The 57,671-nt window shown below is 37.4% G+C and carries 52 protein-coding genes and 1 CRISPR repeat array (2 of these 53 cut by a window edge); of the genes, 44 read left to right on the top strand and 8 right to left on the bottom strand.

The annotated features are described in order from the left end of the window. Both IGK81_RS12005 and IGK81_RS12000 read right to left on the bottom strand, forming a co-directional pair. Nucleotides 1-810 carry the 5' portion of a UDP-N-acetylmuramoyl-L-alanyl-D-glutamate--L-lysine ligase gene (locus IGK81_RS12005; protein ID WP_034700494.1) on the bottom strand. Its footprint begins 693 nt before the window's first position, so only the first 810 of its 1,503 coding nucleotides appear in the window; the start codon lies at nt 808-810; the stop codon falls past the left edge of the window. A gap of 277 nt (nt 811-1,087) precedes the next feature. Further along, nucleotides 1,088-1,681, bottom strand: coding sequence for a YitT family protein (locus IGK81_RS12000; protein ID WP_010721018.1), 594 nt, complete (start codon nt 1,679-1,681; stop codon nt 1,088-1,090). A gap of 241 nt (nt 1,682-1,922) precedes the next feature. Here IGK81_RS12000 and IGK81_RS11995 point away from each other — a divergent pair, with 241 nt between their 5' ends. From IGK81_RS11995 to IGK81_RS11910, 18 genes are all read left to right on the top strand, one after another. Then, nucleotides 1,923-3,569: a putative polysaccharide biosynthesis protein gene (locus tag IGK81_RS11995; protein WP_034700493.1), complete on the top strand. Its 1,647-nt coding sequence runs from the start codon at nt 1,923-1,925 to the stop codon at nt 3,567-3,569. An 83-nt stretch (nt 3,570-3,652) separates the two neighbouring features. Beyond that, on the top strand, nt 3,653-4,378 hold the full coding sequence (locus tag IGK81_RS11990; RefSeq protein ID WP_034700491.1) for a pseudouridine synthase: 726 nt from the start codon (nt 3,653-3,655) through the stop codon (nt 4,376-4,378). A gap of 626 nt (nt 4,379-5,004) precedes the next feature. Next, nucleotides 5,005-5,952 (top strand): ABC transporter permease, encoded by a 948-nt coding sequence (locus tag IGK81_RS11985; RefSeq protein WP_010721015.1) that lies wholly within the window; start codon nt 5,005-5,007, stop codon nt 5,950-5,952. A gap of 13 nt (nt 5,953-5,965) precedes the next feature. Further along, nucleotides 5,966-6,886 carry a carbohydrate ABC transporter permease gene (locus tag IGK81_RS11980; RefSeq protein ID WP_010721014.1) on the top strand — a complete coding sequence of 307 codons (921 nt, stop codon included), beginning with the start codon at nt 5,966-5,968 and terminating at the stop codon, nt 6,884-6,886. Between the two features lie 37 nt (nt 6,887-6,923). After that, nucleotides 6,924-8,378: an ABC transporter substrate-binding protein gene (locus IGK81_RS11975; RefSeq protein ID WP_010721013.1), complete on the top strand. Its 1,455-nt coding sequence runs from the start codon at nt 6,924-6,926 to the stop codon at nt 8,376-8,378. 223 nt (nt 8,379-8,601) lie between these two features. Further along, nucleotides 8,602-9,216, top strand: coding sequence for a YesL family protein (locus IGK81_RS11970; protein WP_034700489.1), 615 nt, complete (start codon nt 8,602-8,604; stop codon nt 9,214-9,216). Beyond that, nucleotides 9,209-10,936, top strand: coding sequence for a sensor histidine kinase (locus IGK81_RS11965; protein ID WP_034700488.1), 1,728 nt, complete (start codon nt 9,209-9,211; stop codon nt 10,934-10,936). Before IGK81_RS11970 ends, IGK81_RS11965 begins: the two co-directional genes overlap by 8 nt. Before the next feature lie 4 nt (nt 10,937-10,940). Beyond that, nucleotides 10,941-12,389, top strand: coding sequence for a response regulator transcription factor (locus tag IGK81_RS11960; RefSeq protein ID WP_431393543.1), 1,449 nt, complete (start codon nt 10,941-10,943; stop codon nt 12,387-12,389). 186 nt (nt 12,390-12,575) lie between these two features. Next, nucleotides 12,576-13,211, top strand: coding sequence for a DUF998 domain-containing protein (locus IGK81_RS11955; protein ID WP_010721009.1), 636 nt, complete (start codon nt 12,576-12,578; stop codon nt 13,209-13,211). A gap of 132 nt (nt 13,212-13,343) precedes the next feature. Then, nucleotides 13,344-14,084 carry a tRNA pseudouridine(38-40) synthase TruA gene (gene truA / locus IGK81_RS11950; RefSeq protein ID WP_034700528.1) on the top strand — a complete coding sequence of 247 codons (741 nt, stop codon included), beginning with the start codon at nt 13,344-13,346 and terminating at the stop codon, nt 14,082-14,084. A gap of 192 nt (nt 14,085-14,276) precedes the next feature. Then, nucleotides 14,277-15,089 (top strand): peptide-methionine (S)-S-oxide reductase MsrA, encoded by an 813-nt coding sequence (gene msrA, locus IGK81_RS11945; protein ID WP_034700484.1) that lies wholly within the window; start codon nt 14,277-14,279, stop codon nt 15,087-15,089. A 168-nt stretch (nt 15,090-15,257) separates the two neighbouring features. After that, the gene (locus IGK81_RS11940) at nt 15,258-16,106 is read left to right on the top strand and encodes a GH25 family lysozyme (protein WP_080704622.1); all 849 of its coding nucleotides are present in this window, start codon (nt 15,258-15,260) and stop codon (nt 16,104-16,106) included. A gap of 177 nt (nt 16,107-16,283) precedes the next feature. Next, a complete protein-coding gene (locus IGK81_RS11935) occupies nt 16,284-17,276 on the top strand; it encodes an aldo/keto reductase (protein ID WP_010721005.1) in 993 nt (330 codons plus the stop codon). A gap of 53 nt (nt 17,277-17,329) precedes the next feature. Further along, nucleotides 17,330-18,004 (top strand): DUF1003 domain-containing protein, encoded by a 675-nt coding sequence (locus IGK81_RS11930; RefSeq protein WP_034700483.1) that lies wholly within the window; start codon nt 17,330-17,332, stop codon nt 18,002-18,004. 282 nt (nt 18,005-18,286) lie between these two features. After that, nucleotides 18,287-18,607 (top strand): PTS sugar transporter subunit IIB, encoded by a 321-nt coding sequence (locus IGK81_RS11925; protein ID WP_010721003.1) that lies wholly within the window; start codon nt 18,287-18,289, stop codon nt 18,605-18,607. 15 nt (nt 18,608-18,622) lie between these two features. Next, complete coding sequence (locus IGK81_RS11920; RefSeq protein ID WP_010721002.1) at nt 18,623-18,940, top strand: PTS lactose/cellobiose transporter subunit IIA; 318 nt, start codon at nt 18,623-18,625, stop codon at nt 18,938-18,940. A 34-nt stretch (nt 18,941-18,974) separates the two neighbouring features. Continuing rightward, nucleotides 18,975-20,228 carry a PTS sugar transporter subunit IIC gene (locus IGK81_RS11915; protein WP_034700481.1) on the top strand — a complete coding sequence of 418 codons (1,254 nt, stop codon included), beginning with the start codon at nt 18,975-18,977 and terminating at the stop codon, nt 20,226-20,228. Between the two features lie 270 nt (nt 20,229-20,498). Beyond that, nucleotides 20,499-20,966 carry a GNAT family N-acetyltransferase gene (locus IGK81_RS11910; RefSeq protein WP_010737001.1) on the top strand — a complete coding sequence of 156 codons (468 nt, stop codon included), beginning with the start codon at nt 20,499-20,501 and terminating at the stop codon, nt 20,964-20,966. 293 nt (nt 20,967-21,259) lie between these two features. Here IGK81_RS11910 and IGK81_RS11905 read toward each other — a convergent pair whose 3' ends face one another. Beyond that, complete coding sequence (locus IGK81_RS11905; protein WP_010720999.1) at nt 21,260-21,577, bottom strand: YrhK family protein; 318 nt, start codon at nt 21,575-21,577, stop codon at nt 21,260-21,262. Between the two features lie 27 nt (nt 21,578-21,604). Further along, nucleotides 21,605-22,738, bottom strand: coding sequence for an alcohol dehydrogenase catalytic domain-containing protein (locus IGK81_RS11900; RefSeq protein ID WP_034700480.1), 1,134 nt, complete (start codon nt 22,736-22,738; stop codon nt 21,605-21,607). A 250-nt stretch (nt 22,739-22,988) separates the two neighbouring features. On the opposite strand from IGK81_RS11900, the gene IGK81_RS11895 reads away from it, so the two are divergent. Beyond that, on the top strand, nt 22,989-23,873 hold the full coding sequence (locus IGK81_RS11895; protein ID WP_438758091.1) for a hypothetical protein: 885 nt from the start codon (nt 22,989-22,991) through the stop codon (nt 23,871-23,873). A gap of 127 nt (nt 23,874-24,000) precedes the next feature. Here IGK81_RS11895 and IGK81_RS11890 read toward each other — a convergent pair whose 3' ends face one another. Both IGK81_RS11890 and IGK81_RS11885 read right to left on the bottom strand, forming a co-directional pair. Beyond that, on the bottom strand, nt 24,001-25,695 hold the full coding sequence (locus IGK81_RS11890; protein WP_010720996.1) for an oleate hydratase: 1,695 nt from the start codon (nt 25,693-25,695) through the stop codon (nt 24,001-24,003). Nucleotides 25,696-25,748: 53 nt separating this feature from the next. Then, nucleotides 25,749-25,877 carry a hypothetical protein gene (locus IGK81_RS11885; RefSeq protein ID WP_010720995.1) on the bottom strand — a complete coding sequence of 43 codons (129 nt, stop codon included), beginning with the start codon at nt 25,875-25,877 and terminating at the stop codon, nt 25,749-25,751. 674 nt (nt 25,878-26,551) lie between these two features. On the opposite strand from IGK81_RS11885, the gene cas9 reads away from it, so the two are divergent. The 6 genes from cas9 (at nt 26,552) to IGK81_RS11855 (ending at nt 34,203) form a co-directional block, all read left to right on the top strand. Beyond that, nucleotides 26,552-30,562: a type II CRISPR RNA-guided endonuclease Cas9 gene (gene cas9 / locus IGK81_RS11880; protein ID WP_034700478.1), complete on the top strand. Its 4,011-nt coding sequence runs from the start codon at nt 26,552-26,554 to the stop codon at nt 30,560-30,562. Further along, nucleotides 30,544-31,410: a type II CRISPR-associated endonuclease Cas1 gene (gene cas1, locus IGK81_RS11875; protein ID WP_034700476.1), complete on the top strand. Its 867-nt coding sequence runs from the start codon at nt 30,544-30,546 to the stop codon at nt 31,408-31,410. The genes cas9 and cas1 overlap by 19 nt, the downstream gene beginning before the upstream one ends. Beyond that, nucleotides 31,407-31,751, top strand: coding sequence for a CRISPR-associated endonuclease Cas2 (gene cas2, locus IGK81_RS11870; RefSeq protein ID WP_010720992.1), 345 nt, complete (start codon nt 31,407-31,409; stop codon nt 31,749-31,751). The genes cas1 and cas2 overlap by 4 nt, the downstream gene beginning before the upstream one ends. After that, nucleotides 31,741-32,400 (top strand): type II-A CRISPR-associated protein Csn2, encoded by a 660-nt coding sequence (csn2, locus tag IGK81_RS11865; protein ID WP_034700474.1) that lies wholly within the window; start codon nt 31,741-31,743, stop codon nt 32,398-32,400. The genes cas2 and csn2 overlap by 11 nt, the downstream gene beginning before the upstream one ends. A gap of 117 nt (nt 32,401-32,517) precedes the next feature. Further along, nucleotides 32,518-33,081: a CRISPR direct-repeat array (repeat unit 36 nt; unit sequence GTTTTAGAGCTATGTTGTTTTGAATGCTTCCAAAAC). Nucleotides 33,082-33,482: 401 nt separating this feature from the next. Beyond that, nucleotides 33,483-33,854, top strand: a complete 372-nt coding sequence (locus IGK81_RS11860; protein ID WP_010720990.1) for a DUF1622 domain-containing protein — start codon at nt 33,483-33,485, stop codon at nt 33,852-33,854. Beyond that, a complete protein-coding gene (locus IGK81_RS11855; RefSeq protein WP_010720989.1) occupies nt 33,844-34,203 on the top strand; it encodes a DUF1622 domain-containing protein in 360 nt (119 codons plus the stop codon). Before IGK81_RS11860 ends, IGK81_RS11855 begins: the two co-directional genes overlap by 11 nt. 234 nt (nt 34,204-34,437) lie before the next feature. Here IGK81_RS11855 and IGK81_RS11850 read toward each other — a convergent pair whose 3' ends face one another. Continuing rightward, the gene (locus IGK81_RS11850) at nt 34,438-35,868 is read right to left on the bottom strand and encodes a helix-turn-helix domain-containing protein (RefSeq protein ID WP_010720988.1); all 1,431 of its coding nucleotides are present in this window, start codon (nt 35,866-35,868) and stop codon (nt 34,438-34,440) included. 495 nt (nt 35,869-36,363) lie between these two features. Here IGK81_RS11850 and tdc point away from each other — a divergent pair, with 495 nt between their 5' ends. The 4 genes from tdc (at nt 36,364) to IGK81_RS11830 (ending at nt 43,931) form a co-directional block, all read left to right on the top strand. After that, a complete protein-coding gene (tdc, locus tag IGK81_RS11845) occupies nt 36,364-38,196 on the top strand; it encodes a tyrosine decarboxylase (protein WP_034700473.1) in 1,833 nt (610 codons plus the stop codon). Nucleotides 38,197-38,511: 315 nt separating this feature from the next. Then, on the top strand, nt 38,512-39,942 hold the full coding sequence (locus IGK81_RS11840; protein WP_010720986.1) for an amino acid permease: 1,431 nt from the start codon (nt 38,512-38,514) through the stop codon (nt 39,940-39,942). A gap of 16 nt (nt 39,943-39,958) precedes the next feature. Next, complete coding sequence (locus tag IGK81_RS11835) at nt 39,959-41,278, top strand: amino acid permease (protein WP_034700472.1); 1,320 nt, start codon at nt 39,959-39,961, stop codon at nt 41,276-41,278. A gap of 109 nt (nt 41,279-41,387) precedes the next feature. Continuing rightward, entirely contained in the window at nt 41,388-43,931 is a 2,544-nt protein-coding gene (locus IGK81_RS11830; RefSeq protein ID WP_034700471.1) for an HAD-IC family P-type ATPase, read from the top strand. 137 nt (nt 43,932-44,068) lie between these two features. Here IGK81_RS11830 and IGK81_RS11825 read toward each other — a convergent pair whose 3' ends face one another. Next, nucleotides 44,069-45,523, bottom strand: a complete 1,455-nt coding sequence (locus tag IGK81_RS11825; RefSeq protein WP_034700470.1) for a helix-turn-helix domain-containing protein — start codon at nt 45,521-45,523, stop codon at nt 44,069-44,071. Between the two features lie 256 nt (nt 45,524-45,779). On the opposite strand from IGK81_RS11825, the gene IGK81_RS11820 reads away from it, so the two are divergent. The 15 genes from IGK81_RS11820 to IGK81_RS11750 all read left to right on the top strand — a co-directional run. Next, nucleotides 45,780-46,379 carry an NUDIX hydrolase gene (locus IGK81_RS11820; RefSeq protein ID WP_034700468.1) on the top strand — a complete coding sequence of 200 codons (600 nt, stop codon included), beginning with the start codon at nt 45,780-45,782 and terminating at the stop codon, nt 46,377-46,379. Between the two features lie 95 nt (nt 46,380-46,474). Beyond that, complete coding sequence (locus IGK81_RS11815) at nt 46,475-46,927, top strand: MarR family winged helix-turn-helix transcriptional regulator (protein WP_010720981.1); 453 nt, start codon at nt 46,475-46,477, stop codon at nt 46,925-46,927. Between the two features lie 13 nt (nt 46,928-46,940). Beyond that, entirely contained in the window at nt 46,941-47,465 is a 525-nt protein-coding gene (locus IGK81_RS11810; protein WP_034700466.1) for a GNAT family N-acetyltransferase, read from the top strand. 13 nt (nt 47,466-47,478) lie between these two features. After that, complete coding sequence (locus IGK81_RS11805) at nt 47,479-48,189, top strand: B3/B4 domain-containing protein (RefSeq protein WP_034700465.1); 711 nt, start codon at nt 47,479-47,481, stop codon at nt 48,187-48,189. A gap of 288 nt (nt 48,190-48,477) precedes the next feature. After that, nucleotides 48,478-48,834 (top strand): VOC family protein, encoded by a 357-nt coding sequence (locus IGK81_RS11800; protein ID WP_034700463.1) that lies wholly within the window; start codon nt 48,478-48,480, stop codon nt 48,832-48,834. Nucleotides 48,835-48,936: 102 nt separating this feature from the next. After that, nucleotides 48,937-49,197 (top strand): hypothetical protein, encoded by a 261-nt coding sequence (locus tag IGK81_RS11795; RefSeq protein WP_010737016.1) that lies wholly within the window; start codon nt 48,937-48,939, stop codon nt 49,195-49,197. Between the two features lie 229 nt (nt 49,198-49,426). Further along, nucleotides 49,427-50,740 carry an NCS2 family permease gene (locus tag IGK81_RS11790; protein WP_010737017.1) on the top strand — a complete coding sequence of 438 codons (1,314 nt, stop codon included), beginning with the start codon at nt 49,427-49,429 and terminating at the stop codon, nt 50,738-50,740. Nucleotides 50,741-51,006: 266 nt separating this feature from the next. Next, on the top strand, nt 51,007-52,632 hold the full coding sequence (locus IGK81_RS11785; RefSeq protein ID WP_034700462.1) for a glycoside hydrolase family 13 protein: 1,626 nt from the start codon (nt 51,007-51,009) through the stop codon (nt 52,630-52,632). A 63-nt stretch (nt 52,633-52,695) separates the two neighbouring features. After that, nucleotides 52,696-53,160 carry a LytTR family DNA-binding domain-containing protein gene (locus IGK81_RS11780; protein ID WP_014834434.1) on the top strand — a complete coding sequence of 155 codons (465 nt, stop codon included), beginning with the start codon at nt 52,696-52,698 and terminating at the stop codon, nt 53,158-53,160. A 98-nt stretch (nt 53,161-53,258) separates the two neighbouring features. Then, nucleotides 53,259-53,675: a DUF3021 family protein gene (locus IGK81_RS11775; protein ID WP_010737020.1), complete on the top strand. Its 417-nt coding sequence runs from the start codon at nt 53,259-53,261 to the stop codon at nt 53,673-53,675. Between the two features lie 3 nt (nt 53,676-53,678). Beyond that, nucleotides 53,679-54,116: a hypothetical protein gene (locus tag IGK81_RS11770; RefSeq protein ID WP_034700460.1), complete on the top strand. Its 438-nt coding sequence runs from the start codon at nt 53,679-53,681 to the stop codon at nt 54,114-54,116. A gap of 403 nt (nt 54,117-54,519) precedes the next feature. Then, nucleotides 54,520-54,954 carry a MarR family winged helix-turn-helix transcriptional regulator gene (locus IGK81_RS11765; protein ID WP_010720971.1) on the top strand — a complete coding sequence of 145 codons (435 nt, stop codon included), beginning with the start codon at nt 54,520-54,522 and terminating at the stop codon, nt 54,952-54,954. Nucleotides 54,955-55,033: 79 nt separating this feature from the next. Further along, the gene (locus IGK81_RS11760; RefSeq protein WP_034700459.1) at nt 55,034-56,140 is read left to right on the top strand and encodes an NADH-dependent flavin oxidoreductase; all 1,107 of its coding nucleotides are present in this window, start codon (nt 55,034-55,036) and stop codon (nt 56,138-56,140) included. Between the two features lie 35 nt (nt 56,141-56,175). Further along, entirely contained in the window at nt 56,176-56,853 is a 678-nt protein-coding gene (locus tag IGK81_RS11755; RefSeq protein WP_034700458.1) for a type 1 glutamine amidotransferase domain-containing protein, read from the top strand. A 345-nt stretch (nt 56,854-57,198) separates the two neighbouring features. Beyond that, nucleotides 57,199-57,671, top strand: partial view of a hypothetical protein gene (locus IGK81_RS11750; RefSeq protein ID WP_034700457.1) — the 5' portion only. 349 nt of this gene lie beyond the right edge of the window; the window shows 473 of its 822 coding nt (coding positions 1-473); the start codon lies at nt 57,199-57,201; its stop codon lies off the right edge, out of view.

Here is a 57,671-nt window from a genome sequence, read left to right as displayed (position 1 = left end):
TCCATAAGTGATGTAAGGGACGTTTGCTAACTCAGCCGTTTCCTGTAAAAGATCGAAATGATCACTTTCATGATCTAAAATCACAGTTTTAGAATTTAAAATCAATTGACGTTTGCAATAGAAATAATCATCAAAAGTTGGATGTTCAATGGGGCTGATATGATCAGGAGAGATGTTCAGGAAGATTCCTACATCTAGCGTTAAACCATATACCCGTTGTGTTTTATAAGCCTGTGAGGATACTTCCATCACTAAATGTGTCATGCCATTTTTTACCGCTTCCGCCATCATGCGATACAAGTCTAATGATTCAGGCGTTGTTAAATGGGATTTAAAAAAAGTTTGTCCATCTAAAGTCGTGTTCATTGTTGAAAGCAACGCTGTTTTATTGTTTGTCGCATGATCTAAAATGGCTTTGGTAAAATAAGCTGCCGTTGTTTTTCCCTTAGTTCCAGTGTAGCCGATCACTTGCAATTGTTTTTGGGGATACTGATAAAAAGCCATGGAAAGGATCGCCATCGCTTTGCGAATATCAGTCACGATGATACCAGTTGCTGTATTTTCGTAAGGCTGTTCAGCGACGTAGTAGCTCAAACCATTCGAGATCGCACTTGTTAAATACTCTTCTTTGAAATTCAGACCTTTACAAAAAAACAACGTCTCATGATCTACTTGGCGTGAGTCATAACTTAACTTTTTGAATACAAATTGCTCAGGAGCATCTAAATGCCAACCTTGAACAGAAACAAATTCTTTTAATAAATTTTCTTTGATCAATAATTTACGGATATCTTCTAAAGAGAAGCTCATTGAATCATCCCTCACTTTATTATTCATTGGGTTCTGATTTATTATAGCATACTTCAAAAGAGTTGCTAAAAAGGGAATCAGCTATCTAAAAAGAGAATAGGAAAGAGAAAAAAACTCAAAACGACCGAACGTGTTGAGCTTTTTCTCTTTTTTATATAAAAATTGCTTGTTACTTGCCTAGCATTACTGACCTATCCGAAACGAACCCATAACACATTGTTCCAACAGAACAGTTCTTGATTTTTTGCACGTAATTCTTGAATCAACAGTGAGAGCATCACGCCTCTAGATCATTTGTGATCGGATAGATCCGTCCTAATAGCTTTAAGAATAGTGAACTTAAAACGATAGAAAATAAGACATAGAGGGTTTCCCGTAATCCAAACACAAGATAATTCAACCAAACAATGACCAGATTTGTTAAAAGTAATCCTTTAGAAACCGGGATACGGAAGAACTTTTGGAGGATGATTGGTGGGATTGTCACGCCACCGTTTGATGCACCAACTGTATAAAGCGTATAGACACCCGTACTAAAAAGTAGACTTCCCATGATCAACGAAAGAAGATGAGAATAAAAAATCGGTGTTTTAGGAATCACATCTAACACAAGTGGAAAGAGCAAACTACCAAATACTGCTTTAATGAAGATCATTTTTCCTAATAAGAGTATAGCTAATAGCAGCATGATGACATTCACTGACCAAACCGTGATGGATCGTGGAATCAAAAAGGCGGTCTCAACTAAATGTCCGATCGCTCCGACTCCTGCTGAAGCAATGTCATGTGGCAGTAAAAACCAATTCAAACCAATGGCAATAAAAACGACACCTAGTAAAATGATCGGTGTTTTTTTCAATTCTTTCAGCATAAGCGCACCCTCCGTTCGCTAATTATAGAACTAGTATAGCATAAGAAAAAAACAACTCGTTAGTAATTATAAATGTTAAATAATAACGAACATTATTGAGGAGAAACTTTATAACAGCTAGAAAGAAAACGTTATCTTAAAAATGTTGAATTTACAGAAAAATCACACAAAAAAGATTGCCAGTTTTCCTTTTTACTATTAAACTGTTAGTAATGTTTTGAAGAAAGTTGGAATCTGATCGATGACTAATCAACGAAAACCAGCAATGGAAAATTTAACACCTCAAGAAAAAATGGCTCGTGGCTCTGCTTGGATGACAGCTAGTAATATCATATCCCGGTTACTCGGGGCTATCTACATTATCCCTTGGTACGCTTGGATGGGGGAGAATGCAAAAGCTGCTAATGGATTATTCAATATGGGCTACAATATTTATGCTTTGTTCCTACTGATTTCGACAGCTGGGATTCCGGCGGCGATCGCCAAGCAAACCGCTCGCTACAATTCATTAAATGAATATGGGACTTCTCGGCGTTTATTTATTCGAGCATTACAGATGATGGGTGTACTAGGACTCTTATTTTCATTATTTATGTATGTGGCTTCGCCTTGGCTCGCACATGCTTCTGGTGGCGGAGCAGAATTGATTCCAACGATGCGATCACTCAGTATCGCGGTACTTGTTTTTCCTTGTATGAGTGTTATACGAGGGTATTTCCAAGGAAACCAAGAAATGATGCCGTATGCACTTTCCCAAATCGTGGAACAAGTCGCACGGATCTTTTACATGTTGCTTGCGACCTTTATCATTATGAAAGTCATGAAAGGCGATTATGTCACAGCAGTTACTCAGTCGACTTTTGCTGCATTTATCGGAATGTTAGCAAGTATTTTGGTCTTATTGTATTTTTTGAAAAAACAACAGGCGTATTCAGCGGCACGTGTCCAGTATAGTCATAACCAAGTCAACGTAGCGACAAAAGAATTGTTACTAGATACGATCAAAGAAGCGATTCCGTTTATTATTGTTGGGTCAGGAGTGACGATCTTTAAATTAGTAGATCAGTTTACCTTTATTAAAATCATGTCAGCAACGACTGAATATTCCAAAGATCAGTTATTGGATCTCTTTTCAATTTTCAGTGCAAACCCAGATAAATTGACGATGGTCGTGATTGCGCTTGCTACTTCCATCGCTTCTACTGGATTGCCGTTGATCACCGAAGCGGTGACGATCAAAGATCATCGTGGTTTAGCGAAACTGACAAGTGGCAATTTACAATTGTTTTCGTTCTTTATGTTTCCTGCTACCTTTGGCGTGATCTTGCTAGCCTATCCTTTGAATACGTTGTTTTATGCACCTGATAAACTAGGAAGTCACGTGTTGATCCAAGCCAGTTTTGTGGGACTGTTCCTAGGTCTATATATGTTAGTTTCCAATATGCTTCAAGGGATGTTTGAAAATGCCGCAGCGATCCGTTATCTTGCAATCGGTTTTGTCGTGAAGGTGATCTTGCAATACCCAGCGATCCGTCTGTTTGAAGTCTATGGTCCACTATTTGCGACGATGATCGGTTTTGCTGTTTCTTGCACGCTGATTTTAAAAAAGATGCGTCAAGTGGCACGTTTCAAACCAAGTTTTGTTTGGCGGAGAACACTATTGATTTTTATTTTGACACTGATCATGCTGGTAGCAGCTGGGGTCACGAAATCTGTTTTCGGTTTATTCCTCAATCAAGATAGTAAAATTCAGTCATTGTTCTTGATTTTATTTGTAGCTGGTGTTGGCGGTACGGTGTACGCATACTTAGCGTTAAAAATTCGATTAGCTGAACGTCTTTTAGGACCAAGTATGGTTCGATTACGCCATCGATTAAGGATCAAGTAGTAAATAAAATTTGAAAAAAGAAGTTAGGAATAATGTTCCCTATTATCCCTTAACTTCTTTTTTCAATCAAATGGAGGAAAAGCATGCGATTAGACAAATTTTTAGCGGATGTCGGATTAGGCAGTCGCAAAGAAGTCAAGGCACTGATCAAAAAAGGGCACATCAAAGTGAACGATCAAACCATTAAAAGTGACAAATTCCAAGTAGATGAATGGAAGGATCAAGTGACTTATGAAGGCGAACAGTTCATTTACCAAAAAGATTTTTATTATATCCTCAATAAACCAGCTGGAGTAATTTCAGCCACTCAAGACAACTACGATCAAACAGTGCTTGATCTATTCGATGATACTTCTTATCGGGAAGACCTTTTTCCAGTCGGGCGTTTAGATAAAGATACAGAAGGGTTATTGGTTGTGACAAATGATGGCGGCTTGGCTCACCGTTTACTTTCCCCAAAGAAACATGTCGAAAAAGAGTACTTCGCTGAAGTCAACGGTATCATGACCGAAGCCGATGTACAGGCATTTAGTCAAGGATTGACCATTGACGGTGGCGAAGAAACCAGACCTGCTCAATTAACCATTGTTTCAGTCAATTCGGAAGATGAAACATCGGTGATTCGCTTGATCCTGCATGAAGGAAAATTCCATCAAGTCAAACGGATGGTCAAAGCCGTAGGAAAAGAAGTCACTTATCTTAAAAGAATCCGAATGGGGAATTTCCTGCTCCCAGAAGACTTGGCACTCGGCGAGTATCGGCAAATGACAGCTGAAGAAGTCAAGCAGTTAGAGGGAAAGGAATTGTAATCAAACGAAATACGATGAAGAAACAAAAGCCAGCTAGCCTGTTTTTAGGCTCATTGTCAAATGATAAAATGATAGTTAGGGTATCTTTGATAAGCTAAGTAAAAGACATCTTGAATCCTTCGATGAATTGGTTCGCCCAATTCATTTTAAAGGAGTTCAGGGTGTCTTTTCTTATTACAGACACATCACTTTAGTTTATATAAAGCAATATAGTTGCTGTTAACAAAAGAGTGAATAGAAGCAGTATAGGATTGATCGTCTGTTCAAAACTCCTGTTCAACTAATCGTGAGTATTGTCTATCTCAAAACGAATATATCTTGTACAGTAGCAACTTAAGTACCTACTAGAATATCAGTGATTTTCATTCTAATGAGCGGCTGATTTTTCTGCATGTTCGACTTCTTTATCTATACCTAACACTCTTTTTTATGCTCATTTCATCCGTGTTTATTTAGAAATTACTGCCATTAGCCAACGATTTTTTGAAAAAATTGATCGCTAAAATTGAACCTCTGCCTAATTTTGTTATCTATATTTTGTATCATTTTATCTATAATTTGTTTATTTATTCCTTTTGTTGTAAGCGCTATAATTGGCTTGTGAATGACACGAAAGGAGTTTTACGATGAAAAAAAGAAAGGGGTTAAATCATTTTTTTGCTAATCTATGGCGCTACAAAGCTTTAGTACTGATGGCTGTGCCGGGGATGCTATGGATGATTTTTTTCTTTTATATCCCAGTATTAGCAAACGTAGTAGCATTTAAAAACTTCCATATTTCTGCTGACGGGTTTTTAGCTAGTTTAAGAGAAAGCCCTTGGGTTGGTTGGGAAAATTTCCGCTTCTTATTTACTTCTGATCAAGCTTTCTTGATCACTAAAAACACCATTTTATATAATGTTACTTTTATTCTTTTGAATTTATTGATTTCCGTTGTTTTTGCCATCATTATGAGTGAATTACGGAATAAACGACTGGTAAAAGTTTACCAAACAATGTCGTTACTTCCTTACTTTCTATCATGGGTCATCATTGGGTATTTTGTTTATGCCTTCTTGAGTCCTGACAAAGGAATCTTTAATCAGTGGATCACTGGGCATGGTGGAGAAGCGATCAACTGGTATAACGAACCGAAGTATTGGCCGTTTATTCTTGTCTTTATCGGCACGTGGAAAGGGATTGGCTATAACAGTATCATTTATTTTGCTTCTGTTATGGGGATCGATCCTACTTATTATGAAGCAGCGATGGTGGATGGTGCCAGCAAATGGCAACAAATCAAACATGTGACGATTCCACAATTGATTCCGTTGATGACGATCTTAACGATTCTAGCTGTCGGGAATATTTTCCGAGCAGACTTTGGTTTATTCTACAATATCCCGAGAAATTCCGGGGCACTTTATGATGTCACACAAGTATTGGATACTTACATTTATAATGGCTTGACCTCTACTGGTGACTTTGGAATGACAGCTGCAGCGGGATTGTATCAATCCGTTGTCGGGTTTGTTCTATTGATGATCACAAATACGATTGCTCGTCGTTTCGACAGCGAATCAGCATTGTTCTAGGGAGGAGAAAGAAATGAAAAAAAAGAAAGTCGAACGAGTACAGATTCGTTCATTTAACAAAACAACCAATTTTTTCTCTAACTTGTTGATCGCATTGTTTGCTCTTTCTTGCATCTTACCGTTTCTATTCGTGATTGCGATTTCTTTTACGAAAGAATCCGCTTTGACACAATATGGCTACAGTTTTTGGCCAAAAGAATTTAGTACATTTGGGTATACTTACTTATTCGGTCAAATGCAAGACAAGATTTTCCAAGCTTTATTTGTGACGATCCTTGTCACTGTTCTAGGGACTTTGATCAATAGTACAGCGACTTCTTTATACGCTTATGCGATTTCACGATCAAACTTCCCATTTCGGCGCTTCTTTACCGTATTTTGTTTGATCACGATGTTGTTCTCACCAGGGATGGTTGCGAACTATTTAGTAATGACGAATCTCTTGCAGTTAAAAGATACGATCTGGGCATTGATTTTGCCAATGGCGGTCAGCCCGTTCAATATCATCGTGATGCGAACGTTCTTCAAACGCTCGGTTTCAGATTCAATCATTGAATCTGCAAGAATTGATGGGGCTAGTGAGCTGCGAATCTTTGTGCAAATCGTTTTACCACTGGCAATTCCTGGGATTGCAACGATCAGTTTGTTTGCTGCCTTAGGGTATTGGAATGATTGGTTTAATGCGTTGCTTTATATTCAAGATGATAAACTGGTTCCTTTGCAATATTTATTGATGAAGATCCAAAGCAATATTCAATATTTGACACAAAATTCAGGAGCGGGCAGTCAATTGACAGGCGGACTTGCTTCTGTTCCGGGAGAATCAGCTCGAATGGCGATCGTTGTGATTTCTACTTTGCCGATTGCGATCAGCTACCCATTCTTCCAGAAACATTTTGTTAAAGGATTAACGATTGGTGGAGTAAAAGAGTAATGCAATAAAAATATAAAACAATTTAGGAGGAAGAAAAATGAAGTTATGGAAGAAATTAGCCTTTACTGGCGTTTCTGCAATGATGGTTGGAACATTGGCAGCCTGCGGATCGGGGACAAAAGAAAAAGCTGAAGCAAGTGATTCAACAACCCTTCAAATGTATCAAATCGGTGATAAACCAGAGAATTTCGATCAGTTAATGGATATTGCAAATAAACGGATCGAAGATAAAATCGGAGTTAAAGTCAACATCAACTACATCGGTTGGGGCGATTACGAGAAGAAAATGAATGTCATTATCTCTTCTGGTGAAAACTACGATATTGCCTTTGCCAACAACTATGTATCAAATGCGCAAAAGGGTGCATTTACTGATTTGACAGAATTAGCACCAAAATATGCGAAAGAAGCGTATGATTCTTTAGATGAAGCGTATATCAAAGGAAATTTAGTTAACGGAAAATTGTATGCCTTTCCAGTAAATGGCAATGTGTTTGCCCAACAAGTGTTGACTTTCAACAAGCCGTTATTAGACAAATACAATTTATCGATTGATGGGATCGAATCTTATCAAGATGCGGAAAAAGTGTTACAAGAATTCCATAAAAAAGACCCAAATACAGCTGCTTTTGCGATTGGACAAGGATTTAAAGTCCAAGGAGATTTCGATTATCCATTAGGGAATACATTACCATTTGCAGTTGATTTGAACGGCGATGACACTAAGATCATCAATCAATACGACAACAAAACGTTTATCGAATTATTACGTACGATGCACAGCTGGTATAAACAAGGATTGATTCCTAGCGATGCTGCTACTAGTAATAAAGATTACCCACTTGAAGGGAATACTTGGTTAATGCGTGGCGAAACGCAAGGACCATACGATTATGGCGATACGATCTTGACTAATGCAGCGAAACAAGAATTGGTTTCAAAAGCAATCACTGTTCCATTGAAGTCAACTGGACAAGCACAAATGGCCAACTTTGTCGTATCAAATACCTCTAAAAACAAAGAAAAATCAGTTGAATTTTTAGGTTTATTAAATAGCGATCCAGAATTATTGAATGGTTTAGTTTGGGGTATCGAAGGCGAAGCATGGAAAAAAGATGGCGATGACAAGATCAAATTATTAGATGGGTACCAACCAAACATGCACATGTCTGCTTGGAATACCGGTAACAATGAAATCTTATACACACAAGATACGATCACAGATGAAATGATCGCTGAAAGAGATAAATCAATCGAAGAAGCAAAAACTTCTCCAATCTTAGGCTTTAGTTTCAATACAGATAGCGTAAAAACAGAACTAAGTAATATCTCAAATGTCATGAATCAATACCTAGATGGATTAAATACTGGGACAGTTGATCCTGATGAAACATTACCAAAACTAAAAGATGCTTTGAACAGAGCAGGTTATGACAAAGTATTAACAGAAATGCAAAAACAATATGATGCATTTCGTAAGGAAAGTAAATAATTCAAGGAACTGAATCAGTTTCTAGAAAGAAGCAGAACTTTTTCCGAAATTTGCATGTCGAATTTTTGGAGAGTTCTGCTTTTTGATTAGTGTCCGAAGAAATGAAAGAAAAGCAAACAAGTAGCTAAAAGTTCATTAGGCTTTTTATCAAACTGGTTCTTTTACTTTTTTACTACTCTTGTATAATGAAAGGGAATACAATGTTTTTTATGGAGGGAATCGCATGTTAGGTAAAGCACTAGAAACATTATTTATCAGAGTGTGGGTGGTCATGAAATTAACTTTTTATTTTTGGATCTATACACTGATGGGAGCCATCGTATTAGGGATTGGACCTGCTTATAAAACAGTCAACGAATTGTTTTATCTTTATGGTTTTGAATATAAAGAGATTACGTTTAAGCGAGGGTGGGAAACATTTAAACAAACATTTGTCCGTGGGAATGTGTTGTTTGGTTTATTTTTAGCGGGGACATTTTTGCTTGGCTATAATTTATACTTATCTGTTCAAATTCAAGGCATTCTTTTTTTGATTACTGATTTTATCCTGATTTTTAGTTTACTTTATATTTACTCCACTTATCAGTATAGCTTGATTTTAGATAGTGAATACGAAATTTCGATTCCTAACCTACTTAAGTTAAGTTTTGTTTCAGGCTTTTCCAGTTTTTCGACCTTTTTGAAATTGTTGATTGGCGGAGGCATTATTTTTTGGCTAACTTGGAATTATAAAGGACTGATTCTCTTTGGTGTGATAGGCTTATTGGCTGTTTGGAATGGGCTGGTGACCAAACAATGGCGGGAAAAACTGGATATGCAGTTAGAAAGCTATGAATAAATGGCGTATTTTATTTTCACAAGGAACACTTTTGAATCGTCTTTTCCGAAAATATGCGCTCGTCCTGATTTTATTAACAACGGTGGCGACTGCTATCATCAGTGTTCATACGTGGGTACAAACGCAAGAGCAAGCCAAGCGAACGACAAGTGAGGCGTTACAAAGTACCAGTCGTACACTGAACGATAAAACGACACTAAGTAAAATCATTAAAGACCAATTATTGGGGAACTCTGATAAAATCGAGAATGCGACTACTTATCTGACAAAACCGATCAATGAATATTTGATGTACGCTTATGATCAACAACAAAAAACGACCGATTTTGTCTCTTTTCCTTATCTAATGAGAGATATTTATGTCAGCTATGAGGAAGTCAGCTCCGTCTATGTTGTTTTCAGTCAATTGCCTGAGTATCTGGAATCTTCTAGAGCAAATAAAGGTGGGGTGATTAAAAGTGGTACGCCTAAATTGACAGATGCTTTTTATATCAAAATGTCGATCACGCAAGGTGGAAGCGAAGTCGGGAGCATGTTCGTCGGTTTTGAAAAAGCGGAATTGGATGCGGCATTAAAGAGTTTGAATACCTTTAGCGGCTTATCATTGTATATGATCTCTGGTACCACCAACCGTTTATACACATTCCATGATCAAGGAATGACAAAGGATAAACTAGCAACCCAAGAACAATTGATTACAACCAGCCTTCAAGAAAATTCCACTTTGCCACTGATAAACCTTGAAAAAAATAATTTCATCCAGTACCAACAATTACCCGATGATTACCGGATATTGGCTACTTTAGATCGTTCGATGGTTAGACGAGCGGTTATCCAAGATTTAGCACCATTGATTTTCGGTGTATTTCTATTAGATGTCAGTCTGTTATTCTTTTTATACCAAACCTTCAAGCGCTATTCGCAACAAGTAGATCTCGTGATGGATGCAATGAATGAAACGGCTAAAGGGAATTTGGAGACGCGGATCGATACCACCCAAACGGAATATGAATTAAAAGACCTTTCTATAGGGATCAATGAGATGTTGGATAGCATCAACCAATATGTTGAAGATATCTATAAATTGGAAATCAAACAGCAAGATGCCCACATGCGTGCATTACAAGCACAAATCAATCCTCATTTTCTCTATAACACGTTAGAGTATATTCGGATGTATGCGTTAAGTGAAGGCAGCGAAGAATTGGCAGATGTGGTGTATGCTTTTTCGGCCTTGTTGCGAAACAATACTAATCAAGAAAAGACGATCAGTTTAAAGGAAGAACTGGACTTTTGCGAAAAATATGTCTATTTATATCAGATGCGTTACCCCAACCGGATCGCCTATCATTTTTCCATTGATCCATCATTAGCAAGTATCGAAGTACCGAAGTTTGTGATTCAACCATTGATCGAAAATTATTTTAAACATGGGGTCGATTTTACACGTTTTGATAATGCCTTAAGCGTGAAAGTGTTTCGTGAAGGGCAACGAGTCCAGATTATTGTGAAGGATAACGGCAAAGGGATCACACCGGAACGCTTAGCAGAGATCGAATCAAGATTGGCGCATCCTAAAGTCGAATTGTACCAATCGATTGGATTGCAAAATGTGAATGAACGTTTGCGTGCTAGTTTTGGACATAGTTATCAGATGAAGCTAAGTACCAATCAAGAAGGAGGATTGTCTGTCACTATTACATTTAAAGAAAAGGGGTAGGAACATGTACCGAGTGTTATTAGTCGACGATGAATATATGATCTTGGCAGGGTTGCAAAAAATTGTTGATTGGGCAAGTTTGGGATTTCAGGTAGTCGCAACGGCAGAAAACGCGATGCAAGGATTGTCTGTTTTAGAAAATCAATCCATTGATTTAGTTATAACAGATGTCACGATGCCCGAAATGAATGGTTTAGAATTTATCGAGGTGGCTCAAAAGGAACATCATGCGTTTGAATTTATGATTCTTTCTGGTTATCAGGAATTTGATTATTTAAAAAGTGGGATGCAATTAGGGGCCATCAATTACTTGATGAAGCCAGTTAATAAAACCGAACTGATTGCTAGTTTAACCAAAGTGAAGCAGCAATTAGATCATCAAATTGAACAGAAAAACCAGCAAGAAATCTATCAAGAAGTCCTTTTTAGTCAGTGGCTCAATGAAGAATTAGATGAAGTGAGTGAAGAAGAGATTTTAGAAAAAGTCGGAGGGAAACAACGAAGAGTTTTACTCGCTCAAGTGTCTAGATCCGTCGGGAAATCAGTGAATCAGTGGCTGAAAAACCACCAAGAACTTTTTTATTATCAACGAAACTTTGGAGACATGGAACGCTTTACTTTGTTGCTGGAAGAAGCGTCAGTTTCTGCATTTTGCCGCTTCATTCAAGAGAAGAGTATGGAAGAAAACTGGTTGATCAGTATTGGAGATGAAACAGCAGATCCTGATAAGATCCCTGAGAGTTATCAACATGCCAAAGATAATTTACAACTGCATCAATTTTACGGCGAAAAAGATCAACATATCTTTTTTGCCGAACAAGAAGCAGCGAAAGAACAGGCAATTGATTTTTCTTCGTTTAATCGTGTGTTGAAAAGCGGGCAATTGGCTAGTGCCCAACAAATGATCACTCAATTTTTTGACCAATTCCAAACTGCTGTGATGACACCGGATGATATCCGTCATTTTAGTTTTTTGTTGTTTATGGATATCCACCGGGAATTGATTCGGCTAGAAGACGATGAATATTTAAAAGGGATTCAACAGATCAATCAAGCAAAAACAGTCCAAGAACTGCATCAACTCTTACTATCTTTGATCAAGGAACAGCAAAAACAAGTCCGATATAGCGAGAATGTCGAACGAGTGATGACGATCTTACACGAACACTACCGAGAACCTTTAACCTTGAAAGAAGTTTCAGAAAGCCTGCATTTGAATGTGATGTATTTGGGGCAATTATTCAAAAAAGAAACGAAAAAAAGTTTTTCAACTTATTTAAATCATCTCAGAATGGAACAAGCGAAATGGTTGCTGCTGCATAGCAATCAAAATATCAATGAAATTTCTAGTGAGATCGGCTACAACAACACAACCTATTTTTCAAAGTTGTTCAAAAAAATCGTCGGCAAGTCACCAAAAGAATATCGTGAAAAGAATGGAATGATCGTATAAAATCAGCTACTGTGGTTCAGAGGAAAGTGCTCATTACCCTCATCAAGTAAATCCAAGGTACCGGATGTCTTGAAGCTTGTTTAAATTAGTATAATTCGGTACAATTTTTCTAGATGATGTCTAGAATTTTGAAAGAAAGCGAGCATGAAACTTTCTTTTTTCTGGTTGGTGAAAAGAGGATGCAGGATGGATTTTTTACGTAAATATGGATTTTATTTTTTATTGTCAGGAGTAGTAAGTGATTTTCTGACGCCGTATGTTTTAGGGATTTTTTATCCTAAACTTAATCAAATGACTGCTGTGATCAGTCTTTTTGGGGATGTTGGTAGTCCCGTACGAAAAGCATTTTTGATTTGGTCAGTCATATCTGGCTGCTTGTATGTTTTGGCAATGCCAGCGTTATATCAAGCTTTTGTTACTACTTCAAAACCACTTGCTTTATTAGTGACAGCTGCCATCGGTCTATATGGTGTTACAGATTGTATTTTTACCGGGTTATTTAGTGTGGACACGAACGAAACTTCTTGGAATTTTTCGACTTGGATCCACAATCTTGGTTCAGGGATTGGGTATGGTGGATTTATTTTGTTCCCTTTATTTGTTTTCTTATTGTATCGCAAAATGGGCGATGCGCAATTAACTCAATCGTTTTTTATTTTACTAGTTGCCAGCTTGGTTTTTGCAGGAATTTATGGCGCAGCACGTATTCCCGGATTAAATCAATTGCCGGTTTTGAATCAGTTAGGTTTTTGTCAACGGATCAGTTTCTTCTTTAATTATTTACCAATTGTGTGGTTAAGTATCTTACACATTAGGGCATAGCGGACTGTAGCCCTAACTAAATGCTGGAAATTCGTAAAACTGATTGAAACCACAGGACAAATGTGTCAGACTAAACCTTGACCGCACATCGTGATGTGCAAATGTATATCGTAGGGGAGTCTAATGAAAGACATGAGAAATATCAAATTAACGATCGAATATGATGGGAAACGTTACTCAGGCTGGCAACGTCTGGGAGATGACGATAAAACGATCCAAGGCAAAATCGAAGCAATCATCTCACAGATGACTGGAGAAAAAATTGAGATCATTGGATCGGGGCGCACGGATTCTGGGACACATGCCAGAGGACAAGTGGCAAACTTTAAAACGACTTCTCAAATGAGTCGCAATGAAATGCTAACTTTTCTCAACCGCTATTTACCAAGAGATATCGTGATCAAGAAAGTGGAAGAAATGCCTGAACGCTTTCATGCTCGATACAATGCGACAGGGAAAAAATATAGCTATTATGTGTGGAATAATCCCGTTCCAACTGTTTTTGAACGAAATCATAGTTTCTATTTTCCACAAGAACTAGACCTGAAAAAAATGAATGAAGCTTGTCAAAAACTAATGGGAAGTCATGATTTTATCGGGTTTTCTGCCTTGAAAAAATCAAAAAAATCAACAGTTCGTACGATCCATGAGCTCTCAATCGAACAAGAAGGCGGCATGTTGCACTTTACCTTTGTGGGCAATGGCTTTTTGTATAAGATGGTTCGGATCTTGATGGGTACACTCTTGGAAATCGGTACAGGAAAGTTACCTGTTTCGGCGATTGATGATATTTTTGAGAATAAAGTAAGACAACAGGCAGGAGAAACCGTGCCGGCACATGGTTTATTTTTAGACGAAGTGTATTACCAATAAACATTCATATCAAATAGAACAAACTGAGAGAGTCGTTTGATTGCCTGTAGCAGGCAAAAGAATGGCTGTCTCAGTTTTTTTGAGTAGCCTACGCTCTCCCATGACTCCTCTAAGCGGTCTATTCGCAATTTCGCTAGTTTCGTGATACATTCAGGACGAATTTACATATTTGACCAAGAGGTGAGGGGAAAAGTGGTGGAGCAAGAGCTAGCAGAATTATACAATCTCATTTTAAACCCTAATACCCGTGAATGGGAACGGACATTGTTGATCCAAGCGAAAAACCAAATAGGGGAAAGAAAACAAAGAAAAGAAATCCTTGAAATGATTGAAGCTTCTTTACGACCGCTAGCACTTCGGGGGAATTTGACGCCTGACGTCATGGACTTTTATTTGAAGATCACCCATGATCCGATGGGACAAGTGTCTTACGACTTTGCGAAACACCAGATCACCGATGAACGCTATCAAGAAAAAGCCGTCTTTGCCGGGGGCTGTTTCTGGTGCTTAGTCGAACCGTTTGAAACACGGCAAGGGATTATTTCCGTGTTGTCCGGATATACTGGCGGGGAGGTCGAACATCCTAACTATGACCAAGTTAGCAGTGGCACGACTGGGCATGTGGAAGCAGTGGAGATTATTTTTGATCGGCAAATGATAAACTATGAAGAACTATTAGCGATTTTTTGGCAAGTCACCGATCCAACAGATGCCTTTGGACAGTTTCAGGATCGTGGGAATCAATACCGCTCCATCATTTTTGTAGAAAATGAAGAACAAAAAATACTAGCAGAAAAATCCAAGCAACAAGTGATCGCTTCGCATCAGTTTGCGGAACCAATCGTCACACAGATCAAGCCAGCAACAACCTTTTGGCCTGCTGAAAATTATCATCAACAATTTTACAAAAAACAACAAAAACGTTATAAGAAGATCAAGAAGTCTCATCAACAATTTTTATTTTTTAAGCGGGCAAAGAAAAAATGGTCTGGGGAAGACGAATAAGTAATCGTGTAAGTAGAAGATGTTCTGTAAAAACCAGTCATTCCCTTAAAATTGCTAGAAGATTTAATAACGATTAAAATCTAATAATACTTTTAAGTAAGCGCTGTTGATTAAGTGGTACACTTATTTGAGAAACCTCTCTCAAATAAAAGAAAGAAGGTACCTATGATGAAGAAAAGGCGTTTATTGGTTTTTAGTGTTCTTTTTGTATTTTCAGTATTTTCAATATTTTCAACATTTTCAACATTTTTTGTGGTCCATACTTATGAAAAATCAGAAAGCACCCAAACAATTATCACTGAAAGCAAACAGCATTTACTAGACAATGTGGTGGCAAAACAACGTAACAATCGAGTAAATTTGTTGGATTCGGGGTCAGGCATTTCTGCTTCTGAAAATAGTAGACCGCCAAAAGATTTTATTGATGTTTCCTCACATAATGGTTATTTATCTGTCGAAGCATATGAAACAATGAAAAACTATGGGATCACAGGTGTAGTAGTTAAGTTAACAGAAGGGGATTCTTATAGGAACCCGCTGGCCCCTGAACAAGTTGCGAATGCTATCCAGGCGGGGTTGAAAGTGAGTGTCTATCATTATGCTTGGTTTAATTATGCAGAAGACACCGAAAAAGAAGCCCACTATTTATTAGCCTATCTAAAAGAATTAAATTTACCTTATTCTACTGTAGTTGTGAACGATAGTGAAAATCCTCAAATGAATCTAGCAAGAGCAACTGAAAATGCGCAAGTGTTTAGTCAGGCCATTCAAGCAGCTGGTTTTTCCCAGGTGGTTCATTATTCCAATCTTTCATGGTTTACGAATGGAACTTTAGACTTGGATGTCTTAGGAAAAGAGAACTGCTGGGTAGCACAATGGCCTCAGAATCCTTCAGAAAACGAACTTTTACATACAGAAAAAGCTGCTTGGCAATGGGCAAGTGATTTATACTTTCCAGAATTTACCGAAAAACAATTCGATATCAACGCCGATTACCTAGGGATATTTACCAAATGATCCATGGTGATGATTGAGGCTAAAGAGGATTTTTGTTAGTAATTCGCCAACGATAAGCGTATAATGCACATAGAACGATAGTTATCAAAAACGAAATACACGTACGCATACTAGGAAAAAGAAGTGACGAGTCGCATTTTTTTGAAAGCGTATACTTGTTTAGGAGGAGAAGAATATATGTATGTAGCAAATCAGCAGCGATATGAAAAAATGACGTATCGAAAAACTGGAAAATCTGGGTTGAGATTGCCTTTGCTGTCTTTAGGATTATGGCAAAACTTTGGTGATTATGATCCTATAAGTAATCAACGGGAAATTTTACGTGGCGCCTTTGATATGGGGATCACACATTTTGATTTAGCCAATAACTATGGTGGACCAGCAGGAGCAGCAGAGAAAAACTTTGGTCGGATCTTTAAAGAAGACTTTCAAACGTATCGTGATGAAATGATCATTTCAACCAAAGCAGGTTATCACATGTGGGAAGGACCTTATGGGGAATGGGGTTCCCGTAAATCGATCATTGCTAGTTGTGATCAAAGCCTCAAACGGATGGGGTTAGATTACGTAGATATCTTTTATCATCATCGTCCTGATCCAGATACACCTTTGGAAGAAACGGCAGAAGCGCTTATGCAATTAGTTCGTCAAGGGAAAACACTGTATATTGGGATCTCCAACTACAACGGGGAAGACACGAAGAAAATGTCTGCTATCTTACGTGAAATGAACGCTCCATTTATTATCCACCAAATGCGTTACAATATGTTTTCAAGAGAGTTATTAGAAGAAGATTTAGCACCTGTTTTAGAAGAGACCGGTCTGGGAGCTATTACTTTTAGTCCTTTAGCGCAAGGGTTATTAACTAAACGCTATTTACATGGGATTCCAGAAGATTCTCGAGCCCATCGTAAAGAAATTCCTTTTCTATCAGAAGATCAAGTGACACCTACATTGGGTAAGATCAAGCAATTACAGGATTTAGCTGATTTGCGTGGACAGACATTAGCACAAATGGCTTTAGCATGGAATCTACGACAAGAGTCAGTGACCAGTGTGCTTGTAGGCGCTAGTCGACTTAGTCAATTAGAAGAAAGTGTTCGGATGATGGATAATCTTTCCTTCTCACCTGAAGAAGAACAGAAAATTGAACAAATCTTAGGACACTAACGAAAGCTGTTTTTTCCTTTTTCTCAGAAAAATAACGTAAAGGAGGAGTGGCCATGGCTCATCAAGATTACGTTCATCTGAAAACAATTGATACAGATATTCGTTCATTTATTTTACAAAAAAATAAGAAACTGACCATAGAGTCCCAAATCCCTTTTATTACCTTTATGAATTATCATTTTGAGTATATAAAAGAAAAAATCATTCAAGACCAGAATGAAACAAAAAAAATTAATCAAGAAATGCTAGAGCAGTTGAAAAATAAGCAAATCATTAGTCAAAATTTAAATACAACGATCAATCAAAAAGCGACTTTTGGTCAAAAATCAGCAGATGCAATTGCCAAGTTTGGTGGTAGTTGGCCGTTTATCTTTCTATTTGTAGTGATTTTAGGTAGTTGGATCTTGTTGAATACGTTACATTTTTTTGGCCTATCATTTGATCGATATCCGTTCATTCTTTTGAACTTAGTGCTTTCTTGTTTAGCTGCTATCCAAGCACCGATCATTATGATGAGTCAAAACAGACAAGCAGCTAGAGATCGGATAGCAGCCGACCATGATTATCAAACAAACCTAAAAGCTGAGTTAGAAATTAGTTTGTTGCATGAAAAAATCGATTATTTGATGTCACAGCAATGGCAACAAATGCTGGAATTACAACAATTACAAATTGAGTTATTAACCCAATTAAACAAAAAATTTCAAGAAACGACCAAAAGTGAATAGTAGGACAAGCAGATGAAAAATAAGCTGGAATTCGCTCAAAGGAGTCATTTTTGCGAAACTACGGCTTATTTTTTTTTGATACCATGAATGAGCTACACAAATTTATCAGAGAAATGATCAACTTTTGCACACTAATTTTAGTGTGCAAAGAAAAAAGAAGTGTGCATCTATACAGTGTTCTCTTGAAAGCGTTAGCACGACAAGGGATTAAAGCGCTTTAAAAGTTGGCACGGTAATTGCTTTATATAAAAGTGTAAGATACAAGAAAGGGAAGTGTAGAAAATGGAAAAGAAAACAATCATGCTTGTATGCTCAGCTGGAATGAGTACTAGTTTATTAGTAACAAAAATGCAAAAAGCGGCAGAAGAAAAAGGAATCGAGGCTGATATCTTTGCAGTATCTGCTTCAGATGCAGACAATCAATTAGAATCAAAAAATGTAGACGTTTTACTTTTAGGTCCACAAGTACGTTTTATGCAAAATCAATTTGCTGAAAAATTAGCACCAAAAGGAATTCCTTTAGATGTAATCAATATGCAAGATTACGGAATGATGAACGGTGCCAAAGTATTAGAACAAGCAGAATCATTAATCAATAAATAATGGAGGAAACCAACAATGCAAGAGCAAAAAAATCTTGAAGCAATCATGGGTTTGATCATGTTTGGCGGAAATGCAAAAAGCGATGCAATGGAAGCGATTGCTGCAGCGAAAAAAGGAGATTTTGAGTTAGCTGATGCAAAAATCAAAGATGCAGAAGAATCTTTAGTGCAAGCTCATCACTCTCAAACAGAAATGTTAACACAAGAAGCACAAGGTAATCATATGGAAGTGACTTTATTAACGGTTCACAGCCAAGACCATCTGATGACTTCGATTGCATTTACAGATTTAGCAAAAGAAATCATTGATTTATATCGACGTTTAGATGCTTAAAGTAAACTGGTGAAATAGAAAAGAGGAAAGAAACATGGATAAATTTGTTGCATTTATGGAGAAACATTTTATACCTGTGGCATCAAAAATTGGTGCTCAACGTCATTTAGTAGCGATTCGTGATTCATTTATGGTCAGTATGCCTTTGATGATTTTAGGTGCGTTAGCAGTAATGATCAATAACTTGCCTATTCCTGGTTTCCAAGAATTAATGAATAAAATTTTTGGTGGCGAAGCTTGGAAAGGATTTGGCGCAGCTGCTTGGAATGGTACATTTGCGATTCTTTCAGTTTTGATCGCCTTTCTACTTGCTTATCATTTGGCAAATGGTTATCGTAAAGACGGCGTTTCTGCTGGAGTAATTTCTTTAGGTTCATTCTTCGCATTAGGCGGAGCGTTGGGCATGAGCTCAAATGGTTTATTTATTGCAATTATTGTTGGGATTATTTCAACAGAAATCTTTGTTCGTTTAAGTGGAAATGAAAAATTAATCATCAAAATGCCTGATGGCGTGCCACCAGCTGTAGCTAAAGCCTTTGCTTCATTATTACCTGCAATGATCACGATCTCATTCTTTGCTTTGATTGCTGCGATCTTTGCTGCATTTGGTGTAGATGATATCGTAGGCGCGTTTTATACAATTGTCCAAGAACCATTCATGGGACTAGCCAATTCTTATCCTTCAGCTTTGTTGTTAGCATTCATTACACCATTCTTATGGTTCTTTGGATTACACGGAGCAAACATGGTAGACCCTTTGATGCAAACAATCAATGCACCAGCAATCGAAGCGAATGTTAATGCAATTGCTGCTGGTCATAGCGCACCATACATTGTAAACAAACCTTTCTTTGATAGCTTTGTCAACTTAGGTGGTACAGGGGCAACATTAGGTCTGTTGCTAGCAATTTATTTAGTGGGACGTAGAAATAAACCTTATATGGTTGTTACGAACTTGTCGATCGCACCAGGTGTTTTCAATATCAATGAACCAACAATGTTTGGTTTACCAATCGTATTGAACCCAATTATGTTTATTCCGTTTATTTTAACCCCAATGGTTTTAGTATCTGTTGCTTATTTTGCTACTGCTACCGGACTAGTTCCAGCTGCAACGGTGATGCCACCATGGGTAACACCACCAGTAATCGGTGGGGTATTAGCAACAAAAAGTATCGCTGGCGGTGTCTTAGCTGCTGTCAACTTAATCTTATCTGTCTTGATTTACCTACCATTTGTGAAAGTAGCGACAGTTCAAGAAAAAAGAAAAGAAGCATTAAACGGCTAAAAGCACATAAAAGAAAGAAACAGCACATACAATCAAAAGTAGCTATTCTTTAGTGAAAAGATCTTGTTTCGTTTAATGAGCGATCAAAAAAACAGTTGTCTGACAGAGGTCATGACAACTGTTTTTTTTTGGATAAATGGCTCAAGGATTGCTTTCTTTTTTCTTAGTGAAAAAGAAGGATAAAAGGAGGTTTTTTTGGAGTTTAAAAAAACCATTTCGATAACAAGCGTGCTATAATAGTGCAAATGTATAGGGGAGTGAAAGGACGAAATGAAAGGTTATGAGTTGGTTAAGATCAGAGAAAGACCTGAATGGTTGGAACAGGCAGCGCAATGGTTTACGTCAAAATGGCATCTTCCGCTTTCCTTTTACCAAGAGAGCATGGAAGATTCTCTTCAATCATCTAACGCTGTTCCTCAATGGTATATAGTCGTGACGTCAGAACAAAAAATTATCGCTGGAGCAGGGGTCATCGCGAATGATTTTCATGATCGTCCAGATTTGACTCCGAATGTTTGTGCGTTGTTTGTTGAAAAAGAATATCGTAATCAAGGAATTGCCAAAGAGATTTTATCATTTATTCGAAAGGATATGGGGGCGCTTGGGATTTCGCAGCTCTATGTAGCGACTGACCATACAGGTTTTTATGAAAGATATGAGTGGGAATATCTGACGACAGTGCAAGATAATGAAGGGATCCCGGTTTATTTATATCAACTAGCGATTTTTACAACGTGATCGGAGTTGATTACTCAAAAGGGTTCTTTGTCTGATCAGTAATCTTTTGTTTCTGGTGAGCAATGCCAAGAAAAATCGGAAATTGTTTTTTGATGCTATTTTTGTTGGTATATTGGTTATTCGAGTATTATTTAGTGGACGGTACTATTTTTTAGCTTCAAAAAAATTCCAGGAGCAATAGAAAGTTCTATCACTCCTGGAATTTAGAATGGTTGATTTGTTGGAAAAGCATGAATGAGCTCGCTATCCTAAATAGGCGTTCCGTCGTTTTACCGAAAAATTAGGAAGCTTTCTTATTCATTCTTTTTTTCACTCTTTTTTTGTTTTTTTTTCTCGTCATAGATGAAGACATTACGTACTATTTTCAAAATAGGTCGTGCAGTCAAAAAGATCGCTCCTACTAGATAACAATAGGTACTATAACGGTCTGGAATATCTGTTAACAACGCTACGCTTCCAAAAATATAAAAAATCCCTGTTAATAAATCAACTGCAAGAGACAATAATGTATAGCGGTTCTGGAAATAAAGACGAAAACGTTGTCCAGCAATTTCGATATCTTCTTCTTTCCCAATATCTATTTCATGGCTTTTTCGTTTTATTTCTGGCATCTCTCACTCACCTATCTGTGAACAAAGCTAAGGTTTCAAAACAACTTTGATATTTTTATCTTCTTTTTTGTCAAAAATCTCGTATGCTCGGGCAGCATCAGCTAAAGGCATCGCATGTGTGATGATTTGGGTTGGATCGAACAGACCCGCAGCAATCATCTCGTAAATTTTAGGCATCAAATGAACGATCGGTGCCTGACCATGCTTCACTGTGATATCTCTCATGAAAAATTCTTGTAGTGGGTACGAAGAAGCCGGGGTCATATAAACACCAGTGATTTGTACGGTTCCAAATTTTTTGACAGCTTGCGCAGCCATTTGGATCGGTGAAATCGTCCCGTTTTGCAAACTAACGAGATTCTTAGCTTTTTCTTTCACTGGTTCCAAGCCATCCATCCCTACACAATCAATGATGACATCAGCGCCACCTTTTGCTAATTCGTAAAGTTCTTTCCCAGCAGACTGAGTATCTTCTAACAAATAAGTTTCTACATGATTGTAACGAGCGGCTTTATCAATACGATGTTGGACCGGATCGACAGCAATCACGCGCTCTGCTCCTGCCATAGCGGCAAATTTTTGTGCAAACAACCCAACTGGTCCTGACCCTAAGACCACTACAGTATCGCCTTTTTTTACGTTGGCATTTTGAACGCTCCAATAAGCAGTTGGAAGGATATCAGATAAGAAAAGGACTTTTTCGTCTGCAAGATCATTGTCAGGTACGATAAACGAAGTGCTATCAGCAAACGGTACCCGAAGATACTCAGCTTGACCACCCCAATGATTCCCATTTAAACGGCCAAAGCCAAATAAACCACCATAAAGTTGATCTGGATTTGAGCGATCACATTGACTTTCCATCTCATGGGTACAGAAATGACAATGCCCACAACTAATATTAAAAGGAATAACGACCCGCTGTCCCTTTTTTAGTTTTTTTACTGCAGGACCTACTTCTTCAACAATCCCCATTGGTTCATGACCAACGACATATCCTTTTTCTAAGACAGCCTCCCCATGATGATAGAGGTGAAGATCCGAGCCGCAAATCGCAGTAGCGGTAATTCGAATAATAGCATCTGTCGGTTCCACGATTTTTGGATCATCTACGTTTCTGATTTCCATTTTTTGGTTTCCTTGCCAGGTAACAGCTTTCATGAAATAAAACTCCTTTCTTCAAACCCTATAACATGTCATTTTTTGAACGAACAGCTAATTTCATTCTAAAGGAGGAGCTGGCTTTTGAGTAGTGAAACGCTTTTAGTAAAGGGGAAATCACTTTAAAATAACTGGTGTATTATTTAGTTTACATTGAGAAGCTTTATAGTTAGAAGTATAATTAAAGTATGTTGATTTCTTAGGTTAAGTAAATAACAGATTAAAAAATAGATCAAAAGGGAGGTTATTTGTGATAAAAGAAAAAAAGGGAGAACAAATCAGAAAACTGATGGTCACATTTGCTTGTTCAGTGACTTTTTTTGTGATTATTTCCGTAGGAATCATTCAAGTGACGTTTTTTGATCAGGCGTATTTACTCGGTCAAATCGAAAAAACAAAGTATAGCGAATTGGTCCTCGCAGAAGCTGCTCAGAATTTTCGGAAAGAAAACACAGAAGAAAGTGAATTTTCAGAGGTCGTTGCAACGGCACTTTCACCAAGTTTTGTCGAAGAAGCCCTTCGACCATTTATCCAATATACATATGAAGAAACAAATTATGAGCTAAGAGACAGCAATGAGGTGAGTGAGAAAATTGCTCAAGCTGTGGCTACAATTGCAACAAAAAAACAACTGACTATCGATAAAGAGGAAAAAAATAAAATCGAGACAATGATCTTTATTTACATGTATCACTTCCAAAGTGCATTAGGTGATCGATACTTGACTATTTTTATCGAAAACATCGTGTCTGCTCGAAAAATAGTGGTACCTCTTTTTTACATCTGTCTGGGTCTATTGGCGTTTTGGCTAGTCTATTTATATCGGGTAATTAACAAAACACCCTTTTCTTTCCTGCGTTACGGTATGTTTATTTTGGGAACGACTGGAAGTATGTTTTGTGTTTTAGCAGGATTGCTTTATATACAAGACGTTTTACATAATATAGCTTTTCATTCGCAAGCGACTTTGCAATTAATGACACATTACGTGCAAGATCTACTGATGTATCCAGCGATTATTGGGGGCATTCTTTTGTTTTGTGCTGTATTATTCGGTGGGGGAAGTAAGCTTCTGCAGAAACGGCAAAGTAAAAAGTGGCTGAAAACTGGAAGCAGTACCTTAAAAAAAGCCTAAGATAATAGCTAAATAAAAATCATTCGTTGAATGATGAAATACTAAAAAACGACTGTCACTCCCGTTACTAGGAAGTGACAGTCATTTTTTGTTGCGGTTGTTCCTTGTTGATACCTTATTGCATCGATCATTCAAACATTTTCTTAGCAGCACGCATCAATGTAGGAATATCTTTGTCATATCTTGGAGTTTTAACAAGACGTGACATTGGAATACCAGCAAAATGGAAAGCAGCGATCTCGCCAGAGCGTACGGCACTTTGTTCCGTAAAGATCATTTGATAAGGTTGTTCGACAAACTCTCCAGTAAATGCCAAGTTCGTTGAGTGTTGAGGAATCACTTTTGGTCGGTCGCTTTTTGCTCGATTATTAAATAATGCAGAAGCATAAGGCATATACACAGGAATATTATTCACAACGCTATCAAAAATCTCGGTTTCCTTCGTTCGAATATTTTCAGGACCAGGATCGACTTTCGAAAGTTGTCCGATCAATTCTTCTAACATTTCTTTCCCAGTCATCTTGATATATTGCTTATCCACAAATTCTCCACGACGTCGAGGGTATAAGAAATATCCCCAAATGACGGTTTCGTTTGGTTTTTGTGAAGTAAAATGTGGTTGGTGATGAACGACGATCGACATATTGACATCTTTTTGTCCGAGTGGCGTGATTGGTGTAGTGGAGATAAATGAATTCAATGCATTACCAGGGACTTGTGTCGTGATCCGAGTAATTTCATTTAAAAGCAAATGGTCCTTAGTTGTTAGAGTGAAACTGACCCATTCACTGGCATCACGATCGGCAAAAAATTTGTCAGGGTTACCTAAATTATAGAAACGTTCACTGGCTTTCTTCCACAAGCTAGAAGCAGCGCCGTAATCCATATTTTCAACAGCTGGTGTATCGTAGTCACCTAGTGTAGCCGAATCAGTAATTGATCCGTTAGTGAAAAGCACACCCGTATCACCATCAACCACGACGTGTTCTTCCTCATTGGTTAACGTGTTGATCATTTTTAAGCCAGTCACTGTAATTTCATCTTGCATCGGAGTTTCTTTGAATTCCCAATCGACTACGCGGCGGTTCAAAATGATTTGACATCCTTGGTCTTTTAAATAATTGATCAATGGCAACATGATACTTTCATACTGATTGTAGCGAGTTCGGTTTACTCCTACCAAATGTTCGATTTGTGTAAATTCATAAATCATTTGATGCATATAGCGACGAAGTTCTTGGGCAGAACTACGAGTACGAAAAGCAAAAGTTGTTTCCCACATAAACCAAAAGTTTGTCTCAAAGAAGTGAGGATCATCTTTGAAGTATTCTTCAATTGTGACATTATCTAATTTTTCTTCTTCTGAATCAGGCATGGCGATCAGCTTAGTCAATAACAAACGATCTTTATTATTAAATCCTAGTTTGCCACCGTCAATAATCCCTTTTCCGCCTTCCATCAAACGTGCTTTATCAAATGTTCGGTGTTTTGCATCAAAATCTCTAGTATCTTCAGCCGCAGTCATTCCTGGTTCGGTGACAGAGGGGATTCGGCTTAAGAGATCCATCAAATCCACGTATGTTCGATAATTGAGCATACGTCCACCACGGGCGATATAGCCCTTTTTGTTTTCTAAGGGATGATTTTTATTCCAATATTCATCGACAACGGTATCCGTTGGGGCACCATCATTGGAGCCATGGTCATCTAAAGAATAAAACGTAATCTGATCACCACGCCAGTTTCCTTCTTGAATCAAATAAACAGCAGCTGCCATATTGGCGATTCCAGCGCCAATCATTATTGCTTTACTTTTTCTCATTGTGATTCCTCCAGTATTTTACAAGTGAACAGTCTGACGATTCGTTTCTTTGACTAGATCGATTCAAATTCATCATACAAATGACGATCATCTTCTAACAAGCCTGTCTTTTTACCAAGATAAACAGCACCCAATGTTAATATGCCTAGTCCAATACCTAGTTTGATCCATTTTTTACTCATAAGATGTTCCTCCTTTGTTTTTTCTCTCGTCCTTCTATGTAAAAGGATAGAACCTTTCATTCTAATTGCCAAATGATAGGGTAACCAAATATCCAAACTTTGGACAGATTGAACAGAGTGTCTAATTTTGAGCAAAAGTAAGTCAATGGAATCGAAAAGTTGGTCAGCTGAAAAAATGGAAAGCTTGGGAAGGAAATCAAGATTGGCAGAAAATCTGGAAAGAATGGTTTGCCAGATAGCAATGAAAGGATATGTAAGAGGTTTGTGTTATTTTATATCTAATAAATCATTAGGTAATTAGAATTATTTTTTAAAAAAAGTTTCATTAGATTTGATTTTAAAATCAAAATTCTAAATAAAATGCTTTCAAAAATAAAAATCGCATAAAAATTTTGTGTTATAGTAAAACTGTTAAAAATCCTATATATAACAAAAAAAGGCAAAATAAAAAAGCACCGAGACAGTGCTTGCTTTAAAAGCTGATAACGGACAATGCCTTATTTTAACTCGCTATGTTGATTTGAATGCTACCAACAAATTGATTATAGCATAATACCAAAGAGTTACAAGTAGAAAAAGAAAATCACTTTGTCTAACTATTCATGATGGTTGGCAATTGTAAAGAAGACAACTTGCTAAGTTGTGTAAATGTTAAAAGAAGGGATGGATAGTGAATGACAAAGGACTATACGATTGGTTTAGATATAGGAACCAATTCTGTGGGCTGGGCGGTACTAACAGATGATTATCAATTAATGAAAAGGAAAATGAGCGTTCACGGAAATACTGAAAAAAAGAAAATCAAAAAAAATTTTTGGGGCGCACGATTATTTGATGAAGGTCAAACAGCGGAGTTTAGAAGAACTAAGCGAACGAATCGCCGAAGATTGGCTCGCAGAAAATATCGACTCAGCAAATTACAAGATCTTTTTGCTGAAGAACTCTGCAAACAAGATGATTGCTTTTTTGTACGTTTGGAAGAAAGCTTCTTAGTTCCAGAAGAAAAACAATACAAACCAGCATCGATTTTCCCCACGTTAGAGGAAGAAAAAGAATATTATCAAAAATATCCGACAATCTATCATTTGCGCCAAAAGTTAGTCGATTCAACGGAAAAAGAAGATCTCCGATTGGTTTATCTGGCATTGGCTCATCTATTGAAATATCGTGGTCATTTTTTGTTTGAAGGAGACTTGGATACGGAGAATACCTCTATTGAAGAAAGCTTTCGTGTTTTTTTAGAACAGTATGGCAAACAATCAGATCAACCACTAATCGTTCACCAACCCGTTTTAACTATTTTGACAGATAAATTATCGAAGACGAAAAAAGTGGAAGAAATCCTCAAATATTATCCTACAGAAAAAATCAACAGCTTTTTTGCTCAATGTTTAAAATTGATCGTTGGGAATCAAGCAAACTTTAAACGTATATTTGATTTGGAAGCAGAAGTAAAACTCCAATTTTCAAAGGAAACCTATGAAGAAGATCTGGAGTCTTTGTTAGAAAAAATCGGTGATGAGTACCTAGATATCTTTTTGCAAGCGAAGAAAGTCCATGATGCGATCTTATTATCAGAGATTATTTCTTCAACTGTCAAACATACGCAAGCAAAACTGTCTTCAGGGATGGTCGAACGGTATGAACGGCATAAAGCTGATTTGGCAAAATTCAAACAATTCGTGAAAGAAAACGTACCGCAAAAAGCAACGGTTTTTTTCAAAGATACCACCAAAAATGGTTATGCTGGTTATATCAAAGGAAAAACAACCCAAGAAGAATTTTATAAATTCGTCAAAAAAGAGCTAAGTGGGGTAGTAGGAAGTGAGCCTTTTCTAGAAAAAATCGATCAAGAAACCTTTTTATTGAAACAACGTACTTACACCAATGGGGTTATTCCTCATCAAGTACATCTAATAGAATTGAAAGCGATCATTGATCAACAAAAACAACATTATCCATTTCTAGAAGAAGCAGGACCAAAAATCATTGCGTTATTCAAATTTCGAATCCCTTATTATGTCGGTCCTTTGGCAAAAGAACAAGAGGCTAGTTCTTTTGCTTGGATCGAGCGGAAAACAGCTGAAAAAATCAATCCGTGGAATTTTTCAGAAGTCGTAGATATCGAAAAATCAGCGATGCGTTTTATTCAAAGAATGACAAAGCAAGATACGTATTTACCGACAGAAAAAGTACTTCCTAAAAATAGCTTACTTTATCAAAAATATATGATTTTCAATGAACTAACCAAAGTGAGCTATAAAGATGAACGAGGTGTGAAACAGTATTTTTCCGGTGATGAGAAACAGCAGATTTTTAAACAGTTGTTTCAAAAAGAGCGAGGGAAAATCACTGTCAAAAAATTACAAAACTTTTTGTATACGCATTACCATATTGAAAATGCCCAGATTTTTGGTATTGAAAAAGCATTTAATGCTTCGTATAGCACGTATCATGATTTTATGAAATTAGCAAAAACAAACCAAAAAGCCATGCAAGAGTGGTTGGAACAGCCCGAAATGGAACCGATTTTTGAGGATATCGTAAAAATACTCACCATTTTTGAAGACCGTCAAATGATTAAACATCAATTAAGTAAGTATCAAGAAGTCTTCGGTGAAAAGTTGCTCAAAGAATTTGCAAGAAAACATTACACTGGCTGGGGAAGATTCTCAGCTAAATTGATCCATGGCATCAGAGATCGAAAAACGAATAAAACGATCCTTGATTATCTAATCAACGATGATGACGTCCCGGCTAACCGTAACCGTAATTTGATGCAGCTGATCAATGATGAGCATCTATCTTTTAAAGAAGAAATTGCAAAAGCAACGGTGTTTTCTAAACATAAATCATTAGTTGACGTCATACAAGACTTACCAGGAAGTCCGGCGATCAAAAAAGGAATTTGGCAAAGTCTTAAAATCGTGGAAGAACTGATTGCGATCATTGGATACAAACCAAAGAATATCGTGATCGAAATGGCAAGAGAAAACCAAAAAACGCATCGGACGAAACCACGTCTTAAAGCTTTAGAAAATGGGTTGAAACAGATAGGAAGCACGTTATTAAAAGAACAGCCAACAGATAACAAAGCGCTCCAAAAAGAACGGTTGTACCTGTACTATTTGCAAAATGGCAGAGATATGTATACGGGAGAACCGCTAGAAATCGAGAATCTTCACCAATACGAAGTGGATCATATCATACCGAGAAGTTTTATTGTGGATAATTCTATTGATAACAAGGTGTTAGTTGCTAGTAAACAAAATCAAAAGAAGCGCGACGATGTGCCGAATAAACAAATAGTCAACGAGCAAAGGATCTTTTGGAATCAACTGAAAGAAGCCAAATTGATTAGTCCAAAAAAATATGCGTATTTAACCAAAATTGAACTGACACCAGAAGATAAAGCCCGTTTTATTCAGCGGCAATTAGTCGAAACGAGACAAATCACGAAACATGTTGCGAATATTTTACATCAATCGTTTAATCAGGAAGAGGAAGGAACAGATTGTGATGGGGTACAGATTATTACGCTAAAAGCAACATTGACGAGCCAATTCAGACAAACTTTTGGGCTTTATAAAGTACGTGAGATCAATCCACATCATCATGCGCATGATGCGTATTTAAATGGTTTCATTGCGAATGTTTTGTTAAAACGGTACCCTAAATTAGCACCTGAATTTGTCTATGGAAAGTATGTCAAATATAGTTTAGCAAGAGAAAATAAAGCTACCGCTAAAAAAGAATTTTATTCCAATATTTTAAAGTTCCTTGAATCAGACGAACCGTTTTGCGATGAAAATGGGGAAATTTATTGGGAAAAAAGCCATCATCTCCCACGGATCAAAAAAGTTCTTAGCTCCCATCAAGTGAATGTAGTGAAAAAAGTCGAACAACAAAAAGGTGGTTTCTATAAGGAAACGGTCAATTCAAAAGAAAAACCTGATAAACTGATCGAACGGAAAAATAATTGGGATGTGACGAAGTACGGTGGTTTTGGAAGTCCAGTCATTGCCTATGCCATTGCGTTTGTTTATGCCAAAGGGAAGACACAAAAGAAAACCAGGGCAATTGAAGGAATTACCATCATGGAACAAGCGGCTTTTGAAAAAGATCCGACTACATTTTTAAAAGACAAAGGCTTTCCCCATGTGACAGAGTTTATCAAATTGCCAAAATATACCTTGTTTGAGTTTGATAATGGGCGCAGAAGATTCCTGGCAAGTCACAAGGAGTCGCAAAAAGGGAATCCTTTCATCTTATCGGACCAATTAGTAACCTTGTTATACCATGCACAGCATTATGACAAAATCACCTATCAAGAAAGTTTTGATTACGTCAATACTCATCTTTCTGATTTCTCAGCCATCTTAACCGAAGTTCTCGCTTTTGCAGAAAAGTATACACTTGCGGATAAAAATATAGAGCGAATTCAAGAACTCTATGAAGAAAACAAATATGGAGAGATTTCGATGATCGCACAATCCTTTTTGCAGTTGTTACAGTTCAATGCGATAGGTGCTCCAGCAGACTTTAAATTTTTCGGAGTAACGATCCCTCGAAAACGTTATACCAGCTTAACAGAGATTTGGGATGCTACGATCATTTACCAGTCGGTCACTGGTTTATACGAAACGAGGATAAGGATGGGTGACTTATGGGCTGGCGAACAGTAGTAATCAATACCCATTCTAAACTGACTTATGCAAATAATCATCTGGTGTTTAAAAATGCGCAACAAACGGAAAAAATCCATTTGTCTGAGATCGATATCCTTATTTTAGAAACAACCGATATCACGATCACGACAATGTTGTTGAAGCGTTTAACAGATGAAAAAATCTTAGTGATATTTTGCGATGACAAGCGATTGCCGTCATCGCAATTATTCTCCTATTATGGGCGACATGATAGTAGTTTGCAGTTATCCAAAAAAATTCAGTGGGAATCGGACTTGAAGGGCGTAGTTTGGACAACGATCATTGCCCAAAAGATCCATAATCAATGTCGTTTTTTACAAGAAAATGATTTTGTTGAAAAGGCATCTGCGCTTTCCAAGTTATCAGAAGAATTGGAAACATTTGATCCGACGAATCGTGAAGGGCATGCGGCAAGAATCTACTTTCAAACGTTGTTTGGTAATCAATTCACGCGGGAGGAGTCGAATGAAATCAATGCGGGGTTAGATTACGGTTATACGCTGCTAATGAGTTTGTTTGCAAGAGAAATCGTTAAAAATGGTTGTATGACACAATTCGGTTTAAAACATGCGAACCAATTTAATGATTTTAATCTAGCAAGTGACTTGATGGAACCATTTCGTCCGCTAGTTGATCAAATTGTTTATACATATCGTGATCAACCTTTCCCGATTATTAAAAGAAGGCTGTTTGATTTGTTTTCACAAAAGTATTTATATGGGAAAAAAGAAATGTTCTTAACGAATATCGTGACGGATTACACCAATAAAACGATTAAAACATTGAATAATGAAGGGAAAGGAGTTCCTTATTTCGGAATATGAGTTATCGTTACATGAGAATGTTATTAATGTTTGATCTGCCGACAGAGACGAGCGATGATCGAAAAGTTTATCGAAGGTTCAGAAAGTTTTTACTGAGTGAAGGCTTTATCATGCATCAATTTTCAGTATATAGTAAGTTGTTGTTGAACGGTACTGCTAATCAAGCGATGCTCGGTCGATTAAAAGCCCATCATCCTAAAAAGGGCTTAGTTACCTTACTAACGGTCACTGAAAAACAATTTTCACGAATGGTTTATTTGTGTGGGGAAAAAGACCTGAGTCCAGCTAATTCAGACGAACGAGTCATTTTTTTAGGAGAGGATGTGGAGGATGAACCTTAACTTTTCTTTATTAGAACAACCGATAAGCTTTGAAAAAGCGCTGATTTTTGTAATTGAAGATGTGGGAGTTTTTTCAAAAGTCGTTCATGGAGTTTACCAGTATGGTGAAAATAGCATGTTAAAGTTTTTCAATGATAAATTACAGCTACTCAAACCATCAGAATTGATGGTTGTGACGGATATCTTAAGTTTTGATAGTCAAGCTCCAACTACATTGAAGCTGATCTATGCTGACTTAGAGCAACAATTAAATGAAAACATCGAACTAAAATCAAGGATTGATCAATTAACTACCAGGGTTCAGGAATGGATTAGTGAGGAACTCTTAGAACATGAATTAGATTTAGTTTGTGAAGAAATGAGTATGGTTGAGCTATTCAAAGCATTAAAAATAAGAATTACGACGCAACCAGAATCAATTTTTCAAAAAATAATGGAGATTTTACAGATTTATAAGTATCTAGTGAAAAAGAAATGCTTGGTTTTTATCAATGTTGGAGCGTACTTAACAACCACAGAAATGGCTGAACTACAGGAATATATTTCTTTGTGTCATATGCCTGTCCTTTTTATCGAACCACGAAAAATAAAAGGATTGAAGCAAACTGTTTTAGATCAAGACTATTTTTTGTGTGTAGAAATGTGGTAAAATAAGAACAATCAAAATAACAAAAAAACAGCATGAATGAGCATTCAAGACGAAAGTTTTGCTATGGACGAGTAGCGCGATTACGAGATCTTGTGAGAAAAAAATTTTTTCTGCGAGGTTTTAGAGCTATGTTGTTTTGAATGCTTCCAAAACGATGGGGACTTCTCTCAATGCGTGGGGATAGTTTTAGAGCTATGTTGTTTTGAATGCTTCCAAAACGTTTGCCTCTAAACTATCTCTGAAAGAGTTGTTTTAGAGCTATGTTGTTTTGAATGCTTCCAAAACACAACGGACGAATTTGTTTACATTACGTCAGTTTTAGAGCTATGTTGTTTTGAATGCTTCCAAAACAGCGACCAGGATGATTTAGGCAATGTGGTAGTTTTAGAGCTATGTTGTTTTGAATGCTTCCAAAACCGACACACCCGACCAAAATAAACCACTCGAGTTTTAGAGCTATGTTGTTTTGAATGCTTCCAAAACATGAACGCTAGAAAAGAAGAGTTCGAGAAGGTTTTAGAGCTATGTTGTTTTGAATGCTTCCAAAACAATACTTTAACTCAGTAGCTAAGATTCATGGTTTTAGAGCTATGTTGTTTTGAATGCTTCCAAAACGAGAAATAGCATGAAAACGAATTTTGAACGGTTTTAGAGCTATGTTGTTTTGAATGTTTCCAAAATGTAGAAGCGTTGTGCTTTACTCGATCGCTGTTTTAGTTTTGTGTTATTTTGAGTGCTGGCCTCATCAACTATGATAAGAGGTAGCTTTAGAGTTATGTTGTTTTGAATGAATGAAGATGCCTACTTTATCATGAAAAGTAGGCACTTTTTTTACTTATATATAGGAAAGTGTCTTCAGTTGTTGAATCTGCTAAGTTTTGATCATTGAAAGGGGGAATCGTGCCTTTTAAAAATGAATGGGTATGTTTACGGAACAGGACACAATTGTTCAGTCTTTTCAACATTGAAACGAATTCATTTTCTCAAAGAAAAGATGAGTTGCTAATTTCGTGCTTTTTCTCTATCATCAAACAGTAGGCATTTGTTCGTGAACTAAAATGAATGTGAGAGGGGACAGTGAGATGTTTGATACAAATTTGATAACTTATTTGGACTGGTTGATCGCAATTTTGAATATTGCTTCAATCATTATTTTGCTGGTAGGGATTTTTTTAGTCTTAAAAAATCTTTTTGACTGGCACCCACTGAAAAAAGACTACGAACAGCGTAATTTCCGAAATGCGGAAGTACGCAAATTATTGGCTAGTTATATTTTGCTGAGTCTAGAGGTGCTAGTGGTAGCAGATATCATTGAATCAGTTATCAAACCAACTTGGACAGATATTTTAAAATTAGCAGTGATCATCATTATTCGAACGATTATTTCCTATTTCTTGAATTTAGAAACACAAGATAAAAAGCAAGTAAAGGTAGGAACACATAATGGAAATTAATTTGATCGAGAAACTTGCCCCTTATTTGGAACTATTAGTCATCGTATTAGACGTTTTTGCTATTTTAATCATTCTCTGGGGTGCCTGGTTAGCTATCAAAGATTTTCTCTACTTTTCTTTTACGGAACGAAGAATCAAAGCAGAGCGGATTAACCAAAACAATGCAATCAAAAAAATGTTAGGTGGCTATATCTTGTTGAGTTTAGAAGTCCTGATCTCAGCTGGTATCATTGAGTCCATTATCAAACCAACCTTGGAAGATGTCTTCCAGTTAGCTGCTTTGGTTGTGATCCGAACGATCATTTCGTTCTTTTTAAATAAAGAAATCGGCTCGGATGCACGACAATAAGTTATAAATATCACGCAACTCGTTTATTACGATGTGCCAACGTAGAAACATTTGCAATATAGAAAAAATCTCAAAACGACTTTCCATGTTTTGAGATTTTTTGTTTTGCTTTTTAATTGCCTAACATCGGCCAGTTTATAGAACGAACGTTATTAAACGGTTGTGCTAACAACTTGTTTTTTTCACTGGAAGCTGGCTTTCAGTGAAGCATACGCCGGTTTTTCCTAGCACGGCTTATCGAACTGCTTGAACTGCCCAGACAATCGATTTTTCAATTGTGTCTACGGAAACGGGAACAATTGTCGGAAACTGTTCTGCTTCTGGCGTATAGAGAGTTTTTTCACATAAAATTCGAGTGTTTTCTTGTTGTGCAGCACTTTTTATTGCTTCGTCTAAGTGCTGATAAACAACGGGATCGACTTCCATATCGAAAGTAGTGACGGACTCTAAGGCTTCTCGGTAAATCAGATATTTTACGTCTGAGTTGGTAACGATACGGACGTGGAGTTTTGTTTTATTAATGCGTAAAATGCCACTTAATTCAATAACGAAAGCGTCCAAACAATTGATTTTAAGTCGTAGTCTATAAGGTAATTGGGCTAACCATTGGTTGAATAAAGGCTGTATTTCGGCTAATAAGGATTGCTGTTCTGGGGACAAAAGATAAAATTTTTCAGGTACAAAGAGTTGATAATTATCCCATGCGGTGCGCATCAAACGAATTAAAGCGCGTTCGAATGCTCGGTTACCGATGAATTTTCGATTGAAATAGCTTTCAAACTGGGTAATTAGTTGCTTGATTGATTGGCTATCTTCAATGAAAACTTGATGGAGGTGACAGAAGTCTTCTTCGATTGCTTGGTAAGAATTGAAGCCATAATCACTGAGATTAAATAAGATCAAAGCAAAGTATACTTCATTTTCTTGATAATAATGTTTTAGTTTAGTTGTATGCCATGCATCCATCACATATTGATAAATGGGGCGTTTTTGAAGTTCGGCTATAAAATCTTGTTCAATCGATAAGGGATGCCTTTTTTGAGACAAATAGCTGATCAACAATCCAATACGTAAGATCTCACGGTTGTCTTTATCGTAGATACGCCTACTATTAAAGGTTACCGATTCGATAAATTCATCTATTGCCAGGAAGTAGTCTGCTGGAAGTGTTGGGATCTTCAAGGTGCCCGTTCGATAAGTTACATTCAATAATAATAAACGACGTTCGATCTCCGTAAATCGTGGAGAGTGGTGTTGGATTTGAATGTCACAATCTTCAAAATAAGCAAGTACTTGTTTTTTTAATGAATACGCTTTGCTAACAGAAATATACTCGATTTCAGTCAGTTGGAGATAATTAGGTTCATTTTCAAGATATAACTGACAAGTTTTAAGAAATAAAGAAGGGCGTGCTAATTTTTGTATCAGGCGAAAACGAGGGATCGTAGGATCAAAATACAAGGAACAAGTATCTTTTTCTCGTTGGCTATAGATGATCTCATCCTTGAGTTCAGTTCGAATCGCTTTGATGTCATTGAGTAACGTTGTTTTGCAGACTTGTAATAAATGTGACAGTTCGTCTAAATCGATTTCTTTTTTGTGATAGAATTGACCGCAAAGAAATAACTGGCGTAAAATATTTTTTTCCAAATAATCTTCAAACATTAAAACTCCTCCGCTTTGTAGATGGTTGAACAATGTACCATTCATTATGCCATGATTTAAAGTTTAAAACACCTTTATTTTTTTTCATATGAATGAAAAAGCTTGTGTTGACAAGCTTTTTTGTTATAAAACGATGTTTTATAAAAATATAAAGAGAAAAAATTCTTGTGAAAAAAATACAATAAAAGTAAAAAATGGATGAGTAAACGGATAAATAAAATAATTATTTTTTTAATATACGTATTTATTTTTAAACACACTTAAGAAACAACAGTTTTTTATCTCATGTTTTTATAAAATATTCGTTATTATGAGTAGAAAATTCTGAAAAATCAGACTTTCTTTATTTTTTTCTAAAAAATGGGGTTATTTTACAATGTTATAAAAAAAATTATCTCATTTTTTGTTCTATAGTCAGTAGTGTGATACAGATGGATGGTTTCATCTGCAGTTACAAAATCGTTGGCCAACGAGAACAATATGGAGGTAATAGACATGAAAGATATGGATATCAAAGCCGTCTTTATTGGCGACAAATCAGAAAATGGCGCATTTTACAAAATGCAATTGAACAAGATGGTCGATGAACATTTAGGCTGGAGAGAGAATTATCTTCCTGGTGACGTTGCAGCCATTAGTGAAGCCGACAAACAAGCACCTCGATATATCGCCACTCGTGAGCATATGGTGGAAGTCTTGGATGAAGTCAGTCAACGGATGCGTGCAGGATCAATCCCTTGGCATTCTGCTGGGCGTTATTGGGGTCAAATGAACGCTGAGACATTGATGCCTGCCTTGCTTGCTTATAACTTTGCTATGCTTTGGAATCCGAATAATGTGGCATTGGAATCTTCTATGGCAACTTCACAAATGGAGGCAGAAGTAGGACAAGATTTTGCTGATTTATTCAATATGACCGGTGGCTGGGGCCATATTACAGCAGATGGCTCGATCGCAAACCTTGAAGGTCTTTGGTATGCACGTTGTATCAAATCTATTCCCCTTGCAGTGAAGGAAGTTTATCCTGAAAAAGTCAAAGATAAAACAGATTGGGAACTATTGAATCTTTCTGTCGAAGAAATCTTAGAAATGGTTGGAACCTTCAGTGATGAAGAATTAGATGCTGTCAAAGCAGCTTCATCTCGTAGTGGGAAACACCTCCAAGAACTTGGCAAATGGTTAGTGCCACAAACGAAGCATTATTCATGGATGAAAGCTTTAGACATTTGCGGGATTGGGTTAGATCAAATGATCGCTATCCCAGTTCAAGAAGATTATCGTATGGATGTTGCTATTTTAGAAAAAACGATCCGTGAATTAGCCGCACAAAAGATTCCAGTCCTAGGTGTGGTAGCGGTCGTTGGGACTACGGAAGAAGGCCAAGTGGATAGTGTAGATAAAATCGTCGAATTGCGAGAAAAATTATATAAAGAAGGAATTTATTTCTATCTTCACGTTGACGCAGCTTATGGCGGGTATGCACGTGCATTGTTCTTAAATGAAGCAGGCGAGTTTGTACCTTATGAATCTCTGCCAGACTTTTTTGAAGAACATCATGTATTTAATTATGATGTTTCCATTGATCAAAGTGTTTACGATGGGTTCAAAGCAATCTCTGAGGCAGATTCGGTCACGATCGATCCGCATAAAATGGGCTATGTTCCTTATGCTGCTGGAGGTATCGCAATCAAACACAAAGAAATGCGTAACATTATTTCCTATTTTGCTCCTTATGTTTTTGAAAAATCAGTAAAAGCACCGGACATGTTAGGCGCCTATATTTTAGAAGGATCAAAAGCCGGGGCAACGGCTGCTGCTGTTTGGACTGCCCATCGTGTATTGCCATTGAACATTACTGGTTATGGTCAATTGATTGGTGCCTCGATTGAAGCAGCTCAACGATTCCGAGCATTTTTAGAACAATTGAGCTTTACCATCAAAGGGAAAACGATTGAAGTTTATCCTTTGAATCATCCAGATTTTAATATGGTCAATTGGGTATTTAAAGTCAAAGGATGCACGGATTTAAAAACGATCAATGAATTGAATGAAAAAATGTTCAATCGTTCTTCTTATATGGAAGGGGATGTTTATAGTGAACATTTCATTACTTCACATACGACCTTTATGAAAGAAGAATATGGAGATTCCCCACTTCCTTTCATTGAACGGATAGGTCTTTCGAAAGAAGAATGGCAAAAAGAACAAAAAGTGACATTGCTAAGAGCGGCAATTATGACACCATATCTTAATGATGACAAGATTTTCGAGTTCTATACGCAAGGCATTACCAAAGCCATGGAAAAGACACTCAATGAAATCTTATAACAATAAAAATTAACCGATAAACTGTCTAGTGAAGAACGGTGTTACAGGAAGCTATGATCAAAGAAGATAGATGATGCACGTTGAATTGTTGTATTCAGAGTAGAAAGAGTGGATGTTCAAACGCTTTTCCGATTCAAGATATCAAGATTATGTCAAACTCAGATAGTTGAAGACTAGTGAGTAATCGGGTAAACGCAAGCAGTTCTTTTTCAAAATGAAATACTGCCATTAATTTTTTTCGTTCATAGCTTTTCCCCCCTGTAACGTTCAAATTAGATAGTTTATTCTGTGTTGATGGAAAGAAGGAAAATAACAATGACAGATTCGAAAACTTCACAAATCACTACACTGACATTCATCGGTATGACTTGTGCCTTAGTTGCTAGTGTTCGGAACATTCCTGATGTTGCAGCCACGGGTTGGACGATGCTTTTCTATATGCTTGTAGCGGTATTATTTTATGCTTTTCCTATTTCGTTGATCTCAGGTGAATTTGCTGGGATGTTTCCCCAAAAAGGTGGACCAGAACTCTGGGTCTCAAATTCTTTAGGACGAAAATGGGGCTTTGTTGTCTCATGGCTTTTATGGGTCCAAATGTTTCCAGGGATGGTGATGGTCGCTTCAGCGCTAGCACCTTTGTTGGGTAATATGATTGATAACGTTCCTTTAGGGTTGAACAGTAAATTTACTTTGATCGTTATTCTAGTCGTGTATTGGATCATTACATTATTAAATTTGAAATTTGATATGGCTAAAATTGGTGGGAAGATCGGTGTTTGGTTAGGTCTATATATTCCATTAGCAATTATGCTTCTTTTAGGTATTTTTTCATGGATCAAAGTCGGTATCCAACCACATGCAACATTAGGTCATTTTTCTTGGGCTAAATTGATCCCTGATGCAGAAACAGCGAAATCATTCGTTTACTTTGCACCAATCATGTTTATCTTTACGGGGATCGAGATGTCATCTGTCTACATCACCCGTTTGAAAAATCCTGTAAAAACTTATACTAAAGGGATCTTTGCTGCATTGATTTTTCTCTTCTTTGTGAATACGTTGAATGCGTTAGTCGTAGCAAATGTGGTACCTAAAGGCCAAATGGAGTTGAATAATATTGCGCAATCCATTTCAATCTATTGTCAGATTCTAGGATTACCACATATCATCGTTAATATTTTCAGTCTATTAGTCTTTGTAGGTGTAGCTGTCCAATTATCTGCATGGGCTTCAGGACCAGCCAAAACAGTCACTGCAAGTGCGAGAAAAGGAGCATATCCACCAAAATTCAATTTTTGGAAAACGAACCAATTTGATGTGTCAAAATCAGTGATCTTAACACAATCAACGATTATTTCGATCTTTGCTTTGTTTTATTTGTTGATACCAGGTGTCAATCAGGCATTTCTGATGTTAGTGAACTCCACGACAGTGATTTATTGTATTGTATATGTCATTATGGGGATTGCTATTTTGAAATTAAGAAAAGCCAAACCTGAACTTGCCCGACCATTTAGAATCGGTAAAAAAGGTGGTAAGGGTGATTTAGGTGCATGGATCGTTGTACTTGTTCTTTTTGCAGCAATTGGCTGTTCGGTAGGTTTGACGATGCAAGCTGGAACGTTGATCAACTTTATCGCAGTAACGGTGATTAGTTTGATCTTATTCATTGCCCCATTATGTATTGATAAAATCAGAAAACCATCATGGGAACAAGAAGTCCAACAAAAATTGAATCAAGAATAAAGAAAAGGTGAGTAAGATGGAAAGAACCACAATGAAGAAAACTTTGACGAACCGGAATATCCAGATGATTGCGCTAGGAGGTGCGATCGGGACTGGACTATTCTTAGGTTCTGCCAAAGCAATCAAGTTGGCGGGACCTGCTGTCTTGCTTACTTATTTTGTTTGCGGTCTCGCTATTTATGGGTTGATGTATGCGATGGGTGAGCTCTTTTTATCCAATAATGAGTTTCAATCGATCGGCGATTTCATCCAATACTATTTAGGCGAACGATGGGCATTTTTAGTCAACTGGACGTATTGGTTATGTTGGATGGGTGCTGGGTTGACCGAATTGACAGCGATTGGTTTATATATCCGCTTTTGGTTACCAGCACTCTCTCCCTTAATCAGTGGGATCTTCGCACTTATTGCCTTAGTGATCATTAACGTAGTTGCCGTTCGTTGGTTTGGTGAGTTGGAATCCTTGTTTTCAACTATCAAGATTTTTGGGATTTTATTATTTATTCTTTTAGGGATTGGCGTTTGCTTTTTGTACTTCAAGTCACCAAGAATTGGTGTCAGAGAAAATTTTGATCAGCTCCAAACCATTTTTCCATTTGGACTAACCGGCTTAGTTGCTGCTTTTCCAATGGTTTTATTTAGTTTTGCCGGAGTTGAAATGATCGGTTTAACGGTGGGCGAAACAGCAGATCCACAGAAAAACCTTAAAAAAGCGATCCAATGTTTACCCGCACGTATCCTCTTTTTCTATATTGGAACGATCGTGGCGATTTTGTTAGTCGTTCCTTGGCAATCTTTAGATTTAAAAGAAAGTCCGTTGGTCACGATGTTACAGTTCATTCATTGTAGCAAAGGGGCAGGAGTCATCAACTTGATCATCTTGGTTGCTTCCCTTTCTTCCACGAATAGTGCCATTTATAGTACGAGTCGTATCTTATATAATACGGCAAAAGAAAAAAATCTTTCAAAATGGTTTCTAACATTATCTTCTCGGGGTGTGCCCTTGCACGGTATCTTATTTACTGGAGGCATGTTTTTATTAGGTCTTTGTTTACACTTTTTTGTATCAGATAGTCGGATTTTATTTCAATTACTTGCAGGCATGACCACGATTTCGTTCTTATTTGTCTGGTCAGCTATTTTATTTGCCCATCTAAAATTAACGAAAAGTCAGTTGAAAAAATGGAAAGATCGACTCATTCTATGTTTTTTTTGTTTGGTAGGAATCAGTTTGTTTTTTGAACCAACTACTCGTGTGATTCCCGTAGTTTCCGTTGTTTGGTTTGGTGCCTTGAACTTGATCTATCAACGGATTCGTCAGACCGCTCCAAAATGATTCGATATTTTTCCCCTATTTTTTTCAGGGTCCTCTGAAATAATTGACGTTAAATCAAGTCTCTCCTCCCTATAATAAAAGTATCACAACCGAAAGAGGAGGGATTGCGATGGTCTGGTATAAAGAAACAGCCCAAGAAGTGATGAAGACACTCAAAACGACTCCAGATGGGCTAAACCAAGATGAGCGTATCAGTCGTTTAAAAGAAAACGGCTATAATCATATAGAAGTAAAAAAGAAAGTTAGTCCATTACGAAAGTTTTTGAAGCATTTGACAGAGTTATTGATGATTATCTTATTGGTTGCTTCTTTGTTAAAATTTTTTACAGGAGAAGTAATTGAAGGAAGTATTATTCTGGCAGTCGTTCTCGTCAATAGTTTTGTTGGTTATTGGCAAGAGCGAAAGGCTGAGGAAGCGTTAAACGGCTTAGAAAAACTTTTAGGACAGAACGCGGTGATTTTCACAGAAGGGATCAAAGAATTGGTTCCAGCTAAAGAATTAGTGCCAGGTGATTTGTTAGCGTTGAAAGCAGGCGATGTTGTACCTGCAGACGTTCGCTTGATTGAGGTCCATGACTTCATGGTAGAAGAAGCCGCATTGACGGGGGAGTCGGAAGCAGTTGAAAAGACTAGCGAACGATTGACGACAACTGTCTCAACCGGAGATCAGAAGAATCTGGCATTTTCTGGTACCTTAGTTCAAACAGGGACTGCGATTGGTGTGGTCATCGAAACGGGAGATACCACTGAAATCGGGAAAATCAATCAGGCACTACAATCAGTCCAACAACAAACTACACCACTCGTTAAAAAAATCAACCAACTAAACAAGCAGATCTTTCGTGGGATTCTTTTCCTTAGCTTGTTCTTACTCTTTTTCACGACATTTAGATATGGCTTGGAAATGAACTTCTTATTTTCAACGATTATTGCTTTGATCGTTTCGATGATCCCGGAAGGTTTACCAGCAGTACTTACGATGATCCTTTCTTTAGGTGTGAACGAAATGGCTAAAGAGCAAGCGATTATTAAAGGTTTGCCGTCTGTGGAAACTCTTGGCTCTATGACCGTGATTTGTTCGGATAAAACAGGAACCCTGACAAAAAACGAAATGAGTGTTGTCGAAACAGTGACGGATCAAGAAGAAACCATGTTGGCAATCATGAAAAACTGCCAAGAGATCCAAACCAAAGCAAATCAAAACGTGGCCGAATTAACAGGAAACCCGACCGAACTTGCTTTACTACGTTACACGGCAAAAGCATCACTACCTTTGGAGCCAGTCAAAGGAAAAATCCCATTTAGTTCAAGCTATAAATACATGGCAACAATGCATGACAAACAGGAACATGCGATTGTTTATGTCAAAGGGGCACCAGAAGTATTACTAGCAAAAGCGAACTTGACACCGAAACAAGTCGGAAAATGGCAAGAGGAAGCGATGAAACTCGCTCAAAAAGGACAACGAGTCTTAGGCTTTGCTTATAAGACACTTGCTCCTGATCAAGAATTAGGACATGATCAATTGAATGAACTGACCTTTGTAGGGATTGCAGGAATTATCGATCCACCAAAAGAGAGTGCGATCCGAGCAGTCAAAGAATGTCAAAATGCAGGGATCTCGGTGAAAATGATCACAGGAGACCATAAAGACACTGCGCAGGCAATTGCTGAACAAATCGGTCTCAAACACACAAAAAACGTGTTAGAAGGAATTGACATTGATCGCTTATCAGATGAAGAACTAGCGAAACAAGTGAAATCAGTAGATGTATTTGCCCGAACGACACCGGAACACAAGTTACGGATCGTGGATGCTCTTCAAAAAAATGAAGAAATCGTTGGAATGACGGGTGACGGTGTGAATGATGCGCCAGCTTTGAAGCGTGCTGATGTAGGAATCGCTATGGGAATCAAAGGGAGTGAAGTGAGCAAGCAGGCAGCGGACATGGTTCTGGGTGATGATAATTTCCATACGATCGCTAAAGCGGTCAAAGAAGGGCGGAGAATTCTCGACAATCTTCAAAAAACAATCAATTTTTTCTTACCAACAGCTTTAGCCCAAGGACTGGTCATTATTTGGGCACTACTCGTTAACCAGCCGTTACCACTGACACCTGTCCAAATTTTATGGGTGAACATGGTTACTACGATCACGTTATCCTATGCTTTAGGATTTGAAAAAGCTGGTAAGGACACGATGAGTCGCTCACCGAGAGATCCAAAGCAAGGGATTCTCACCCGCTACAGTGTGTTTCGAATCTTTTATGTGTCATTGCTGATCATGATTCCTGCTTATTTACTAGCAATGAGCTTTGAAGGACAAGCGCTCCAACAAACCATGCTCTTACAAAATATCGTAGCTGCTCAAGCTGTGTATATGATCAATTGCCGCGAGTTACTTGATCCTTCATTGAATCGTAGTTTATTTGAAAACAAAGCGTTGTTCTTGTCACTCGGGATGTTGGTCCTCTTGCAAGCAGGAGTGATTTACTTACCGATCGCACAACAGCTAATTGGGACAACAAGTCTTTCCCTGACAGAGCAACTACCGATCTTACTAAATATTCTATTACTTTTTGTAATCGTTGAGATCGAAAAGCGGATCAGTAAGATGATCGCCAAAAAAAGAAATGCTGAGTTACCCACGTAAAAAGTACCACCACAAACAGGAAATAAAAGCTTATAAACGTACTCTTTGGCCATTACCAAATAGACATTTATAAGCTTTTGTTAGTTACTTGATCATTGATCGATGTTAAGACAGAGCATAAAAAAACTAAGTGTGAGTTACAAATACGATCGCAACGATAAGTCACTTAAACGATCCAATTCATTTTTTGTCGGGATCGTTGAAAGATAAATGACAGGCATTGGCGGCGTATCGATCGGAATATTTGAAACTAATAGATCATTTTTCTTGATAGTGATATCTGACAATTGACTCAATTCAATTGGCTCCAAGATCACTCGTTTTCCTAAATAAGCATTTAATTCTTGTTGCAAAAAAGCTTTCCATGAAGGTTCCCCTTGAAAAATAAAATAAATCGTTGCTTGATACGGCTGCACGGCTAAAAGTGTCTGTTGGATTAATAAAGAAAGTAAATAAAAGAAATAAGTCTCATTGGTGACCTTTTTGACCATGCTCGTCGATTCTTTAACTTGTTGCAACAAAGCGAATTTATGAGGATATAACTCTGGGTATTCTTGTTCATATTCTTTTAAATAATAGTGATATTGCTTGGTTGTTTGTTCGATCAATAACGGTGATTCATAGTATTTCAGGAGTAGTAAAATCAAATTTTCCGGTAAGTTTGTTTGTTCTAACTCTTTGATAGCTAAGCTTTCTGATAGACGATTTACAAATTCACGAATGTTTGTTTCTGCAGGGTGACGGTGTAAAATATCCAAGATCATAGGCGGGTAAGAGTTGTTATAGTTCCAGCTGTCAAGAAAACAGGAAAAAGCAAACGCTGCTTCTTTATCTTTAAGATAGACCCCTTCAGTTCGGTACAGTTTTTCTAATTCAGGAGCATAGAGTAAAAATAATTGATCCTGGGTAGAAAACAATGAAGTCGGGATTCGACAACCAGCTTTGATCCGAATCGTGTTGATAAAAAAACAACAAATCCCGAATACCTCTTCGGTGTCAACAGCTAACTCAGCTTGTCGTAAACGTTTGAGGAACCGGAAGTAGTGAGATTCATGGATCGAGTAATCCTCGAAGAAATAGTTGTTATGGGTAAACGGCATAAGTAATCGATGATAAAATAGCCGAATGGTTTCTTCTTCACCTGAAAACGACAAACGGTGGCGGTTTTGTTCGATCTGTAATTCGTAGACGACTAATTGTTGATTCAATTTTTTGACATGACGATTCAATGTTTCATAAGACAAGCCGTTACGTGCTAAAAAGGTGGGGGTAGCGACTTCTTTAATCGTTAATAATTCTTTCAATAATTGGACACTGATCGACTGTGTCAGAAAAATTTCCCACAGTTCATTTGTCAGGAGATTCTGTTCGTTTTTTAGTTGAATCCCTGATTGGTCACTATTGATTAGCCAGCCTTTAGGTAATTGGGTTTTGATTGTTTGAAGATCAGAAAAAATCGTACGCTCTGTGGTATTGACAGCTTCGGCTAACTCGTTCACAGTTATTTGCGAGTGATTCAGTAATAGTTCCACTAAAGAGACTTGGCGTTTGATATCTTTTTCAGTAATGATTTTTTTCATTAAAGAATACATCGGATCAACCTTTCTTTGTTAAGTATGACAAGTGAGGAAGACACTCGTTTCGCCGTATCTTCATAATGAAACCTGATTATTTTAGATAGCGCTTACCATTAGTATAATGAAAAAAGGCACAATATCAAATAAAGGATGAGTTTTTTGGATTTTTTTACTTCAATCAGCCTCCGTTTATTTAAAGTAGAAGTTAGCTAAAAAATTTGACTTATACTAAAATAAGTAAAAAGATAGTCATGTGAGAGGAGTGAGTAGAATGGAAAACAGACTAAACGATTATCGCCGCTTACTAGCGATTGCTCAAGCTGGATTGCTTTATGGGAAAGACGTGTTTGACAAAGAACGATATGAAGAGCTGCAAGAAATCTCGTTGAAGCTGCTGAGTGAAGTGGGATTGGAAACAAAGGAAGAATGGACAAGCCTAATAGAAGGTCATGAAGGATATCCAACACCAAAAGTTGACGTACGTGCATGGATCAAACAAGACGAGAAGGTTCTATTGATCGAAGATACAAAAACACAAGAATGGTCATTACCAGGAGGATTTGCAGAAGTTGGTTTGTCTCCTAAAGAAAATATACGTAAAGAAGTCAAAGAAGAAACTGGATTAGAGGTAGAAGTAGGTCAATTATTAGCGATATTTGATACGAATCTGCGCACAGACATCCCTCAAGCCTTTCAGTACTATAAAATTGTTTTTTCTTGCGCTATCTTGTCAGGTACGTTTGTGGCAAACCATGAAACTTCTAATATGAAATTCTTCCATTTAAATGATTTACCAAAACTCTCGCTGAAACGTACGACCAAAGAGCAACTATTGATTTTAGAAAAAGCTACCTTGCCTTATTGTGATTGATCAGGGAAGGTAGTTTTTTATTTTTAGTGATTTTTTGTTGCAAATGCAATAAAAAAGAGTAAAATCATACTAAAGCTAGGTAAGGGAGGGCTAAAATGGACGAAATCATTCGAGAGATTGGAGCAATTGCCCGTGCCTTGGACTCGATTAGTAACATTGAGTTTCAAGAAGTTGATTTGACAAGAGGACAATACCTGTATTTAGTACGAATCTGTGAACATCCTGGCATTATTCAAGAAAAGTTAGCTGAGATGATCAACGTTGACCGAACAACGACGGCACGTGCGGTGAAAAAATTGATAGCAAAAGACCTGATAAAAAGCATGCCAGATAAAAACAATAAAAAGATAAAAAAACTTTACCCAACGGATCGTGGAAAAAAAGTCTATCCGTTTATCCTTCGAGAGCATCATTATTCCAATCAAGTAGCTGTCAAAGGGTTATCCCCGCAAGAAGTTTTGCAATTACACACACTTTTGCAAAAAGTTCGGAAAAATGTGAGTGAAGATTGGCATTATATAAAAAAAGGAAACAAAAGAATTTATTGAAAGGACTGGAGCGGTGAAAACAATCGAAATCGTAGGGATCAAAGAAACGGAAGTAGAAAAATTACAGGCAATTAGTATCGAGACCTATCAAGCTACCTTTGGTGAACACAACAGTGAAGAATTGATGACGACCTATTTGGATGAAGCTTATGCGCTCGATAAATTGAGGCGAGAACTTCAAGAGGAACAGTCAGAATTTTATTGGGCAGTACTAGATGACCGGATTGCTGGCTATCTAAAATTAAATATAGGGCAAGCACAAACAGAAGCAATGGGAGAAGGATTTTTAGAGATCGAACGTATTTATGTCCGATCGCCATTTAAATCTAAAGGGATTGGATCTAGATTGATCGAATTTGCTGTGCAAAAAGCGCAAGAAAAACAAAAAGAGGCGATTTGGTTAGGGGTATGGGAACATAACTATCCTGCCTTAGCTTTTTATAAAAAACATGGATTCCAACATCATAGCCAACATATTTTTTATATGGGAGATGATGCTCAGACAGATTATCTATATGTCAAAAATTTACAGAAATAAAAGGAGTAGAAACATGGAAAAAATCATCGCAGAACAAAATTTTTGGGAAGTCTTTCCAGAAGCAACAATTGAAGTTTTGGTAGTCGAAGGTATCGATAATCATGTAGATAAAGCCAAAGAAGAACACTTCCATCAACTATTGAATGATGCAGCGAAAGAAGCAAGAGGATATTTGACAGAAGAAACATTCAGTCAAAATGAAGTCATTGCCCAATGGCGTCAAGCTTTTTCACGTTTTAAAACCAAAAAAGGAGCCCGTTCATCAATTGAAGCGTTATTAAAAAGAGCCAGCCAAGAACGTGAATTTTTCCCTATCAACCCATTAGTCGATATCTATAACAGTATTTCTCTAACATTTGGTGTGCCATGTGGAGGAGAAGATCAAGAAAAAATCAAAGGGGATCTTCATCTAGGAAAAGCTCATGGTGGTGAAAGTTTTTTACCTCTAGGAGCAGAAGCTGATGCACCAGCTTTACCAGAAGAAATCATTTATTACGATAACGAAGGAGCAATCTGTCGCAGTTTCAACTGGCGAGAAGCGCAACGGACAATGTTGACGGAAGACACGACTAAAGCCATTTTGGTTATTGAATCAGTCACAAAAGAGCAAGCATCACGTGGCGCAAAAGCAATGACAGAATTGAAAAAACGCGTGGAACAAACATTTGGCGTAGAAGGGAAAACATTTACGCTAACGAAGGAACATCCAGAAATGAACATTTGAAGTAGGAGCGAAACGTAGGAAGAAAAAGTAGCTCAACCAATAAGATCACATAGAAAAACGAGGGATTTTTCTATGTGATCTTGTTTTCTCTAACGAGTGTAGTTTTGAATGGTTTCGTTTCACTGTTGTGCCATCAAATCTTATCAAAACCAGACAAACTGACAAAGAATCGTCACAGTCTGTCAAATCTTGTCGGATTTTTCGATTCTTAAACCGAGAATTCTTTGATTATCCGCTTTCATGATATACTTAATGAAAAGGATCAACACCATCAAAGGAGGATCAGAGATGATCGGTAAAACCAGAGTCATGCTTTATGCAGAAAATGTTGAAGTGCTTAGTCAATTTTTTGTCGAAACTCTAGGCGCAACAGTTAGTGAAACGATTGAGTTACCAGAAGAATTTCAAAGTACGATCGTGCAACTTTCACCAGAATTTGAATTAGGGATTTTTCCAAAAGTTTTTGTCCAACGATTTTCGCCAGAAGTGTTAGGTACGACTCCTTCGATCATTTTCTTTACGGATCAATTTGAGGAGATCTATCAAAAAATAGAGAATGCTGGTGAAATCATGGAGAGCAATGGCGTAGAGACGTTCAACTTTTCTGATCCAGAAGGAAACTATTTTGTGATCGGTAAGTTGTAATGTTTGAAATCAGAAGAGGTCCTGGTGTTTGAAAAGGAGATGCACAGGACAAGGAATTTAAATAAATGAATAACAAATTTTTGAAGGAAAGGAGAGACTGTCATGAATCTAATCGCAAAAATGGAAGAATATTCACAGAGACGACGAGAAGAAAAAAGTGAAAAAATCCGTATGAAAAACTTGAAGACAGGGAAAAAGCCAACAAAAGGTTGGGGGAAAATGGTAGATACAGGATATGGCGGCTTGAATTCGTTGACTAATTCTAGTGAAATTAGTAAATATTTTTCGGCAGAAAGTGACATCAAGGGATTCATTGCTGAAGAACAAAAACGCATCGGAAAAGAGCAGCTAAAAAATAGCTAAAGCAAACCGATTTGGTACGCTATTTTGTTTGAAATGCTCCTTTTCTATTAAAAAAACTGTTAAATCAGTTCATAACGATCAAAAAAACTTAAAGTTCGGATTTTGCTTAAAATCCGACTTTTTTGTTTACTTATGTTCTGATTTAGTATATGATTAAACACGTTGTTTTTAAATAATTCAAAATTTTGAGGGACTTTTTTATAAATGTTCGGTTTTAGGGGGATGAAAGATGAAGGAAAAACTACTTTCCTACTTCGAGATTGAAAAATTAGGTACCACCGTCAGAAGAGAAATACTTGCAGGCTTTACAACATTTATCTCAATGGCATATATCTTATTTGTCAATCCAACAGTTTTAGGCGCATCAGGAATGGACGAAGGTGCGGTGTTTACGGCTACAGCATTAGCAAGTGCGATCGGCTGTATTTTAATGGGGGTCTTAGCACGTTACCCGATTGGTACTGCGCCAGCATTAGGGATTAATGCCTTTTTTGCTTATTCCGTTTGTTTGGGAATGGGGATTCCTTGGGAAACAGCTTTAGCAGGCGTGTTCGTTGCTTCTTTGATTTTTATTTTAATCACGATTTTCAAATTACGTGAAATGATCATTGATGCAATTCCAGCTGATTTAAAATATGCGATCTCAGGTGGGATTGGCTTATTTATTGCTTTCCTTGGCTTGAATGAAGGAGGAGTCATCGTTTCAAATGAATCCACATTAGTGGGGTTAGGATCACTAAGCGTAGGTTCAACATGGTTGACGATTTTTGGGTTAGTTGTGACAGCAATCTTATTGATAAGACGTGTTCCAGGAGGTATTTTTATTGGGATGGTAGCTAGCACAATTCTTGGATTAGTGACTGGACTTATTCCTATGCCTTCTCAATTAGTTTCAGCTGCACCAAGTTTAAAGCCAACATTCTTAGTTGCATTGAAACATATCGGAGACATCAACTCACTACAAATGTGGGTAGTCGTATTAACCTTTTTATTAGTTACATTCTTTGATACAGCAGGCACGTTAGTCGGTTTAGCTAATCAAGCTGGTTTTATGAAAGATAACAAAATGCCTCGTGTTGGGAAAGCGTTGGCTTCTGATTCAACAGCTATGCTTGCAGGTTCTTTATTAGGAACTTCACCAGTTGGGGCTTTCGTTGAATCTTCTGCCGGAATTGCTGTTGGTGGCCGTTCTGGGATCACTGCAGTAACGACCGGGATCTTATTCCTATTCGGTTTATTCTTTTCACCGTTGCTATCAGTAGTGACTTCACAAGTAACAGCACCAGCACTGATCATTGTCGGTGTATTGATGGCACAATCGTTGCGTCAAATCGAATGGGGCAAGTTAGAGATCGCCATTCCAGCTTTCTTGATCTTGATCGGCATGCCGTTAACTTATAGTATTTCTGATGGGATCGCATTAGGATTTATTTTCTATCCAATTACTATGATCGCAGCAAAACGCGGAAAAGAAGTATCACCGATCATGTATCTGTTATTCTTTGTCTTTATTGGCTTCATGTGGATACTGAACATTAGTTAACTTGATTTAGTTGATTAATTTTTATGATGTGTGACAAGTAAAAAAACCTTGGCAAATGGAGATCTCGCTATTGTTAGCGAGAAAACAAATGCCAGGGTTCTTTTTTGGAAAAAATTGTTATCGGTAACAACTGAAAGTAAAAGACGATAGCATCAAGGTTTAGGCGTGGTGAAAGAAATAAGGAGAATAATGGCTATTTACTCTCGTTTTTGAAAGCGTTACAATTTTTGCGAGGGATCAATAATCTTTAACCAATGGAGGAAAGTATGGAGAAAAAATGGTGGCATCAATCAGTTGTCTATCAAGTATATCCTCGTAGTTTTCAAGATACGAATGGGGATGGAGTCGGGGATTTACAAGGAGTGATCGCTCGATTAGATTATCTGCATTATTTAGGGATCGATACGATATGGTTATCTCCCGTATATGAATCTCCTAACGACGATAATGGTTACGATATCAGTGATTATCAAGCAATCATGGCCGAATTTGGCACGATGGCTGATATGGAGGAACTGATTGCAGAAGCAAAGAAACGTGAAATAAAAATCATTATGGATCTCGTCGTCAACCACACATCAGATGAACATGCTTGGTTTATCGAAGCTCGTCAAAGTAAGAAAAATCCGTATCGGGATTATTACATTTGGCGTGACCCAATCAATGGAAATGAGCCTAATCAATTACGGTCGATATTCAGTGGCTCCGCTTGGCAGTTTGATGAAACAACTAGTCAGTATTATTTACATCTTTATAGTAAAAAGCAACCAGATTTAAACTGGGAAAATCCCCATTTACGTCAAGAGATCTATCAGATGATGAACTTTTGGATCGACAAGGGAATCGGTGGTTTCCGAATGGACGTGATCGATACGATTGGGAAGTTACCCGATCAAGAAATAACAAGTAATGGTCCCAAGCTTCATGACTATTTACAAGAGATGAATCAAGCTACTTTTGGAAACAAAGATCTGATGACAGTGGGCGAAACTTGGGGAGCAACCACGGACATTGCGAAGCTTTATTCTGATCCCAAGAGAAATGAACTATCGATGATCTTTCAATTTGAACATGTCGGTTTGGATCAACAGGCAGGAAAAGACAAATGGGATTTAAAACCATTAAGTATTCCTGAGTTGAAACAGGTATTATCAAAATGGCAAACTTCTTTAGGGAATGAAGGATGGAACAGTCTATTTTGGAATAACCATGATTTGCCAAGGATCATCTCACGTTGGGGGAATGATCAAGATTATCGAGAAGAAAGTGGCAAAATGTTTGCGATTTTGCTTCATATGATGAAAGGGACACCTTATATTTATCAAGGAGAAGAAATCGGGATGACAAACTACCCGATCAAGGATATTTCTGAAGCGCAAGATATTGAAACGATCAACATGTATCATGAACGGTTAACTTTAGGATTTACTCCGGAAGAAATCTTGTGTTCGATCAATGCAAAAGGGCGTGACAATGCGCGTACACCGATGCAATGGGATAATAGTGAATATGCTGGATTTACCACAGGAACTCCTTGGCTACACGTCAATCCAAACTACCAAACGATCAATGTGAAAACAGCCTTAGCAAAGAAAGATTCTATTTTTTATACGTATAAGCAATTGATCGAGTTACGGAAAAACAATGAACTCATCGTCTGGGGAGATTACCAGTTGGTAACAGATACGCCCGATGACGTATTTGCCTATTATCGGACGTTGAATAATGAACAATGGTTAGTCGTTTGCAATATGTCTGAAAAAAAACAGCCATACACATTGGCTGATCAAGCGATGACACTGGTCATTTCAAACTATCCACAAAAACAGATACCAACTGGCAAACTGAATTTACGTCCTTATGAAGCTTTTGTTTTGAAGATGAGCAAATAAATGACTTGTCCGAACACCTCAAAAAAGAGTATGATAAAAGAAATTTAGACAAGTGTGAGGACCATGATGAAAGTATTGTTTGATTTGATTCCAAAAAAACAAGAGGAAATGGTACTTTTTCAAGTTCATGAAAAGGTACCATTTTTAACTTCGATTGCTGATATTTTAGAGAAATACAAAGTGGAAACTATTTTAGTGAGAGACTATAAAAAAGAAAGAGATGTCTATTTAGATTTATTCTCGATTTTTTATATCGAATACCTTGATCGCAAATGTTTCTTTTATACGGAAAATGAAGTGTATGAGCGAAGATTGACACTAGCTCAGTTAATGAAAGAACTCCCAGAACCATTTATCCAAATATCGAAAACGACTATTTTAAATATCTATATGGTTAAAGAAATCAATTCGTCGCTTTTAAATGGAAATCTCTATGTCACATTACAAAATACAGAAGAGTTACTCGTTAGCCGTTATTTTTCCAAAGCATTAAAAGAAAAAATCGATCAGACTTTTCGCAACAAGTGACAAGAAAAATGCAAGAAATGACAATCAAACTAGCTTCAATAAGGAAACCTTGTAGAATAAATGTACCTGATAGCTGGTAAGATGAAAAGGAGAGCCTGATGAAATTGATACAACGTATGATGAGAAGTATTGGTATTGGAAGCTTTGCTTTCTTGCTGTTCAAATTAGTTTCACAAACCCATGAGATCACGAGAAATGAGATTCTTTTTGTCTTCTTTCTCTCGGCTTTTATTGGCGTAGTATCGCTGATCGAGCGAATTGAGAAGCTTAATTATCTTCAGATTATACTGCTGCATTTTATTAGTACGTATGCCTTTAGTTATTTCTTGTTGGTGCTGTTGAATGGAAGAGTTTCTGTTCATCTTGAGAGGTACACGCTAACCTTTGTGAGTATCTATTTCATTGTGTGGCTTTGTTTGATCATCAGGAACTTTTTACGAGCCCGATTGTTAAATAAACGAATCCAAATAATCAATACACGGCATTCAGGAATTTCAGGAAAGAAAGAAGAATAAAACGTGGAACATCTACAAAATTATCTCATTGTGTTAGTATTGATTCTCTTTTTTTTACAGAGATTACTTAAAGAAAGAGCAATCAAAGACACGATGAAAAGTGAAATCATCATTGTATTAGTTGGACTTTATTTAATCATAAGCAACTGGCAAGAAATCATTAAGACTAACCATACACTTATTCTTATTGTTTTGTCTGTTTTGCTGGGATTCATCTTTGGCGGGTTACGTGCCCAAACTGTAAAAATCTATCAAAGACAAAGTGACCAGCAATGGGTAAAAAAGGGAACTTGGCTGACCGTCCTTGTATTTATCATAGGGATCATTATCAATCGTGTCAGCGTATTGCCTTTTGGTGAAAGCGTACCTGCAGTTGCTGAAACTTTGCATATCGGTGTCTCATTATTAGGTGCCAAAGTAGTTTATCTGAAAAAAGTATAAACCAATCAGTCGCATTTTTTTCTTATTCGGCGGTACCTAGTGACAATTTTTTTGAATCATTCTTTTATGAATGGAATAAGACCTCTCTTCAATAAGGAGAGCATGTGAAAAGATAACAGTATGAAACATCAAGAAAGTAAGAAGACTTCAAAAATGATAAGAAATACCAAGACAATTTTTTGCCGTATCTGTTCTCTACTTATCTTATTTCAAATTTTTGGTGCAGCTCATTGTTTGAAGGTGCTTGAATCTTGTTTCTGCGTTTTTATATCCCCTAAAACAGGTTATATTATTCTTTCTAGGAATTTTACATGCTCTTGTTTTCCCTTGTTACTACAGCCTTTTTTGACAAATAACAAAAATCATACTATGATATGTTACGCGGATATTAGGGGGAGAAAACATGGGAAAACCGATTGAACAAGCGTTAAATGATTGTCTGTTTTTTAGTGTGAAAAAATTAGATCGCCTGTTGAATAAAATGGCAGATGAAGCATTTAAGAAAACGGGTTTGACACCGACATATGGGTTTATTTTATTGATTTTAAAAGAAAAAGATGGGTTACCACAAAAGGATATCGCCCAATTACTTTGTTCTGCACCTTCAACGATTGCTCGTTTTGTCGAAAAATTGGAATACAAAGGCTATATCAAAACAGTCAGTGATGGACGCTTGTCATTAGTTTATCTGACGGATCAAGGACGGGAATTTGTAAAAGAAATCGATAGTAGTTGGGAAGAACTACATCATGCATATCAAGAGATTCTAGGATCTGTAGAAAGTGAATGTTTATCTAAAGCAATCAATTCAGCCACGGAAAAACTACAAAAAAAATAAATTTTTTTAATCTCGTTAGTTGTATGCGCAACTAATTATGTGTTTTAATAAACGAAGAGAACTGAATGGAGGAATCACCATGGCAAATTTTAACGAAACAATCACTTTTCCTTCTGGTGTGACATTACCTAACCGTTTGATGATGGCACCTATGACCACCCAGTTAAGTTTTTATAATGGTGTGATTACGGAAGATGAGATCACGTATTACCAAGAACGTTCGAAGGGACTAGGCGCTGTTATTACAGGGGCTGCGAATGTGCAAGATATAGGAAAAGGCTGGCCCGGTGAACTTAGCATAGCGCATGATGAAATGATACCTAGGCTCAGTGACTTGGCAAAGGCAATCAAAGAAAATGGGGCAAAAGCGATCGTACAAATCTTCCATGGCGGACGTATGACGAGTCGAGCAACGTTATCAGGCGAACAAACTGTTTCGGCTAGCGCAATCCCTGCAGAACGACCTAATGCGGAAACACCACGTGCCTTGTCAGAAGACGAAATCTTAGAAACAATCAAGGCTTTTGGTGAAGCAACTAGAAGAGCGATCGAAGCTGGATTTGATGGTGTAGAATTACACGGTGCTAATACGTATTTGATCCAACAATTCTTTTCGCCACATTCTAATCGTCGTGAAGATCAATGGGGCGGAAGCTTAGAAAATCGCTATCGCTTTATTGATGAAGTAGTGAAAAGTGTGTTTCAAGCTGTCGAAACATACGCAACAAAGCCTTTTATCGTAGGTTATCGCTTTTCACCAGAAGAATTTGAAACGCCTGGTATCCGTTTTGAAGATACCATATGGTTAATGGAAAAATTACGTGAAACAAAATTGGATTACCTTCATGTTTCATTAAGTACGTATGATCGTGTTGCTCGTTCTGAACAATACAATGAGCAATCGATGCTTCACTATCTCCATGAAACAGTGCAAGGAAAAATACCATTAGTGGGTGTAGGGAATGTCCGTAATCGCCAAGATGTTGAAGACGTTTTATCTGATGCAGAACTTGTTGCAGTCGGTCAGCAACTATTAGTTGATCCCGAATGGGCGGTCAAATTAATGGAAAATCGCGATACAGAACTTGTGACCAAACCATTTGCAAAAGCATATCAAGAACTCTATTTACCTAATCCATTGTATAATTTTTTACAGATCCGTTATCAATCAAATACTAATAGATAAGTGAAGATCTATTAGTAAAGAAAGAAGAGAGAACAATGAAAGTATTGATCGTCTTAACGAATGTGGAAAGATATAAAGGAACCGACCGTCCAACAGGGCTGTGGCTGAGTGAACTGACTCATTTTTATGATGCTTTAGTCAAAAATAATATCTCAGCTGATTTTGTCAGTCCTAAAGGTGGGTATGTTCCTTTGGAGCCGAAGAGTCTGGAAGCGATGGATGAAATCGATTGGAACTATTATCAGGACGAAGATTTCCGTAACCGAGCGTTAGGAAGCACCTTGAGTCCAGCTGAAGTCGACCCAAACGAGTATCGTGCGATTTATTATACCGGTGGACACGGAACCATGTGGGACTTTCCTGAAGCAACGGATCTAGGAAAAATTGCTTCATCGATCTATCAGAATGACGGAATCGTTTCAGCTGTTTGTCATGGTGTAGTCGGATTACTTCCTGTAGTTGACGTTTCTGGTCAACCGATTTTAGCGGGAAAAACGGTCACTGGTTTTAGTAACGAAGAAGAAACAGTGAATGGAACAACGGACAAAGTACCTTTTCTAACAGAAGATGCCTTGAAAGAAAAAGGAGCAAACTATCAAGCAGGACCAGCTTTTACAGCGGTCGTACATGCAGATGGACAGTTGTTGACCGGACAGAATCCTCAATCTGCGCATCAATTAGGAATCAAAGTCGTTGAATCTTTGAAGAAATAAGTTGTTAAGGGAAAAAGTTAAGCAAAAAACGAAAATAAACAGTTCCGACGTAGGCCTTCTTATTACAGCATTATAGTAAGTCTGCCAAAAAACATTCCAATTTAACAATAGAAGAAAACTTTATAAAGTAGAGGGTGGAATCTGAAACGTCCTCCAAAATTTAGATTTTTTAGTCTAACTGTTTGGAGTCGCTTCAGATTTTGCCTTCTATTTCTATAAAAAAATAAAAAGAATGTACAACGCAAGTCTAAAAATTGATTTTTTTATGGAGTATGAGAGGTAAAAAAACATGGTAAAATAAAAGCGGATACATAGAAAGTAACTAAGGAAGAAAGGAATGATGAAATGGAATTGCTAGAAAAAGAAACGTTCTATTATAAGTATAACGATCATTTAATTGAACCCGTCCATTGTGCTTTTTTTAAAGAAGACAATAACCAAGGGATTACGAGTCATCAAGAAGCAGTACTGGCCTTTCTCACGTATTTTAATCGGGTATGGTGCATTTGGACACCAAAATTTGTACCTGGATTAACTCAAAAATTTGCCGAAGTGCCAAAAGTTGAGGTCACACTAACCCCAGAAGTCGAAGCAAAAATAGAAGCTGAGGTAGATGCCCAAATAAAAGGAGATATACAAGGAGAGATCAAATATCTTCAAGCCGTCGGACGAAAAGTAGATCTCAAAAAGCTACAAATTGATCATGAAGAACGCAAACAAGAGCGTTACCAAATGATAAAAGAGCTTAGAAAAGAGCGTGAAGCATTATTGATCAGATTTCCACAACTCTACGAGCGAACTGAAGAAGTAACGCTTAC

It is taken from the genome of Enterococcus sp. DIV0703 (genome assembly GCF_051711065.1).
Lineage (GTDB): Bacteria > Bacillota > Bacilli > Lactobacillales > Enterococcaceae > Enterococcus_B > Enterococcus_B hirae.
This window is presented reverse-complemented; position numbering and strand designations above follow the sequence as displayed.

What these genes read in the sequence shown, in the direction of transcription:
- IGK81_RS11930 (WP_034700483.1), top strand. Translation starts at nt 17,330, where the DNA reads ATGGCTCATCAAGATTACGTTCATCTGAAAACAATTGATACAGATATT.
- cas1 (WP_034700476.1), top strand. Translation starts at nt 30,544, where the DNA reads ATGGGCTGGCGAACAGTAGTAATCAATACCCATTCTAAACTGACTTAT.
- IGK81_RS11850 (WP_010720988.1), bottom strand. Translation starts at nt 35,868, where the DNA reads ATGTTTGAAGATTATTTGGAAAAAAATATTTTACGCCAGTTATTTCTT.
- IGK81_RS11955 (WP_010721009.1), top strand. Translation starts at nt 12,576, where the DNA reads ATGGATTTTTTACGTAAATATGGATTTTATTTTTTATTGTCAGGAGTA.
- IGK81_RS11935 (WP_010721005.1), top strand. Translation starts at nt 16,284, where the DNA reads ATGTATGTAGCAAATCAGCAGCGATATGAAAAAATGACGTATCGAAAA.
- IGK81_RS11995 (WP_034700493.1), top strand. Translation starts at nt 1,923, where the DNA reads ATGACTAATCAACGAAAACCAGCAATGGAAAATTTAACACCTCAAGAA.
- IGK81_RS11970 (WP_034700489.1), top strand. Translation starts at nt 8,602, where the DNA reads ATGTTAGGTAAAGCACTAGAAACATTATTTATCAGAGTGTGGGTGGTC.
- IGK81_RS11905 (WP_010720999.1), bottom strand. Translation starts at nt 21,577, where the DNA reads ATGCCAGAAATAAAACGAAAAAGCCATGAAATAGATATTGGGAAAGAA.
- IGK81_RS11815 (WP_010720981.1), top strand. Translation starts at nt 46,475, where the DNA reads ATGGACGAAATCATTCGAGAGATTGGAGCAATTGCCCGTGCCTTGGAC.
- IGK81_RS11900 (WP_034700480.1), bottom strand. Translation starts at nt 22,738, where the DNA reads ATGAAAGCTGTTACCTGGCAAGGAAACCAAAAAATGGAAATCAGAAAC.
- cas9 (WP_034700478.1), top strand. Translation starts at nt 26,552, where the DNA reads ATGACAAAGGACTATACGATTGGTTTAGATATAGGAACCAATTCTGTG.
- IGK81_RS11990 (WP_034700491.1), top strand. Translation starts at nt 3,653, where the DNA reads ATGCGATTAGACAAATTTTTAGCGGATGTCGGATTAGGCAGTCGCAAA.
- IGK81_RS11765 (WP_010720971.1), top strand. Translation starts at nt 54,520, where the DNA reads ATGGGAAAACCGATTGAACAAGCGTTAAATGATTGTCTGTTTTTTAGT.
- IGK81_RS11985 (WP_010721015.1), top strand. Translation starts at nt 5,005, where the DNA reads ATGAAAAAAAGAAAGGGGTTAAATCATTTTTTTGCTAATCTATGGCGC.
- IGK81_RS11790 (WP_010737017.1), top strand. Translation starts at nt 49,427, where the DNA reads ATGAAGGAAAAACTACTTTCCTACTTCGAGATTGAAAAATTAGGTACC.
- IGK81_RS11800 (WP_034700463.1), top strand. Translation starts at nt 48,478, where the DNA reads ATGATCGGTAAAACCAGAGTCATGCTTTATGCAGAAAATGTTGAAGTG.
- IGK81_RS11855 (WP_010720989.1), top strand. Translation starts at nt 33,844, where the DNA reads ATGGAAATTAATTTGATCGAGAAACTTGCCCCTTATTTGGAACTATTA.
- IGK81_RS11940 (WP_080704622.1), top strand. Translation starts at nt 15,258, where the DNA reads ATGAAGAAAAGGCGTTTATTGGTTTTTAGTGTTCTTTTTGTATTTTCA.
- IGK81_RS11820 (WP_034700468.1), top strand. Translation starts at nt 45,780, where the DNA reads ATGGAAAACAGACTAAACGATTATCGCCGCTTACTAGCGATTGCTCAA.
- IGK81_RS11920 (WP_010721002.1), top strand. Translation starts at nt 18,623, where the DNA reads ATGCAAGAGCAAAAAAATCTTGAAGCAATCATGGGTTTGATCATGTTT.
- IGK81_RS11925 (WP_010721003.1), top strand. Translation starts at nt 18,287, where the DNA reads ATGGAAAAGAAAACAATCATGCTTGTATGCTCAGCTGGAATGAGTACT.
- IGK81_RS11825 (WP_034700470.1), bottom strand. Translation starts at nt 45,523, where the DNA reads ATGTATTCTTTAATGAAAAAAATCATTACTGAAAAAGATATCAAACGC.
- IGK81_RS11785 (WP_034700462.1), top strand. Translation starts at nt 51,007, where the DNA reads ATGGAGAAAAAATGGTGGCATCAATCAGTTGTCTATCAAGTATATCCT.
- IGK81_RS11960 (WP_431393543.1), top strand. Translation starts at nt 10,941, where the DNA reads ATGTACCGAGTGTTATTAGTCGACGATGAATATATGATCTTGGCAGGG.
- IGK81_RS11910 (WP_010737001.1), top strand. Translation starts at nt 20,499, where the DNA reads ATGAAAGGTTATGAGTTGGTTAAGATCAGAGAAAGACCTGAATGGTTG.
- IGK81_RS11840 (WP_010720986.1), top strand. Translation starts at nt 38,512, where the DNA reads ATGACAGATTCGAAAACTTCACAAATCACTACACTGACATTCATCGGT.
- IGK81_RS11760 (WP_034700459.1), top strand. Translation starts at nt 55,034, where the DNA reads ATGGCAAATTTTAACGAAACAATCACTTTTCCTTCTGGTGTGACATTA.
- truA (WP_034700528.1), top strand. Translation starts at nt 13,344, where the DNA reads ATGAGAAATATCAAATTAACGATCGAATATGATGGGAAACGTTACTCA.
- IGK81_RS11890 (WP_010720996.1), bottom strand. Translation starts at nt 25,695, where the DNA reads ATGAGAAAAAGTAAAGCAATAATGATTGGCGCTGGAATCGCCAATATG.
- IGK81_RS11830 (WP_034700471.1), top strand. Translation starts at nt 41,388, where the DNA reads ATGGTCTGGTATAAAGAAACAGCCCAAGAAGTGATGAAGACACTCAAA.
- tdc (WP_034700473.1), top strand. Translation starts at nt 36,364, where the DNA reads ATGAAAGATATGGATATCAAAGCCGTCTTTATTGGCGACAAATCAGAA.
- IGK81_RS11775 (WP_010737020.1), top strand. Translation starts at nt 53,259, where the DNA reads ATGAAATTGATACAACGTATGATGAGAAGTATTGGTATTGGAAGCTTT.
- IGK81_RS11780 (WP_014834434.1), top strand. Translation starts at nt 52,696, where the DNA reads ATGATGAAAGTATTGTTTGATTTGATTCCAAAAAAACAAGAGGAAATG.
- IGK81_RS11755 (WP_034700458.1), top strand. Translation starts at nt 56,176, where the DNA reads ATGAAAGTATTGATCGTCTTAACGAATGTGGAAAGATATAAAGGAACC.
- cas2 (WP_010720992.1), top strand. Translation starts at nt 31,407, where the DNA reads ATGAGTTATCGTTACATGAGAATGTTATTAATGTTTGATCTGCCGACA.
- IGK81_RS11975 (WP_010721013.1), top strand. Translation starts at nt 6,924, where the DNA reads ATGAAGTTATGGAAGAAATTAGCCTTTACTGGCGTTTCTGCAATGATG.
- IGK81_RS11980 (WP_010721014.1), top strand. Translation starts at nt 5,966, where the DNA reads ATGAAAAAAAAGAAAGTCGAACGAGTACAGATTCGTTCATTTAACAAA.
- IGK81_RS11795 (WP_010737016.1), top strand. Translation starts at nt 48,937, where the DNA reads ATGAATCTAATCGCAAAAATGGAAGAATATTCACAGAGACGACGAGAA.
- IGK81_RS11860 (WP_010720990.1), top strand. Translation starts at nt 33,483, where the DNA reads ATGTTTGATACAAATTTGATAACTTATTTGGACTGGTTGATCGCAATT.
- IGK81_RS11885 (WP_010720995.1), bottom strand. Translation starts at nt 25,877, where the DNA reads ATGAGTAAAAAATGGATCAAACTAGGTATTGGACTAGGCATATTAACA.
- IGK81_RS11915 (WP_034700481.1), top strand. Translation starts at nt 18,975, where the DNA reads ATGGATAAATTTGTTGCATTTATGGAGAAACATTTTATACCTGTGGCA.
- csn2 (WP_034700474.1), top strand. Translation starts at nt 31,741, where the DNA reads ATGAACCTTAACTTTTCTTTATTAGAACAACCGATAAGCTTTGAAAAA.
- IGK81_RS11805 (WP_034700465.1), top strand. Translation starts at nt 47,479, where the DNA reads ATGGAAAAAATCATCGCAGAACAAAATTTTTGGGAAGTCTTTCCAGAA.
- IGK81_RS12000 (WP_010721018.1), bottom strand. Translation starts at nt 1,681, where the DNA reads ATGCTGAAAGAATTGAAAAAAACACCGATCATTTTACTAGGTGTCGTT.
- IGK81_RS11835 (WP_034700472.1), top strand. Translation starts at nt 39,959, where the DNA reads ATGGAAAGAACCACAATGAAGAAAACTTTGACGAACCGGAATATCCAG.
- IGK81_RS11965 (WP_034700488.1), top strand. Translation starts at nt 9,209, where the DNA reads ATGAATAAATGGCGTATTTTATTTTCACAAGGAACACTTTTGAATCGT.